A 57,671-nucleotide genomic window follows, 5' to 3' on the forward strand; every position below is an offset into this window, starting at 1 on the left:
CGACGAACTCCACCGGCACTTCGGCGTCCAGGTTCAGGGCATTGACGTCGGGGTTGGTCAGATAGCTGTAGGGGTTATCGGCGTTCTCTTCGTCGTAGGGTGCCGAGGCCAGCTTGGCGAACCCCTGGCGATAGAGGTAAACGCGAAACGGTGAAACCGAAGACACCAGCACGTAGAGACGCAGGACGTATTTCCTGCCGTGCATAGTGTGGGGGTTCTCGAGGTACTCCTGAACCATCCACGACGACTCCATGGGCACCTCGGCCGGGTCACCGACCAAACGAATACCTTTGCCACGGGCGGCGTTCTTGGGCTTGAGTATCCAGCGCTTGCCCGGATTCTCCAGCGCCGCTTCCTGGAAGGCATGGTAATCCTCGGGCATGGAGAAAACCCGCGGCACAAATTCCAGGCGGTCTGTCAGATGTCTGCTGCCCTTCTCCTGCCGTTGCACCCGTTCCCGCAGATCCATCAGGCTGCGGTATAGCCGGCTCTTGACGGTAAGGGCAGCGTTGCCGGGGATGTGGTTAATCTTTTTCTTCGGCCCTACGCCGGCGAAATAGTGAGGGTCCGGCATGCCGGTATACCAGCAGGCGTCCCACTGTTCGGGGCCATCCGCTTTCTGCCACAGGGACTTGTCGAGATAGTGCTCAAAGAACCGGTCCTGCTCGTAAGACCGGTTTCCACCCATCCAATAGTGCCGAGTCATCTTGTTGCGCTCTCCGTTCCGGTAACTCACTGCCCAAAAATTCCGAGGGCCCTGTTTACTGACGTTTCACCGATATCGACACATGAGGATTGCAACTGTTACAACAAAACAGGAACTATCTGATCAATTTTCCGGGGTCGCGTGATCTTTGTGACCGGCCCTGTAACAATGGGCGTTCCGATCTGTCCCTGATTCATTATTTCTGGCTGTAGACGAGCGCACTGGATGACACTGAGAATCGCCATCGTTGTTGTGGTAATTGCGGCCCTGGCAGGCGCCTGGTGGCTGCTACAGATACTGGGAATACCTGCGAACCTGTCTCCGGACACCCTTTCACAATGGCTGAAAAGCCAGGGGGCTGCCGGCCCACTGCTGCTGATGCTGTTGATGACGATGGCTGTTGTGGTCGGCCCCATTCCCACGCTTCCCGTCAGTGCAACCGCAGGTCTGGCGTTTGGCATAGTTGCAGGAACAGCCATCGCCGCAACCGGTGCGCTGCTGGGCGCCATGGTGGCGTTCTGGATTGCCCGTTGCCTCGGGCGTGAGGTGATCTGCAAACATTTCCCGGACAACCCCGTGTTTGCACGGGATGGGTCGCAACGCTTTCTGACCATTGCCATCCTGCTGACCCGGCTGATACCCGTTTTCTCGTTCGCCCTGATCAGTTATGCCGCCGGCGTTACCGCAATACGCGCCTGGCGCTTTGCCATCGCCACCTTCGTTGGCATGCTGCCAATGACAGTGGTGTTTGCGGGCCTGGGGAACACGTTCACGTTGAATCCGGCACTTACCGTAGCTGCGGGCCTGGCTATCCTGACGGTGATGGTATGGTTGCCGTGGTCCATCAGCCGACACCCCCGCTCGCAACTGGCACGCTGGCTTCAACTTAACCAATAACAACAAAGGGACGACCTTATGCGCCGCCCGGTCAAAGCCGATGTTATGCCCTGGCTCGCCCGTGCACTTTCCAGTGCGCCCCGATATTCCCTGCAACGATCCCTTCACAGCATCCGGGCAAAGGTGCGGGGTGAACGCGACCTTGTTCAGGTGTTCGTAAATCCCCGTGATCCTTTTGGGCTGCCCCTGCTGCAGGCCCTCATCCAACTGCAGGAACGCTTTCGTGTGCGTTTCCGGCTCCATACGGTCTGGCAACTGGACGACGAAATGTACCCCGAGCCCGCACTCTGGCGTTCGTGGGCTCAACAGGACGCCACAGCGCTCGCACAATTATACGGTTTCACGCCTCCAGACCGGCCGACGTCGCCCTCCGAGACAGAACTGACAGCTGCCACCGCCCGTCTGCTTGATGCCGAAAAAACCGATGACGCACTGATGACCGCCGTCCGTGTGCTAGAAGCTCTGTGGCGTTCAGATTCCGACTCATCACCAGAAACAGAAACAGAAACAGAAACAGAAACTGCAAGGTATGACGAGGCACGGCTATCTGCGAACGAACGATTGCTCCGGCGACTCGGACACTATCAAGGCAGTATGACGAGGTACCGGGGTGAATGGTTCTGGGGCGTGGACCGGTTGGACCATCTTGAGCGGTGTCTAACCGAGCAAAGGCTGAATCGGGGCGCGTCCAATACTGTCTTTTTTACGCGCACATGGTCTGAATTGACGAATGACGCACCCAGTGTGGCTGACGGACACAAAACTACCGACACCGTCCTTGAAGTATTTTTCTCCATCCGCAGCCCTTACTCCTATCTGGGCCTGGAACGGGCAATACAGTTGGCGAGTGCGTGGAATATTTCTCTTCAACTCAGACCGGTTCTGCCCATGCTAATGCGCGGACAATCCGTGCCCGATACGAAAAAATGGTACATCTTTCACGACACCAAAAGAGAAGCCAGGAAACTGGGCATTCCCTACGGCTTTGTTGCCGACCCACTCGGGCCGGGTGTTGAACGATGTTACGCCCTGTTCGAGTACGCCCGCTCTCTTGGCCGTGAAATCGCCTACATGCGCACCTACGCCCGTGCCGTCAATGCCGAAGGGATACGCTCTGAGACCGACGCCGGCCTGAGGGTGATCGTTGAACGCGCCGGTCTGGATTGGCAGACTGCAAAGACTCGACTGAACGATGAGAGCTGGCGCGAATGGGCAGAAAGCAATCGCAAGGCCATGTATGAGTGCGGTCTTTGGGGCGTTCCCAGTTTTCGGTACGGCACTGTCAGTTGCTGGGGCCAGGACCGGCTCTGGGTTATCGAGAAGGAGATATCGAGTAGGAGGGGGAGTTACCTCCCCCGTCCTCTCACACCACCGGGCATACGGTTCCGTACCACGGCGGTTCATGATTGGCTCTGAAGCCGAACCATCGTATCCAGCAAGCTTACCAGAGACAGACGGTCAAACACCCTTTTCGGGAGCGCCGCATTCATGTGAGATGCGCCGCTGTTCCACCAAGGCCCACGACCATTCGTTGCACTCATCCGAGCCCGTAGCTCTGGTAGACCCAACCGCATCAGGTAGCGCGCTCGTGTGCGAGCTCGCTTCCATTGCCGCCACAGGATCAGGCGGAGCCTGCGTCTTAGCCAACCATCCAGTGCTTCCACCGGGCGTTTCGAGGCCGTCAGGCGGTAGTAGTTCGCCCAGCCTCTTAGCACCGGATTCAGGTGCCGGATGGTCGTCGCCAGTGACTGCCCCCGCGATCGCTTCAGCAGCCGTCGCAGTTTCGTCATAAAAGCCTTTAGGCTCTTAGGGGCGATCCTCAGCCGTACCTGCCGTTTATGCCAGCTCACGCTGTAGCCCAGGAAGCTCCGGCGCCACGGGCGATCCACAGCACTCTTGTCTGTGTTCACTTTCAGGCGCAGGCGCGTTTCCAGGAAGTGGGTCATGCTGGCCATGACCCGTTCACCGGCTCTTTTGCTGCTAACGTAGATATTACAGTCATCCGCGTAACGGCAGAACCGGTGTCCCCGGCGCTCCAGTTCCCGATCCAGTTCGGTCAGGAGCACGTTGGAGAGCAGGGGTGACAGAGGCCCGCCTTGCGGCGCGCCTTCCCGTCTCGGGCTGACCAGTCCACCTTCGAGCATGCCGGCTTGCAGGTAGCGCCGGATCAGAGTGAGCATCCGTTGGTCGGTAATGCGACGAGCCAGCAGGCTCATCAGCACATCGTGGTTGACCCGGTCAAAGAACTGGGCCAGATCCAGATCGACCACCCAGCGGTGGCCGTCATTAATGTGCCGCTGCATCGCCTTTACCGCCTGATGGGCACTCCGGCCGGGGCGGAACCCGTAGCTGTGGTCCGAAAAGGTCGGTTCCAGCAACGGGCTCAGTGTTTGGTGAAGTGCTTGCTGGATCAGGCGATCCTGCACCGTCGGGATACCCAGTATTCGTTCCCCGCCTTGCGGCTTGGGGATACTGACCCGGCGTACCGGCTGAGGATGGTAGTCTCCTGCAAACAGCCGCTCGCGCAGTGCTGGCCAATGCTGTTGCAGGTGGCCCTTCAGGGCCGTGACCGGCATCTGGTCGACACCGGCTGCGCCCTTGTTGGACACCACCCGCTGATACGCACGCATCAGGTTCGGGCGCTCAAGCGCCTGCTCCATCAGCGTGTTCGGCTCCGCGTTCGTCCACGAGTGAGCCCCCGCGTCTGCCTCGACACGGGCTTCAGTCTCTGCCGGATACTGTCCGGCGCCTCCCTGAATGCCCTGACCCATCCGGGTCGCTTCTGTCTTCATAAGCACACCACGAGAACCCACCGCCTACTGGCGGCCAACCATGTTCGGTCCTTCAGTACGCGGTAACGCACCTACTATGACCTCGGCTGAGTTCTGGCACTCCATCCCCACCCCTCACGAGGTAGGTAGCACAGCGGCAGAGAGCCAGACTTCCCAGGGTAAGACGCGTGACCGTCACACTTATACCCGCCGCATATACGTCCACACCGTCCGTGCAAGTACTGGGCTTTGACGATATTGGCCGCCTTACCCGGTGTGACCGCCTCGTATGCGATTCCTGTTCGTCGGGCCAGCGCTTTGCCTGCGGCTTCCTTCAGATTCCACCTCGCGGTGGACACCCTTGCCGGGCCCACAGGGGACTTGCACCCCCAAGTCATCCGGCCAGCACCACCTAGACCGGAACAGCGCCCGTCAAGGCGCTACGCGCCATGCCTGGCGCACCAATAAAAAAAACCCCAGCTGTTGCTGGGGTTTTGTATTGGCGGAGAGGGAGGGATTCGAACCCTCGATACGCTATTAACGTATACACACTTTCCAGGCGTGCGCCTTCAGCCACTCGGCCACCTCTCCAATACTCTTTAAATAATCCGTTCCAAATCAGCAACGTTGTCGCTCATTTGAGGGCGCAAACTCTAATGGTTTTGTTCCTGTTTGGCAACTCCAATTTAAAAATCCTTTCTCCCACTCACTTCTTGGCCGGCATCGGCCCATGATCGACATACTGCCAGCGCATTCGGAGCGAGAACCAGCCAGGGCTTTGTGCAATACTGGGATTAAACAAGAACCCCGCCCGCAGGGAGGAAACGTTTATGCCAATGAGTGCGGAACAATCAACACTGGTTCTGATCGACCTTCAGAAAAAGCTGATGCCAGTCATTAATCATGGCGAATCGGTGCTGTCGGAATGCGTGAAGCTGGCTCAAATTGCCCGACTTTTGGAGGTGCCGGTGATTGCCACCGAGCAGATTCCCGAAAAGCTGGGCCACAACGATGATGAAGTTGCCGCCCTTGCCGATCAGACGGTCACCAAGGTCCACTTTGACGCCTGTGGCGGCGGCTTGCTGAAGGCCATCCCCAATGATCGCAAGCAGATCATTATCGGTGGCTGTGAAGCCCATGTGTGCCTGCTACAAACCGCCCTTTCGCTTCTGGCGGCCGGTTTCGGCGTGTGGGTGGTCGAGAACGCAACCGGCTCGCGCCACGACAATGATCGTGATGCGGCTCTCGAACGCCTGCAAAAGGCCGGCGCTACCATTGTGACCGTGGAAATGGTTGCCTTTGAGTGGATGCAACACAGCGAACATCCATGCTTCCGTGACGTTCAGGGGTTGATCAGATAACGTCCCTGATGACAGACAAATCCGGCCCTGGGCAGTCGTCGTAATGACGGTCAAATGACATAATCGGAGATCGCCATGCTTAACATGGACTTCAGCCAGAAAGTCATCATTCAAACCGGTGACCAGAAATGGATCCCCAGCCCGGCTGGCGGCGTACTCCGTAAACCCCTCGCCCGTGAAGAGGCCGAACGTGGCCACGCCACGAGCATCGTGCGCTATGAGCCCGGCGCCAGCTTCAATCGGCATGAACATCCACTGGGCGAGGAAATTCTGGTACTTGAAGGAGTGTTTTCCGACGAAACCGGTGATTACGGTAAAGGCACCTACCTCCGGAATCCTCCCGGCAGTGGCCACGCGCCGTTCAGCAGAGAAGGCTGCGTATTGCTTGTAAAGCTCCATCAAATCGATGAGCGTGACACAGAGACTGTGCGCATCGACACCAGTACCGCTGACTGGCTTCCAGGTATCGGTGGCTTGAAAGTAATGCCATTGCACGAGTTCGAACACGAACACGTAGCGCTGGTGAAATGGCCCGCAAACGAGAATTTCCAGCCCCACCGGCATTTCGGAGGCGAGGAGATATTGGTGCTCTCAGGCGAGTTCTGCGACGAAAACGGGCGTTACCCTGCGGGCACCTGGATGCGAAGCCCCCATATGAGCCAGCATCACCCCTTTGTCGACGAAGAAACGGTCATCTGGGTAAAAACCGGCCACCTCCCGGTGTGATCTTGGGGCTCTAAAAATATTTACGTTTACGTAAAGTAGATCTATCTGCCTGTTACCGCTGAAATTTTCAAAATCGCCAAAAAATGCATGAAATTCAACCATTGACGACGATGTAAAAGCTATCTAGTCTTCTCTCGTCGAACCTCAAAAGGGTATCGACAAATGAAATCATGCCAACCGGCCTATCTGCCGGGGCATAACAACAATATGACCACGGAAGCCGTGATCCGGCCTGGTGGAAGAGGATTTCAGCATGTCACTGGTAAATCAGTCCTTGAGCATGGGCCCATGCGCCCACACCCCGCAACACCCTACAGCTCCTTTCCTTTCTCTGACGCTTTGTGCATCTCAATCGCTCCGACCGGATCTTTTACGACTATCCACACTCGTACGATCACTAAATCCGACTGGCAGTTAATCGCGTCCAACACCCGATAGCGATTGAGTTTCGGCAGCGCCCGCAATCTACCGCCGGCCTCCGTCACAAGGGCGAATCCCTGTGCAAGAACCACCCGGAGCAAAAGGAATCCAAACAATGACTGTATTTACGCATCCTGAATTCGATCACCACGAACATCTAACGTTTTGCTGCGATCCAGAGACCGGTCTGCGCGCCATTATCGCCGTACACAATACTTCCCGTGGCCCCGCGCTGGGCGGATGCCGCATGTATCCCTACGCCAGTGACGAAGAAGCATTGACGGACGTTCTCCGCCTGTCGCGGGGGATGACTTACAAGTCCGCGCTGGCCAACCTTGATCTTGGCGGTGGCAAGTCCGTCATCATCGGCGATCCCCGCCAGCACAAGACCGAGGCTTTGCTAGAATCCATGGGCCGTTTCCTGGAGCAGCTTGGCGGACTTTACATCGCTGCAGAAGATTCCGGCACCAGCGTTGCCGACCTCCAGGTCATGGGCCGTAAAACGTCCAATGTTGCCGGCATCAGCGAACGCCCGGGTTTTGATGGCAGGCCCAGCAACGGTGACCCCTCTCCGGCTACCGCCTGGGGCACCTTTGTGGGCATTAACGCTGCCGTGAAGCACAAACTCGGCCGCAGCGACCTTGAGGGGTTGAATGTGGCGGTTCAGGGCATCGGCAACGTTGGTTACCGCCTGGCTCGACACCTGAAAGAAGCGGGAGCGAAGCTCTGGGTTTACGATGTCCACCAGGACCAGATGGATCGGGCGGTGGCCGAGTTGGGCGCGACGCCAGCTAGCGCCGACGAAATTCTCTACCTGCCGGTAGACGTGGTTGCGCCCTGTGCCATGGGCGCTGTCCTGAATGACCACTCCATTCGTAAGCTACAGGCCACCATCGTGGCCGGCGCCGCTAACAATCAGCTGGCTACCCCGGCTCATGACCAGGCACTGTTCGAACGTGGAGTGCTCTATGCCCCAGACTTTGTGATCAACGCTGGCGGCATTATTGACGTGTGTTACGAGCGCAAGGGACCCGACCCCCAGGCCGTTCGCAAACACGTCGATTCCATAGCCAATACCCTGGAGGAAATCTTCCAGCGCTCGGATCGCGATGGCCTGCCCACCGGGCAGATCGCCGATCAACTCGCAGAGGAGCGATTCCGGCATAAATCCCGTTGATGGTGGCTAAACCGCCGCCACTCACTCCCCCGAAAACAAAAACAGTAAGCAGGAGAATACAATGAGTAATGCTTCTTCATCCGCTGAAGGCGGTGCCATGGGCCAGGCAACAGCCAAGCGTGGGCTGTGGTCCTCGCGCCTGGCATTCATACTTGCCGCAACAGGCTCAGCGGTGGGTCTGGGTAATATCTGGAAATTCCCCTACATCACCGGTGAAAACGGCGGTGGCGCCTTCGTCCTGGTATACCTGCTGTGCATTGCGGCGGTAGGCCTGCCCATCATGATGGCCGAGGTATTGGTCGGTCGCCGTGGCGGTCACAGCCCCGTCAACAGCATGCGGGCCATAACCAGCCAGGAAGGCCTGAAACCGGCCTGGCGTTGGGTGGCGGCCGTCGGGGTTCTGGCGGGGTTCCTGATCCTCTCTTTCTATTCGGTGATCGGCGGATGGGCGATCTCCTATGTGGGCACCGCCGCCACCGGCCAGTTGGCGGGCCAGTCGGCTGAGTCCATAGGCGCCATTTTCTCCGGCCTGTTGGGCGATCCAATGAAGCTGCTTCTGTGGCACACCCTGTTCATGGCATTGGTGATGGTCGTGGTCGCACGAGGCGTACGTTCCGGGCTTGAGCGCGCTGTCAGCATTCTGATGCCGGCCCTGTTCGTGCTCCTGCTGATTGTCGTGGGCTATGCGATGACCACTGGCCACTTTGGCCAGGCCGTCGCCTTCCTGTTCCAGCCCGACTTCTCGAAACTCACCACTTCAGGCGTTTTGGTTGCCCTGGGCCACGCTTTCTTCACGCTCAGTCTCGGCATGGGTGTCATGATGGCTTACGGCTCCTATCTGCCAAAAAACATCTCCATCGCCAAAACCTCCGTGACCGTCTCCATCATGGATACCGCCGTGGCCTTGCTGGCCGGGTTGGCCATTTTCCCAATCGTATTTGCCAATGGCCTTGAGCCGGGCGCCGGTCCCGGCCTGATTTTCCAGACTCTGCCGCTGGCGTTCGGACAAATGCCCATGGGCAGCCTCTTCGGCACGCTATTCTTCGTGTTGCTGATCTTCGCCGCCTGGACATCCGGCATTTCGCTGCTGGAGCCCATTGTTGAATGGCTTGAGGAACAGAAGGGAATGAATCGTACGGTGAGCACCGTCGGAGCAGGCATCGTCTGCTGGTTGCTGGGCGTGGCCTCCGTGCTTTCACTGAACCTGTGGTCGGACGTGACACCGCTGGGCATGTTTGCGATGTTCGAAGGCAAAACCATCTTCGATCTTCTGGACTTCCTGACCGCAAATATCCTGCTGCCCCTGGGCGGACTGCTGGTCGCCGTGTTTGTCGGCTGGACAATGTCTCGACAGGCGCTGGAAAGCGAACTGGCCATGTCACCGGGCACATTCTCGGTCTGGTATCGCGTCCTGCGTTACTTCACACCCGTTGCTGTAGCCGTCGTGTTCGTCTACAACCTGGTATAACCAATCAAGCGGGATGCCGGCCCCTGTTCTGGGGCCGGCTCATCAGCCAAACGGCCATCAAGACACCGTGTAACATCAGAAACGGTATGGCAATCAACAACAGTCCATTCCAGTCAAACGCCGCCAATACCGCACCCGCACTCAGTGCAGCTGTCGCCTGCGAGCCGAATACCATCAGGTCGTTGAGCCCCTGAACACGGAACCGCTCCTCATCGCGATATCCCTGCGGCAACAGCGTGGTTCCGCCGACAAACAGGAAGTTCCAGCCAACCCCCAACAGGATGAGTGCAAACAGGTAATGGTGAAAGCTGATACCACTGAACGCCAGCGCCACACACCCCAGATAGGCCAGCAATCCCAGCCCCATCATCCTTGGAATACCCACCACACGAATGAACCAGCCACTGATCAGCGACGGCAGATACATAGCCATGATGTGAATCTGAATCACCCACTTGGCATCTTCAAGCGGGTGATTGGCCACTTCCGTCATACTCAGCGGTGTTGCCGTCATGATAAAACTCATGAGGGCATAACCGATGGCGGCGGCGCTGATCGCCGCCCATATGACCGGTTGCCTCAGGATGTCGGCCATCGGGCGACCGCCCTCCCCCAAGGCTTCCCGCACACGCTCCCCGCTAGCGCGGTACCCGCAAACCAGTACAACCATGGCAAGCACCTGCACGACACTTAGTGCAAGCCAGCCGCCCATGAAAGGGTATTCGGCTTGACCTCCACCACCTAAAAGCGCAATTTCCGGCCCCAGCCACGCCGCTACAAGACCGCCGAGAAGCACCCTGGCTGCTGCAGAACCGGCCATCTCGGGCGCCACCGACTCCATGGCGGCAAAGCGATACTGGTGAACCACCGCCAGCCCGGTTCCGCCCACAACCGCCGCAGCACACAAGAACGGGAAACTTTCACTCCAGGCTGACAGCGTGCCTAACAATCCGGACACCGTACCCGCCAGCGCGCCAAGCAACATAACCGGCTTGCGCCCCAGGCGCTCCATCATCCACGTAGCAGGCTTAATAGCCAGGACCGTTCCAACAACCACAAGGCCTACGGGCAGGGTTGCCCACTCGGGCGATGGCGCCAGAAGACGTCCGTGAATGCTTCCAATAAAAACGATGAACGGCGCTGTACACATGGCAAGCGCCTGGGCGGCGACCAGTATCCATACATTGATCGGCATTGGGTGGGCCTATTTTTTGCGGTAGATGATCCCCGGGTGGCACTGCACCATTTCGTAAAGGTGAGGCAACCCGTTCAGCGATTCCGATGCTCCCAGTATCAGGTAGCCACCGGGATTGAGAGTGGCGTGGATACGGGTCAGGATGTCCTTCTTAAGCTCTGCCGAGAAGTATATCAATACGTTCCGGCACATAACGATATCAAACTTCCCGAGCATGTAGCGTTCGAGCAGGTTCAGTTCCCTGAACTCAACCATGTTCTTGATCTGCGGTCGGATTTGCCAGCTACCGTTCATGGCGGGAGTGAAAAACTGCTTTTGACGCTCGGGCGACAGTCCCCGGCCAATGGCAATCATCTCGTACTCGCCACGGCGTGCAACCTCAAGAACGCTTTTGGAGATGTCGGTGGCGGTGATCTTCACATCCCGCAGCCTACCCGGCCGCTGGCGACGAAACTCTTCAATAATCATCGCTACCGAATAGGGCTCCTGGCCTGTCGAACAGGCGGCCGACCAGATACGAAGTGACTGCGCTGATTTTCTGTCGCCGAACTCCGGCAGCAGCTTTTCCTGCAGGATGCGGAACGGGTGATTGTCCCGAAACCAGAGGGTTTCATTCGTCGTCATCGCGTCGATCACGACTTCCTTCAAACTGCTGCGGCCGGTCCGCTTCACGCGCTCAAGCAGATCACCCAGGGTACTCAACTTGTTCTCTTCCATGATCCGCCGTAACCGGCTTTTCACCAGGTACTGCTTGTTGTCCCCGAGCAAAATTCCACACGCGTCCTGCAGGAATGTCTTAAAGGCCTCGTATTCCTGTGGGGTTATCTCAGCTTTCATTGGATCTCAGTATCGAGTGGGTCGGAAGTGACACCGGCGTCACTGCTCGCGATCGACAATTTCCATGACTCTTTCAGCCAACTCGTCGGGGCTGAATTTTGCCATGAAATCGTCAGCGCCTACCTTCTGCACCATTGCCTTGTTGAACACGCCACTCAGGGACGTGTGCAGCATGATGAATACGTCCTTGATTGCAGGCTCATTTTTGCACTTGGTGACCAAAGTGTACCCGTCCATTTCCGGCATTTCGACATCGGATATGATCAGACACAGGTGGTCGGCGGCCTGGGAGCCATTGGCCGTCAACTCTTTCAAGTAGTCATAGGCCTGCTTGCCGTCATTTTTGGTCACCACCTCCATGCCGATGGCGGTGAGGCATCGCTCTATCTGGCGTCGAGCAACGGCAGAGTCGTCCACAACGAGCACCGGCAGATGGCCGGGCGCCCGCTCTGAACTGCGACTGCGAACGTCTTCGGTGACGTCCTCCTCAAACGGCGAAACTTCGGAGAGTATCTTTTCGACATCGATGATTTCAACGAGCTTATCGTCAATATGCGTTACCGCTGTCAGGTACACATCCTTACCCGCCCCCTTTGGCGGCGGCAGGATATTCTCCCAGTTCATATTGACGATGCGGTCTACACCGGCCACCAGGAAACCCTGGGTTTTGCGATTGTACTCGGTAATGATCACGAAGCTGGTGGCTATTTCTTCCTTGGGAATACCGGGGAGCCGGATCGACATCCCAAGGTCAATGATGGGAATGGTTTCGCCACGAATATGGGCGACGCCCCGAACCATGGGGCGACTATTCGGCAATGATGACAGCTTCGGGCACTGGAGCACTTCCTTGACCTTGAAGACGTTAATGCCGTATGTCTGCCGGCCGCGCAAACGAAATAACAGAAGCTCCAGGCGATTCTGCCCCACCAGCTGGGTGCGCTGATTTACACTGTCCAATACCCCTGCCATCGTTTCATCTCCCGCTTGTTCCAACATACTGACGGCACGCATCTTGCTGCGTTTTCAATGAAAGCCACTCGGCACCTGGAAACTGCCGGATAATTGACTTTCTGGGTAGGCTTAACGGCCGAATCCGGAAATCATTAGGACATTCCCGAACACGGGACTCTGCCCGGTTAATGACAGCATAGGACAAACTGCCTCGTATGCGCATCACCAATTTCATCATCGCACTGCTAATCACTGCAATGGCCGGCCCTGCACTTGCTTCCATGACGACGGCCGAACAAATTCACAGTGGCGCGGAACAGTTTCTGGCGGCATTTTCGGACGCTCAGGGAAACGAAGGCTTTACGGTCTCCTATGATACTGGCCAACTCGACCCCCGCCTTTCGCTCGCTACCTGTGAGACTCCGCTGAGCGTGTCCTTCAGCGGCGATCCCTGGAAGAGCACCCAGCCTTCACTGTTGGTATCCTGCAAGGGTGACCGTCCCTGGCGCATGTTTCTGCCAGTGTCGATCACTATAACCGGTGAAGCCATGGTCGCCGCCCGCCCGCTGGGCCGGGGCGAAAGGCTTACAAAAGCGGCCATACAGTCAGATTCCGTCGTCGTGAATTCGATTCGACGGGGGGCCATTACCAACATCGAACAACTTGTTGGCATGGAAATGCGCCGAGGCATTAACGCTGGAACGGTGTTTACGCCAGATTTGGTGCTCACTCCCGCAGCGATCGAACGGGGAGACCATGTTATCATTAGCGCCCGTAGCGGGAATTTTTCGGTAAACTCGCGGGGTAAGGCGCTGGCCAGTGGCGGCATTGGTGACCAGGTTTTGGTTGAAAACCTCTCGTCCTCCCGCACCGTGCGTGCCCGTGTGACCGCTCCCGGCCACGTTGAAATTCCCATGTAGCCCCGTTCCCGGCATGGATTCACCGGGAACGGCAAACCATTGCCGGCTTTTCGGAAAGATGACAAGAGAGTCATTCAATTCTTGCAAAAATTGCTAAAGAAACGTCAAGCCATGCCGATATACAGGTATGAAATTTGTGGAGCCGCCCAACGCGGCCGATCACCTAAGCAGGTAACGTTATGTCAGTTGACTTTAATGGAATAGGCCCAGGCCAGGTCAACACCCAGAAAACCACGGCCGATAAATCTTCAGGTGCCCAGAGCACTCAGCCCTCAACGACTGAGCAGGCCAAGTCCCAGGCGCAAAGTGCCCGCGGTGAAAACGTCAACTTGAGCAGCCAGGCAAAAAACCTGAAACAGCTCGAACAGAAACTCGGTAATTATCCGGAAATGGACGATGCCCGTATTGAGCAGATTCGCTCTGCCCTGGAAAGCGGCTCCTACAAGATTGATGCAGAGAAATTGGCCCAGAAAATGCTTGAGATGGATGAAAGCATATTCGGGTGAATAAATCATGGCCGCAATTGATGAATTGAAAGACCTCCTGTCCCAGGACATCCGTCAACTCGAATCCCTGGCGGACGTCCTGCAGCAGGAAAAAGCCTGCCTTTCCACATCTGATATCCGTAAACTCGAAACCCTGACTGGCGAGAAAAACACTCTGCTGGGCCAGATTCGTGATCGGGCCAAACTCAAAATCCGCCTACTGGTGTCGATGGGCTTTCGACCTGAAAACGGAGCCCCCTCACGGTTTATTCTTAGCGCCGGCCTGTCAGATGTTTACGACTTGTGGCAGGACGCCGATGAACGTCTTAAGACCTGTCACCAGCTGAATAGCAATAACGGGCGGGTTGTCAGTCACCTGCAGAAGCGCCTTTCACGTCTGACTGATATATTCCGCGGCGTTGCCGGGCACCAGACCCTCTACGGCGCTCAGGGCGAGCAAAAGGCCGTATCACACCGCACCGTTCTGGCGAGCGCCTGACCCGGGGCTCCGTAGAAATCGGAGCCCAACGCATCCCATCAGCGCGTATAGATCGTCATCTGGGAATCCGGATGGAAGCGGATATTGTCGAGGGCGATGTTCCCCATGGAAGGCCCCTGGCTGCCGCTGACTCGTATATTGTCCATACGAATCTGCTCGATCCTTTCCGGGAAAGCCAGGGTGAGTCCGCCATCGTCACGGACCGCGTAACGAGGAACATCATCCCGATAATGCACACCGGATATCGTCAAATTGGAATCCAGGAAGTTCAGCACCGGCACGAAAATGTTCGCTGTCAGCTTGAGGCCTTCGATGACATCCGGATCAACCTCTCCTGCCCCGTCATGACTTCCAGCCATGGCGGACACATTGGCGATACGATCCAGCAACGATTGATCACCTTGCCCGGCCACACCGGCCAGCTCGTCGTCATTAAGCGGCGACAAACCGGAACGCTCGTATAGTTGGCCGGCGTCGGTGACGTCACGTGAATCATTCGTGGTGCTGCCGGCGGCAAAACTGACCAGTGGCTGAAATGGCAACACCGCCATGGTGACCAGGGCTGCCGCGTTGCGGTAACGGGATTGGTGCCTGAGTACACGATGGAGCTCACGCTCGGTAATCCAGCCGGATTGTATAAACACCTCACCGAGCCGTTGACCGGTCTCATGCTGTAGGTGCAAGCCCTCTTCCAACTGAATTTCGGAAAGGTATCCCCGGTTTATCAGCAACCGACCGAGACGGGATTTTTCTTCGAAGCCCTGACGGATTTTCAAGGTATGCCTCCAATAGCTTTACAGTGATTGCCGTACAACCTGGCTCGGTCAGAGAGCATCAATGACACTGATGCGACAGAAGATTAGCTGATAGTCATGAACTCCGCAGGGAATATGCCCGACTTGACAAGTATTATCTGCTAACATCCTGCAACAGACTGGATTCATGGGGACAGTATCGCAGCAAATATTCCCATAGCTAACGACTATTCCCTGATACTAACAACGTGAGCCATTATAGAATGACAAATTCCGTAAAACCGTTTCGATATGTGATGAAAATCGCTCTATCTGTAACCTTCATGCTGGGTGTTGCGAATTGCCTGGCGGCTGATGGACAACAAAACGAGCTGCCACAGGTGATTATTGAAACCAGTGAAGGTGCCATTGAGGTGACCCTGCGCCCGGACATCGCTCCCGAAACCGTTGAGAATTTCATCACCTACGCTAAAAATGGATTCTACGAGGGAACGCTGTTCCATCGGGTCATTCCGGGTTTCATGATCCAGGGCGGCGGTTTCGACCAGGATCTCAAACAGAAGCAGACTCGTAGCCCTATCCGGAACGAAGCCAAGCCAACCGCCAAGAACCTTCGCGGTACGATCGCCATGGCACGCACAAGCTCACCGGACTCCGCCACCTCCCAGTTTTTCATCAACCTGACCGACAACGGCTTCCTGAACGCAGGTGTCCGCGGCCCGGGCTACGCGGTATTTGGCAAGGTGACAGGCGGAATGGGGGTTGTGGATGCCATCGCCGGCAAGAAAACGGTCAGATCCCGAGGCATGGCAGATGTGCCGCAGGACCCCATCATTATCCGTAGCGTTTCGGTGCGGAAAACCGATACGGCTGCAGAGTAGACCGTTAAGCCTACTGACCGGATACAATGATCGTGACTGACCCCAGGCTACCGTCCATTGCAACCGCCGACATTGATTGGAGTAATGGCGCACCCCGCTGTCGCCGCTTTGGCGATGTTTACTTCTGCAGCGAGAATGGCCTTGAAGAAACACGACATGTGTTTATCGACCAGAACCGGCTTCGTGAACGTTTCTCCTTATTGACCGCAGCCTCCCCCTTCGTCATAGCAGAAACAGGGTTTGGCACTGGCCTGAATTTCCTCGCAGCCTGGCAAGTCTGGGATGAAACAGCCACACCACGCAACGGTTGCCTGCATTTCGTCTCCGCCGAACGTCACCCGATGACTCACGACGACCTTGCCCGAGCACTTACTCTGTGGCCAGAGCTCAAAGTCTACGCTGACCAACTGCTTGAACAGTATCCTGCCCCCACCTCCGGCGTCCATCGCCTGGTGCTCGCCGGTGGTCGCGTCAGGCTGACACTGTTTTTCGGCGACGTAGCCGATGCCTGGCGCGAGCTGGATTTTCGGGCGGATGCCTGGTTCCTGGACGGTTTCGCGCCCGCGAAAAATCCGGGCATGTGGACGAGTGAAGTCATCGACGCGATACCGGGCCACAGCAAGCCCGGCACGACTCTCGCCACCTTTACATCCGTTGGCGAGGTGCGGCGACGGCTGATTGCGGCTGGCTTCACCATGCGGAAAGTTCCCGGATTTGGCCCAAAATGGGACATGTTGGCCGGCACACTGGGAGACGCCACCAGCCCAGAAACACCGCCAGCCGCGAACGACGTTGAGTCCATTGCCATCATTGGCGCCGGAGTTGCTGGCAGCCTGCTGGCCCGGAATCTGGCGGAGCGTGGATTGCATGTTACTGTGATTGACCGCGCTCAAGAGGCTGGAACAGCCGCCTCTGGCAATATCCAGGGTGCGCTGTATGTCAAACTGGGCATCGAGTTCAATGATCAGGCAAAGCTCGGCCTCTCATCGTTGCTGTTCAGTCAACGCTACTATCAACAGTTCGGCGGCGAGTACTGGCACCCTTCCGGGCTTGTTCAACTGGCACACAGTGACAGCGAGCAAGACCGCCAGAACCGTTTCATCACCCGCAACGACTACCCCAACGCTGTATTGCAGCAGATCAGTGCGGAACAGGCGTCCGATCTTGCCGGCATTCCGCTGACTCGGGGAGGCCTCTGGTTCCCTCGCAGTGGATGGCTTGAGCCCGGCGGGCTTTGTCGGGCGTTAATGGCGCATGAGCGAATCTTTCAGTGTTTTGGTTTTGATGTCCATCGACTTACCCCCTGCAATGGCAAATGGCATATTGCGGGCAATGGTGAACAGGATGTTGTAGTCGATCGGGTGGTGATATGCGCCGGCCATCAGACACCGGACCTTATTCCGCTGAAGGGTGACTTCCGTTTCCGTGCGATTCGAGGGCAAGTGACTCACTTGCCGGCGACGGCGGTGAAATGCCCTGATGTGGTGGTGTGCGGATCTGGGTACCTCAATCCCGCCCACGGCGGCATGACGCTGGCGGGTGCCACCTTCGATCTTCATGACCCATCGCCGACCCTGTCTATCGAAAGCCACCGGGATAACCTTTCGATGCTCGATGCGATGGTACCGGGCGCGATGGACGGCGACGCAGGCGAGCTTGATCCCGCGAGTCTTGATGGCAAAGTCGGGTTTCGATGCACCACCCATGACTATCAACCGGTCGCTGGTCCGCTAATGGATGCCCGTAACCAACCACTGGAAGGAATCAACCTGTTTACCGGGCTGGGCAGCAAGGGGCTGAGTTACGCTCCGCTGCTCGCAGAATATCTGGCTGACCGACTCTCAGGGCAGCCCTCCTGCATACCCAGATCCCTCGCAAAACGCGTGGCAACGGACCGCTGCCACCGAGTAGATATAACATCGCAGGAAACAATCAGCGCCTGAAGAAATCAAACCTTCTGCCGATAACCGGAAAAGACCCTGTCACAACCGGAGCAGATCATTATGTCCATTCATGTCAGTGAACCCGGCAGACCCGTCGGAACACGCCTGCCGGAGATATTCCGGGGTCGCCGGGTGGGCGATGTCACAGAATTAAGTGAATCCCATAATATTGACGTTCGGCACAGTGAAGCAACCGACGCCGAATTCCAGCTTGCGGCCCGCTCCGGCCGCCAGCGTGCCATCGAGGAATACGGTGCTGCAGCATCCGGTGAATCCAAAGAGCGACGGGCCTACCTGCCGGTATCCCAGATCTGCACCCCTGCCCTGCATTCTCTGCCAGCCACCGCAAGCGTCGCTGATGCGATGGACGCCATGGATGAAAACGGCGTTAACCATCTCGTGATTACGGCAGATGGCAACGTAGCGGGGCTCGTGGATCTACGCTGGTTGCTGGCCTGGCTGCACGAAACCGATGCGAACGCCATGAGTGCCAGTTTCGTTAATATTGAGTTACCGGCCTTCCTGACCTCGTCTCCCGAGACCGATGCCCACCAGTTGGCAAGACTCATGCTCGCCCATCAACTGAATGCCGCTCTGGTGGTTGATGAGAGGGGCCAGTCAGCAGGCATCGTCACCAGCACCGATTACCTGAAGCTGTACGCGAACGCCAGCCGGCACGAGGGTAGCGTTTAGCCGTGGGTAGATCTACCGCACTCGATTAATGCAACGATAGCCCCTCTCCAGTAAACAGCCGAACCTCCCAGGTCTCAGACGTACCACTTTCGATTTTGACCAGGGCGGTTATTTCGTCATCGCGGTAATTTTCCAACCGTTCTATTTCGCCCTCTGCCCCATTCAGTGGCAACTGCGTTCTCCATTTCCGGCTGCTGTCATTGTCATCATCGCTGCTTTCCTCAAGTGAAATCCGCGCCAGGATGGGATTGATCAGGCTATTTCCCTCGCTTTCGCTGAAATTACCGTTGGTACTTCCTGCGACCAGAATATCCCGGTCGTAAGTGCGCACCGCACGCAGCGATTCAGTGGATGCATCATCCCCATCATTGAAAGTAAAGGCCCGAGTTACATCACCCAACGCCGTGTAGGACAACGCAAAGCCTGCCTGGCTGTTGATCTGACGGCGCCGTAATGAGCGGTTTCCATCGCCAGACTCGACGCGATAATGGCCGTCACCCTGGCCCACCAGCCAGACATTGTTGGTCCCGTAGATGCCGTCGGACAGGTTTTCGTTGCCGGCGGTTCCCCGCTGCCTGACGTTAATCGTGCTGTCTGCGCTGGAGGCGATGAAAAAGAACGCGTCTTTTCCGCCGAGCTGGGACTGGCCACTCACCGCGCCCGAGGAATCACCGATCAGCAGCGGACCGCTGGTGGAGGTACTGCCCCCTACAACCGACTCATCATGGCCTGCCGATCCTACCTGTCGTGTCCAGGCAACCACCGGCACAACCGAATTGCCATCAACGGTGGTGTCGATTCTCTGGAGAAAGCTGTCCACACCACCAGCGGCGGTTTCGTTCGGCCACTGGCCATTGGTTTCCCCGGCGTTCACTACGTAACCACCGTCTTCATCAATCCCGGTCCACCTGGGAATGTCATCACCGGGTGTGCCGGTCACAATGCTCCAAACCGGTACATAACTGTCCGGATCCTGTGCGGTGTCGAAGAAATAAAGCAGGGTATGAGCGTCCACACCGTCGCCGCCAGGGGTACCGTCCGGTGCCTGTCCACTGCCGAACGAGACGACGAATTCATAGCGGGTAACATCGTCCTCCCCTTCCTTGACCTCACGCTCGACAAAACCGATAACCGGTTCCGCACCCGGGGCAATGGCGGCCTCTGACAATCGCTGTTCCGTTATTTCCCCTTTCTGCGTGACGATACGCACCCAGGGACGGTCACCATCATCGATACGATAGCCGGCAATGAAAAGACGGCCGTTGTGCCCAAAAGCCGTGTCAGTGGGAATAAACGACGTACTGTTGCCCACCTCAAGCGATGAGGTCAGTTCGTTGATGTTCACCCGCAGCTTGTCAGCATCTGCCGAGGCGGCAAAATTCTCCCGTCCCGACTGATAACGTTCGTCCAGACCCAGCAGAACGAAGCGATCGTTCTCCAACTGGCCGTTGGTGTAGTCGTCGGGAATGCGGATGCGAAAGCGCATTTGCTCAACGCCCTCGGCAAAGGTGAGAAGATCCCCTTCCACCCAGTCGCCGTCCGCATTCCGGACTTCCACAAGGAACTCCTCGCCCAGGAGCACATCGGAATCATCATCCTCGCCCAGCTTCACACTGTAGGCGCCGGCCCGTTCGCCGCTGATCAACGCAACATACTCGCGAACAGCGCCGACGTTAAGCGCATCGCGGGTTCCGCCGGCCAAGGTTTCCAGGCGCACGGCCGGTTCATTGTCCGCTATCCGCAGCAATTCCCTGACACCGGAATTGGAACTGCCAAGCCCGGCAAGGCCAGACCTCACTTCGGTCAGCCGGATGTTCAGGGTTTCCAGGGGTTCGGCCTCGGTGTCCTCAATGACTTCCAGGCGGATGTAACATTCGGTGATTCCGGGTTCCAGAGTGATTACGCCTTTGGATAAAAATCCGTCATCGTCCGGCTGATACTGAAGATAGGAAGGCACCGGTAAGGTCGGCTCACTCTGCGTGCCCAAACCGACAATGTCCTTACCGATGATTGCCTCGTTGTCGTTGGCGGCGCCATTCTCACAACGCTGATGAGGGGGATCAATATCCTCGTCACAGCGTTGTGGATTGAAGCTTGAGTCCAGTTCAAAGGCCACCGACACACGGGTGACAGAGGGCTGATCAAGCAGTACGCGCACAAGAACGGGATAGGTGTCGCTGGTGCGTTGAACGGTCTTGACGACGGCACCATCATCGTCGTATTCGTTTACCTCGTATGTCTGGCGACCGATTTCTCCGACATCCGGAGCCTCGCACCGATTATCACGCTCCTCCGGCGCCTCAAATGCTTCTCCCTCGGTAAAATCGTCGATGGCCAGGCTAAGCACATTTTCCTGGACCTCAATGTCAAATGGCTGTGAACCAGCCGCACGGCCATCATTGCCAACCAGGGTGATGTTTTCCGTCGTGCCAAGGTCATCACGGCCTCTGGAGCCACCGGTCAGCCCCGGAACGCCCCGCATGATGACACCCTGGCGCGCCTTGTTGCTGGTGTCTTCCAGCGCCAGCCAGGACGGCGCATTGGTAAGCGAATAATCGAGAATGTCGTCGCTGTCGAAAGCGCCAAAATTGTAGGCGTATTCAACGCCCAGATAAGCATCGTCCGGCGGTGTTCCCAGAATGTAGGGGTCTTCGGCGTCCTGCTCGGTCTTGCAACCGCCAATGACAACCAGGATCAGTGACAGCAGGGCAATACAGCCCCCGCGGGGAAAACGGCGAAGAATACAGGAGAGGCAAGAGAGCGAATCGGCGCGCATGAAAAAGTCCGTTTCAGAGCATTGTTTTTATGGGTGCTTTACACACCGTTACAGAACAAGCTCATGGTAATCAATTTCACGGAGGCAGGATCTGCGCGAGTTCTCAGATTCTGGCCACGGACGGATCACAGGGTACGCCGTGGCCGGAGGTTTTATTCCAGACTGTGGGTCGCGAGAAAATCGACGAAGGCAGACTCGTCCATCACCGGGACACCCAGGTTTTCGGCCTTCGTCAGTTTCGAGCCGGCGGCTTCGCCGGCGACGACACAGGAGGTCTTGCCAGAGACGCTTCCCGCCACTTTGGCCCCCAGGGACTCCAGTTTTGCCTTGGCGTCGTCCCTCGTCATGCCAGACAGAGACCCGGTCAGTACCCAGGTTTCTCCCTTCAGGGGCTTTTCACTGGCGGTGATCACTTCAGTTTGCCATTGAACCCCTGCGTCTTTCAGGGCCTGGATGGTTTCCTGGTTGTGGGTCTGGTCGAAGAAGCTACGAATGTGACCGGCGACAATGGGCCCAACGTCCGGCACTGACTGCAGGGTATCCTCATCAGCCTCACTGATGGATTCCAGGGTTCCAAAGTGACTGGCCAGGGCTTTGGCCGTCGCCTCACCCACTTCCCGGATACCAAGAGCGTAGAGGAACTTCCAAAGGACCGGATTGCGGGATCGATCGATAGCGTCGATCAGGTTACCCGCCGACTTTTCTCCCATACGCTCAAGGCCGGTAAGGTCGGCTTTCTTAAGAAGGTACAGGTCAGCAACGGTGCTCACCAGCTCCCTGTCCACCAGGATATCAATCCACTTGTCCCCCAACCCTTCTATGTCCAGGGCCTTGCGGGACGCATAGTGCCGGATGGCTTCCTTGCGCTGTGCCGGGCAGAACAGCCCGCCAGAACAGCGGGCCACCACTTCGCCCTCGATCTGCACAATGTCGGACTGGCATACCGGGCAGGCATCCGGCAGTTCGACTTCACGGGCGTTGTCGGGGCGTCGTTCGGCCACAACCTTGACCACTTGGGGGATCACGTCCCCGGCCCGTCGAACGAACACGGTGTCTCCGATACGGACACCCAGTCGTTGGATCTCGTCCATATTATGCAGAGTGGCGTTGCTAACCGTGACGCCTCCCACAAATACCGGCTTGAGCCTGGCGACTGGCGTGATCGCACCGGTACGGCCGACCTGGAACTCCACGTCTTCAATGATCGTCAATTCTTCCTGCGCCGGGAATTTCTGGGCGATGGCCCATCGGGGGGCACGGGAAACAAACCCCAACTGCTGTTGCAATGCCAGGCTATTTACCTTGAAAACAATGCCATCGATTTCATAAGGGAGCGTGGCCCGTTTATCCATCAGCTCATTGTAGGCTTGCAGGCAGTCCTCCACGCCGGTCGCCCGACGCATCTCGGGGTTGATTCGGAACCCCCAGGCGCTGACCTGTTTCAGGCCCTCCCAATGTGTGGTGGGCAGCAGGCTTTCGTCTTCAAGCGCAACACTGTAGGCACATAATTCGAGTGGGCGTCGAGCCGTCACGGTGGGCTTTTTCTGTCTCAGACTGCCAGCGGCGGCATTGCGAGGGTTAACAAACGTCTTCTCACCCTTGTTCGCCAGGCGTCTGTTCAGCGCTTCGAACCCTTCCCGGGGCATATAGACTTCGCCCCGGACTTCCACCAGCTCAGGAACCTTGCCTCCGCGAAGCCTGAGGGGCACCGATGGAATGGTGCGGATGTTCGCGGTTATGTCCTCACCGGTATACCCATCGCCTCGAGTGGCTGCACGGGTCAGCACGCCGGATTCATAATGAAGGCTAACGGCCAGCCCATCCAGTTTGGGCTCGCAGACATACTCAATGTCGTCGCCGGTCTTGAGCCGGCCTTTCACCCGGCGATCAAAGTCCCTCAGCTCCTCGTCACTGAACGCATTGTCCAGGGAAAGCATGGGAATACGGTGAACCACCTCCTCGAAGGTGGTTTCCACCGATCCCCCCACTCGTCGGGTGGGGGTATCAGGCGTCACAATATCGGGGTATTGCGTTTCCAGGTCCTGTAATTCCCGGAACAGGCGGTCGTATTCGGCATCCGGTACGCGGGGATCGTCCAGAACATAGTATTGATAGTTATGCTCAGTGATGATGTCCCGGAGTTCTCCGGCCCGGCTGATAACGTCGGGAGAGGCTTTGGTCATTGTCTGGGGGATCGTTGTTTGCGTTCAAACTCGCGGATGCGTTGGCGGCAGTGTTCAATGGTTTGCGGGGTCATCACGCTTCGCCGCTCGTCCTTCAGTTCACCGCCAAGATTGCGTACCACGCACTGCGCCGTTTCCAGCATGAACTCGAAGGCTTGCATGGAATTGGTGGGCCCGGGCATGCTCATAAAGAAGCTGATCCCCGGCGTGGACAAGGCCGGCATATCCTCGGGTTTGAAGGTACCGGGCTCAACGGCGCTGGCCACGCTGAACTGGACCGGGCTGGTGGTGTCCGACTGCTCGTGGCGATGGTAGATGTCCATGTCGCCATGCTCCAGGCCGCAGGCTTCGAACAGCGCCTTGAGTTTGGTACCCGCGAAATTCTGCTCACTTTTTGCCAAAACATTGATAACGACCACTTCCCGGGCCTCCGGCCGGTTGGCGCCTGCGAGGGGCTGCCCTGATTGTCGTGCCGCGGTTTCCCGCCTTGCAGTGTCCTCCTCCACCTCGGTGGTTACAGTGGGGGGCGCTGCGTCTTCATCAGGGCCAGTGTCCGCAATATCGGCTTCAGGTTCTTCGTCAACCGCACCCCAACCGGTGTCGGAATCGTATTCAACGTCACTGGGTTCACTGGCAGCCAGATTTTCCGCGTCCGGTTCAGCCGCTGCCGCCGGTTCTTCGGCGTTGTCCTTGCCCGTAACGCCCGCGCTGCTTACCACCGGCCTGGTCGGTTTGGGCTTGGGCCTGGCGAACCGACTCTTTTCAGGCTTGACGTAGCCGCGCTCTTCCAGCGTGTCCCGTGAAATGGTGCGCGCCCCTCCATTGGGGAGCTCAGGGTTGTAGTCCTGCTCCAACGGGGAATCGTCGAGATCATCCGCGCCCATGCCAGAGGAGATCGCGATTGATTCCTTGCGGGCGCGCCTCATCCGGCGCAAACCATCAATCACAATACCGAGGATAACCAGGGTGCCGATGGCAATTAACCATTCCCTAAGAGACATAGTGGTGCTGTCCTGTTTGCAGATCAGATATCGTTGCTACTCTAAGAAAAGCCTGTAATGAATACAACGCAAACACAGTCCAGATGGCAGTTTTGTCATTTTTGCACAAACCGTGACCGCCTGTCCGCCAGCGACGAGGCATCACGCTTCAGCCAGTGCGGCAGCCTCGTCCACATCTACGGATACCAGCCGTGAGCATCCTGGCTCATGCATCGTGACCCCCATCAGTTGGTCGGCCATTTCCATGGCAATCTTGTTGTGGGTAATGTAGATGAACTGTACCTGTTTTGACATTTCCTTGACCATGTTGGCGTATCGTCCCACGTTGGCATCGTCTAACGGTGCATCCACCTCATCCAGCATACAGAACGGGGCCGGATTGAGCTGGAAGATAGAGAACACCAATGCGATGGCCGTCAATGCCTTCTCCCCACCGGAAAGCAGGTGAATGGTGCTGTTTTTCTTGCCCGGCGGCCGCGCCATGATGGCAACGCCCGTTTCCAGCAGATCCTCCCCCGTAAGCTCAAGGTAAGCATTGCCTCCTCCGAACACTTTCGGGAACAGCGCCTGGAGCCCCCCATTGACCTGGTCGAACGTCTCCTTGAAGCGCTGCCGGGTTTCACGATCGATCTTGCGTATGGCGTTGTCCAGGGTTTCCAGCGCTTCCATCAGGTCTTCATGCTGGCTGTCCAGATAGGTCTTGCGCTCGCTCTGAACCTGGTACTCCTCGATGGCAGCGAGGTTGATAGCACCCAGGCGCTGAATCCGGGATCCGATTTTTTCAAGGTCTTCCGCCCAGGCCTTCTCGCTGGCATCTTCAGGTAAGGTGGACAGCACTTCCTGCAGGCGGACGTCCAGTTCCTCAAGCTGTTCCAGATGATTGCTGGCGCGAATCTCCAGTGCCTGGGATTCCATTTTCAGCTTCTCGAGGCTGGCGCGGACGTCCTGGATGGTGTGCTCTATGCGGCTGCGACTTTGCTCCCGATCGCGCACCTCCTGATCAATTTCTTCAAGGGCATCCCGGGCAGCACCCAACTTTCCCTCTTCAGCCAAACGCCTGTCCAGCAGGCCTTCCAACTGCATTTGTAGGTCTTCGATGGGCTCTTCGGCGTTTTCGCGGCTTTCACGGAGAATGTCGAGGCGCTCGTCCAGGCGCTCTTTCTGCAGCTGCATTCGGTCAATGGTCTGACGCAAGCCATCACGCTGGCTGTTCAGGGACTGAAGCTGGAGCTGCAACTGGTGGGCATGGTCCCGATCGTGCCGAGCCTCCTGACGAAGCCGGTCAAGGTTTTCACGCAGCACGTCCCGACGTTCAAGCAGTCGTTCCTTCTCTTCATCACTGTCTTCCGTCGATGCCAGGGCCTGCTGCCACTCCTCCCGGGTTTCCAGCAGTTGCCCCTGCTGTTCTTCAAGATTCATGGACACGTCCGTGAGATCGTCACGAATGCGCTGCAGCCTTGCATCAATCTGTTCCGCACGCGCTTTCAGGCCGCTGATCTTGGACGACAGGGTGGCGAGTTCCCGATCAGCATCCGCCAGCCGGCCCTGGGCCTCGTCCCTGGCGGCTTCCGCCCGTTCTGATTGTTCCAGCAACCGGTCCAGGTTATCGGTGGCGGCTTCCAGCGAGGCTTCCGCCTGTTCCAATTCTCCCGCCAGTGCGGTGACTTTCTTCTGGCGCTCGATGACACCAATCTGGGCCGCGTCGGAATCGGGCATCAACACCCAGTCGGCGGAAAACCAGGCACCCTCGGGGGTTATGAGACTCCTGCCCGGCGCCAAACCTTTCTGTCGTTCCAGCGCGTCCTCCATGGACTCCGCAGTATCAACAAGCGCCAGCAAGGGTGCCATGCCCCCAGCGCCGGATACCTTGCTTGCGAGCCCCTCTGATGGACGATTGGCGCTGGTATCGCTATTCACCAATGCCAAACCTCGGGGAGCATCGTTCATGTCGGAGTGCACGCCCTCCAGCCCGGGCACGCTCAGCCCCTGGCTGAAACGCCCAATGACCTGCTCTACCGCAAATTCCCAGCCATCGTCTATCCGAAGCTGCGTAGCCAGTCGTGGACTGTCGCTGAGGCTGTGTTTGTTGAGCCACGCCTGCAAAGTGTCGTCCTGGCTTCCCATCTGTTCGTCCAGCAGGGCCTGCTGGGATTCCAGCGATGCCCTCAGGCTCTGGACCTGCTGGCGCGCATCCGTGGCAGCCTGCTCTGCGTCCCGCTGATGGTGGCGTGCCTCCTGGAGTTCGTCCTGGACAACGTTGATTCGCTCAGAGGCTTCCTCCCTCTGCAACTCCAGGGTTTCCTGCTGCTCCAGCAGGTCGTCCAGTTCTGCCCGATCAACCTGCCCTTCCAGCAGATCCTGTTCTTCTCGAAGCCGTTGTTGACGGGTGCGCAGTTGTTCAATGGCATTTTCCTGGGAACGGATACTGGACTGGGCCAGTTCTGCCTGCCGGCGCGCATCCGCTGACCGGGAACTGAAGTCCTCCCAGTTGTGCTGCCACTCGCTCATGGCATCCTCGGCACTCTGGAGCTTTTCGCCGGATTCCTCCGATTTCAGGATCAGCGCCTCCTGCTCCGGCTCCAACATATCCAGTTCTTCCTGGATGCCCGTCAGTTTCTCTTCATCCTGTTCCAGTTCCCGAGCCAATTCGCGCTGGTTGGCCATGGCCTGGTCCAGTTCCGCTGCCGTCTGGCGGCTGCGCTCGCGTTGGTGCTCGAGGCTCTGCTCAATGCGGGCAATGTCAGCACCGGCTTCGTAGTAACGCGCCTGCGCCCGATTGAAATGTTCGTTACGCTCCTGATGCCCGTCCCGCAGGGATTCCAGAGCCGTTTCGAGGCTGACCCGTTCAGACAGCTGCTTCTCGAGCTCTAGCTCGGTATCCCGGATGCGGGTACGCCAGGTCTGAAGATCGGTGTCCAGAGACTGCCAGCGCAACACCGTCAGTTCGGCCTTTTTCTGGCGTTCTTCCTGCTTGTAGGCCTTGTATTTTTCTGCCGACTGAGCCTGACGCTCAAGGTGTTGCAGTTGCCTGCCAAGTTCGTCCCGAAGATCCGTCAGGCGCTCCAGGTTCTCCTGGGTCCGGCGGATGCGGCTTTCGGTTTCCTTGCGACGCTCTTTATACTTGGAGATACCCGCAGCTTCCTCAATATACACCCGCAATTCTTCCGGCTTGGCCTCGATCAGTCGCGAGATCATTCCCTGTTCGATAATGGCGTAGCTGCGGGGACCCAGCCCGGTCCCGAGGAAGAGGTCGGTAATGTCACGACGTCGGCATTTGGAGCCATTCAGGAAGTACTCCGACTGCCCCTCGCGGGACACACGGCGGCGTACCGAAATTTCGTTGAAACGCACGAACTCGCCGGGCGCTGAGCCGTCGCTGTTGTCGAACACCAGTTCTATGGAGGCCTGGCCAACGGGTTTGCGCGCACTGGAGCCATTGAAGATAACATCCGACATGGACTCGCCACGGAGATACTTGGCCGAGCTTTCCCCCATCACCCAGCGCACCGCATCGATGATATTGGACTTGCCACAACCGTTGGGGCCCACGACCGCTGTCATGTTGGACGGAAACGGCACAGTGGTGGGATCAACGAAAGATTTGAAACCGGACAGTTTGATGGACTTCAGGCGCATATCAGGCGCTCACCTCTTCCCTGAGAATACTCAGTACCTGTTCACGCTGGTGTTCACCAAACTCACAGATGGCGGTTTCAAGGCCGGCGGAGTCGTCACGCACAGCTGCATCTGCAAGTTGCCGGAAAAAGCGCCCGGTTTCCGCCAACTCATCGCGGAAGTTCTCCAGCGCGACGAAATAAGTCCGGCTGATCGCAGGCCGGAAATTCTCCAGGGTTTCCTCAAGGAACGGGTTTTCCACCAGTCCATAGGCGTAGCGCATTACCCCGAATCCGGCATCAATCACCTGCTCGGCAGCATCTCCGCCAGAGGAATTGAGCGCATCAATGACCGCCTGAAGCTCTCGCACCTGGCCCATCACGCCAGACAGTTCGCTGCCGGACCAGCGTTCCAGCACCTTACGCCCCAGCATGCACAGCAAATCAATGTAGATATCGTAGAGGCTGTTGACGAGCTCCGGAGTCAAACGGGACACCACAGCACCACGGCGAGGAAAAATATCCACCAGATGGCGGCGCTGAAGAATCAACAGCGCCTCACGAACGGAACCACGACTGACATTCAGTTCACCGGCAACCTTGAGTTCCTGGATTCGCTCGCCCGGCCTCAGGTCGCCGGTCACAATGCGCTGCCCCAGGTGCTGGGCTATCTGTTCGGAAAGACTTTCGGGGGCCTGAAACCTCATAAAGTTCGTCGCTCACTCGCTACTGGCAGCAAAGAATAAGCGCAGAAGTTTACCACAGGCACCCGTGAGCCCAATCCCCTTGTCGGACATTTTAACGATCCGGTCATGCCGGCAAACGTATGCCGGAAACTTGACGCACCCGGCACCAACGCTGCCCCAACCTCTGAAAAATGCTGGATATATGTTCCTTATGAAACTGTTTTTGTTGGCTATTTCTACTACTGGCTCAAACTATGCTTAAAGAAGGCAAAATAACTGAACAGGCAGCTTTGTGTGAAACACATCCCGTCAATCAACAAGCCCGGACCACAACCTCAGAAACTCGCTGCCCTGCGTCAGGCGCACCGCGACTGGAATGAATCTCCGGACGTGCTTACCCGGCTGACCCGCAGACTGTCCACAACACTCAGCCTGGAAACACAACTGGCGATTCTGGCCGATGAGATTGCCAGCGTAGTTCCCCACGACTGCCTGACTTACCGCCATACCATAGCGTCGCGGGATTTTGTCTACGTAACCGGTATGGGCGGCCCCCATCGCTGTGAATATCGGCTCAATCTCGAGGGCGGCTTTTACGGCACACTTTCTCTCAGCCGTCGGCAGAAGTTCACTGAACAGGAACTCGAAGGCATTGAATTGATGCTTGCGGTCGCCATCTGCCCTGTTCGCAATGCCTGTCAGTTTATTGCTATCGAGCAGGCGGCTCTAACGGACTCGCTGACCGGTGTGCCGAATAAGCGTGCCATGGACGAGGCGCTGTCCCGTGCTTGCTGTCTTGGCGACAGGCATGGAGAACAACATTCACTGATCCTGTGCGATCTGGATTATTTCAAACAGGTGAATGACCAATACGGCCATGTGGTGGGGGATCACATACTGAAACTGGCGGCCGAAGAACTTGAAAAGGCCGTCAGGAATTCCGACAGCGTGTACCGCTTTGGCGGAGAAGAGTTTGCCATTCTGCTGGCCCATACCGACGAGGCAAACGCTCGTGACGTGGGCGACCGTATTCGCGAATTCATCAACACCATTGTGGTGAACTGCGGGGATACCAATATTACGGTCACTGCCAGCTGCGGCGTAGCCATGAGAATGGCGGATGAATCTGCTGACCAGTGGCTTGCCCGCGCCGACGAAGCGCTGTACCGGGCGAAAGCCCATGGTCGCAATTGCACACGGGTTTTCGCCGCTATCAGTAAGTGATCAGCGTTTTCCAGACTTTGCCGGTGGCTTGCCTGATGGTTTCCGGCCTGTCGAAGGGCCAGCACTGTCGACCTGCCATCGCGCGCCACCAGATTTGCGTGGCCCCGTCCCGGACTGTTTGCGGCGCTTGCGATCAAGGGTCTTTTGCTCAGACGGCGTTTTTGCCGGAATCTCTACCGGCTTCAAATCCACGGCTTTGCTCAGCGAATCCACGGCCTTCTGATCCAGCTCTTCCCATTTACCAACGGTCAGGCGGCTTGGCAGGAAAATTGGCCCGTAACGCACTCGCTTCAACCGACTGACCCTCACACCCTGGGATTCCCAAAGCCTACGCACTTCTCGGTTACGGCCTTCCAGAAGCGTGACATGGAACCATTGGTTGATTCCCTTGCCTCCGGCCTCGCTGATGTCTGAAAACTTCGCCATGCCGTCGTCGAGCAGCACCCCCTCGGACAACCTTTTGACCATCGCTTCATCCACGTCGCCAAAAACCCTGACCGCGTATTCTCGATCAATCTGACGCGACGGGTGCATCAAACGGTTGGCAAGCTCCCCATCGGTGGTGAACAGCACCAGGCCGGTGGTATTGATGTCCAGTCGCCCAATGGCAATCCAGCGGTGATCACGAAGCCGGGGAAGACTATCAAATACCGTCGGTCGTCCTTCCGGATCGCGGCGTGTGGTGACCTCACCCTCTGGTTTGTTATAGATAAGCACCCGCCTGACCAGCTCGGCTCCTGCCACTATGTCCAGGCGCTTGCCGTCGAGCTCAATGCGATCATCAACCGTGGCTTTCTGCCCCGGTTCAACCGGTTTTCCATTGATGCTCAGGCGACCGGCCCCGATCCAGGATTCAACTTCCCGACGCGATCCCACGCCAGCACGCGCCAATAGCTTCTGTATGCGCTCCGGGCCGGAAACGGTGGTTTCATCCGCCTGCCGTTGTTCAGGTTTCTTGGGGCGATTGGCCGCCATGGATCTGTCCTTAACGAGTGGCTGACGCCGATGGCATCAGTGAAGTGTTTGTTCTGGCGCGTTGTCGGGATTGGAGTCTTCCCCATTGCCACCAGTGCTTCGGGCCGGAGATTCGAATTCGATCTCAGCCTGCATGTTTTTCTCGATTTCCCGACCGATTTCTTCCAGGTCCCGTATTTCTGACAAGGGCGGCATCTGCTCCAGACCTTCCAGATTGAAATAGTCCAGAAACTGACGGGTGGTTGCATACATAGCGGGCCTGCCGGGCACATCGCGGTGCCCCACGACCCTCACCCATTCCCGCTCAAGCAACGTACGAACAATATTGCTGCTGACGGTGACACCCCGAATGTCCTCAATTTCACTACGGGTGATGGGCTGGCGATAGGCAATCAGTGCCAACGTCTCCAGCAATGCGCGGGAGTACCTCTGGGGCTTTTCCTCGAATAAGCGCCCTACCCACGGAGCAAATTCTTCCCGCACCTGTAGACGATAACCACTGGCTATTTTCTTCAGCTCGAATCCCCGCCCCTGGCAAGACTGCTCCAGCAAGAGCAGCACATGCTCCATCACCTGGCGGGCCGGGCGCTCACCTTCTTCAAAAAGATCCCGTAGTTGGTCGACCGATAAGGGTTTGCCGGCTGCCAGTAACGCAGCTTCGGTTATGGCCTGTATTTTGCGGAGATTTTCCTCGTTCATACCGCTCTCGCCCTGACATGGATCGGGCCCAGCACCTCGGCTTGGACCACTTCGATCAGTTGCTCCTTGACCAGTTCCAGGGTCGCCAGGAAACTCACCACAACCCCCAGTCGTCCCTCCTCCGGAGTGAACAGACTTTCGAACGTTACGAACTGGTCATCCCGCAGGACCGATAATATCGACGACATGCGTTCACGGGTGGATAAACGCTCACGCTCCACATGGTGGCTGGTAAACAGGTCTGCGCGTTTAAGCACGCCCTGCAACGCAAACAGAATTTCCCGCAAGTCCACGTCGGGATGGGGCTGACTGGAAGGCATCCGGGGCAGCGCAGCAGAGGCAACAAAATTGTCCCGCTCAAGCCGCGGCATATCATCGATATCCTCGGCAGCCTGCTTGAAGCGCTCATACTGCTGCAGCCTGCGTATCAGTTCTGCCCGCGGATCGATGTCCTCTTCGTCCTCGGATTCCTGCCTCGGCAGCAGCATCCTGGATTTTATCTCCGCCAGAGTCGCAGCCATAACCAGATACTCTGCCGCCAACTCGAACCGCATGGCTTCAACGGCGCCGATGTAGTCCATGTACTGCTTGGTGATCTCGCTGACATCAATGTTGAGGATGTCCATGTTTTGGCGACGGATCAGATACAGCAACAAATCCAACGGCCCTTCAAAGGCCTCAAGGAATACCGCCAGGGCATCGGGGGGAATATACAGGTCACGCGGCAGGTCAACCACCGGCTTACCCGAGACACGGGCAAGTGGCGCCTGCTCAGCAGGCGCCCCAAGTGCCTCAGCACTCTCATCCGCCGTCGTACTGCCTGTGGTTTCCTCCGTCATGCTCTCTCCAAAGTCGTCAGCGTCAGGGCTTAGCGGTAGTTCAGGCCCATGGCTGTACGAACTTCCTCAAGGGTGTCCCTCGCTGCATCCCTGGCTTGCTCGCAACCCTCTTCAATAATGGCATGAACCAGATCAGGGTTTCCTTCATATTCGCGAGCACGTTCATGCAGGGGGCGCTGCTCTTCAATAATCGAGTCAATCAGCGGTTTCTTGCACTCCAGGCAACCAATGCCCGCCGAGCGGCAGCCGGTTTGCACCCATTCCTGAGTATCTGCATCGGAATAAACCTGATGAAGCCCCCAAACTGGACACTTCTCCGGTTCGCCCGGATCGGTGCGACGCACCCGCTGGGGGTCGGTCTGCATGGTGCGGACTTTCTGGGCGACGCTGTCAGGGTCTTCGCGCAAGCCGATGTAGTTGTTGTAGGACTTGGACATTTTCTGGCCGTCCAGTCCCGGCATTTTCGATTCCGGTGTCAGCAGGGGCTGGGGTTCCGGAAGAATCACCTTGCCACCACCTTCGATATAGCCGTACAGCCGTTCACGGTCGCCCAGGGAGATGTTCTGTTGCTCCTTGAGCAAAGCCCGAGCCGTTTCCAGGGCTTCCATATCACCCTCTTCCTGGTAACGCTTCTTCAGAGTGCGGTACAGCTTGGCGTTCTTCTTGCCCATCTTGACGATGGCACCCTCTGCCTGCTCCTCAAACCCTGGCTCACGGCCGTAGATGTGATTGAAGCGGCGAGCGACTTCGCGCGTGATTTCCACGTGGGACACCTGATCCGCACCCACGGGTACGCGGCCGGCCCGATACATCAGAATGTCCGCGCTCTGCAGCAGTGGATAGCCGAGAAAACCGTAGGTAGCCAGGTCTTTCTCTCGAAGTTTCTCCTGCTGATCCTTGTAGGTGGGGACGCGCTCGAGCCAGCCCAATGGGGTAATCATCGACAACAGCAGATGCAGCTCCGCGTGTTCCGGTACCTTGGACTGGATGAACATCGTTGAGGACCCGGGATTGACGCCTGCCGCAAGCCAGTCGATTACCATATCCCAGACGCTGTCCTCAATACCGCTGGGATCATCATAGTTGGTGGTCAGCGCGTGCCAATCGGCAACGAAGAAAAAGCATTCGAATTCATGCTGGAGTTTGACCCAGTTCTTCAGAACACCATGATAATGGCCAAGGTGCAACTTGCCGGTGGGACGCATGCCGGACAAAATCCGTTGCTGGGAATCGACAGAACTCAAAGCATGAACTCCTTTTGTTTATAGGGAACAGCCATCATATTGCAGGCTGACCGGGCATTATAGTCTTATGTGTGGCCCGCGTTAAGAAGGCATTGAAAAACCTGCACTGGCGCCAGAAAACAAAAAGCCCCCGGCAGTCCGCATGGCAGACCCGGGGGCTTTCCTTCACCGGCGGTATTTTACCAGCCAGTCACTTCCTTCAGCGCCTTGCCGATTTCAGCCAGGCTGCGCACGGTTTTGACACCGGCGTCGTTCAGGGCAGCGAATTTCTCATCCGCCGTGCCCTTACCACCGGAGATAATCGCACCGGCGTGGCCCATACGCTTACCAGGAGGCGCCGTCACACCCGCGATGTAGGACACCACCGGCTTGCTGACGTTTTCCTTGATGAACGCAGCGGCTTCTTCCTCAGCGGTTCCGCCGATTTCGCCGATCATCACGATGGCTTCTGTCTGCGGATCGTCCTGCAGCAACTGCAGGATATCGATGAAGTTGGAGCCCGGAATCGGGTCACCACCGATGCCGACACAGGTGGACTGACCATAACCGAAGTCGGTGGTTTGCTTGACCGCTTCATACGTCAGGGTACCTGAGCGGGACACAATGCCCACTTTGCCCGGCTTGTGGATGTGGCCCGGCATGATACCGATCTTGCTCTCACCTGGCGTGATCACACCCGGGCAGTTCGGCCCGATCATGCGAACACCCTTGCGATCGACGTACTCCTTTGCGTAGAGCATGTCGATGGTCGGGATGCCTTCGGTGATGCAGACGATCAGCTGGATACCAGCGTCAGCCGCTTCAACAATGGCGTCTTTACAGAACGGCGCAGGAACGTAGATAACAGTAGCTTCGGCGCCCGTCTTCTCGACCGCTTCACGCACGGTGTTGAACACCGGCAGACCCAAGTGTTCAGTGCCGCCCTTACCGGGGCTTACGCCACCAACCATTTTTGTACCGTACTCAATGGCTTGTTCAGAATGGAACGTGCCCTGTGCGCCGGTAAAGCCCTGGCAGATAACCTTGGTGTCTTTGCTAATCAGGATGCTCATTATTTACCCCCCGCGGCTTTAACGACTTGCTCTGCCGCATTCGACAGACTGGTGGCGGCAATGATGTTCAGGCCACTGTCAGCGAGTACTTTAGTGCCCTTCTCGGCGTTGTTACCTTCCAGACGCACAACCACAGGAACCTTGACGCCAACATCTTTTACGGCGCCGATGATGCCCTCGGCAATCATGTCACAGCGAACAATGCCGCCGAAGATGTTGACCAGTACCGCTTTTACGTTGTCGTCAGACAGGATGATCTTGAACGCTTCGGAAACGCGTTCTTTGGTGGCACCGCCGCCAACGTCCAGGAAGTTCGCAGGCTGGCCGCCGGACAGCTTGATGATGTCCATGGTACCCATGGCCAACCCAGCGCCGTTAACCATGCAGCCGATGTTGCCATCCAGAGCCACGTAGTTGAGTTCCCATTTGGCAGCTTCGGCTTCCCGGGAATCTTCCTGGGAGGGATCGTGCATCTCATGGATCTTCTTCTGACGGTACAGGGCGTTGCCATCAACACCGATCTTGGCGTCCAGGCAATGCAGATCCCCGGCTGGCGTGATAACCAGTGGGTTAATCTCCAGCAGCGCCAGATCACGATCTTCAAACAGTTTCGCCAGACCCATGAAAATCTTGGTAAACTGACCGATCTGCTTGCCTTCGAGACCCAATTTAAAAGCGAGTTCGCGCCCCTGGTACGGCTGCGCGCCGACCAGCGGGTCGATTTCGGCTTTCAGGATCTTTTCCGGAGTTTCTTCGGCAACCTGTTCGATCTCAACACCACCTTCGGTGGAGGCCATGAACACGATACGGCGAGTACCGCGATCGACAACCGCACCCAGATAGAGTTCCTGGTCGATATCGGTAAGGGACTCAACAAGAATCTTGCTGACTGGCTGGCCGTTTTCATCGGTCTGGTAAGTCACCAGATTCTTGCCGAGCCAGTTTTCAGCGAAGGCACGGATTTCGTCTTTGCTCTTGACCAGCTTTACACCACCGGCCTTACCTCGGCCACCAGCGTGAACCTGTGCCTTTACAACCCATGCGTCACCACCGATTTCGGTGGCAGCCGCTACGGCTTCCTGAGGGGTATCGCAGGCAACGCCCTGGGATACTGGCAGGCCATATTCAGCGAAAAGCTGTTTGCCCTGATATTCATGCAAATTCATAGTTAATGTCCCGCTTTCTGATGGAGGATAACCACATACGGAAATTGAACCCGCGCTATGCGAATTCGGTTCGACGCGCCGGGGATCACCTCAGCGCATCCTTAACGCGACCGGAAACCAGCCGTTTTAATAGCAGCGGGGCGCCGTCATTGGCGCCCCTGTTTCCTGGCTCGCGTTACTTCTTTTTGCGACGGTTGGCGATGTGAATCGCTCCGCCGGCAACACCCAGAGCCGCTTCATGCACAGACTCGGACAGAGTCGGATGTGCAAAACAGGTCAGGGCAAGATCTTCTGCACTGGAACCAAACTCCATGGCGATGACACCCTGAGCTACGATTTCAGAGGCCTGCGGGCCCACCACGTGGAAACCGACAATGCGGTCGGTTTTCGCGTCGGCGATGATCTTGACCATGCCGGACGCCGCATTCGCAGCCATGGCGCGACCATTGGCGGCAAACGGGAACGTACCCACATTGTACTCTTCACCTTCGGCTTTCATCTCCTGCTCGGTCTTCCCGACCCAGGCAACTTCCGGCGAGGTGTAGATCACGTTCGGGATGCAATCGTAGTTAACCTGCGGCTTGTGCCCGGCAATACGCTCAGCAACCATAACGCCTTCTTCGGATGCCTTGTGGGCCAGCATCGGGCCACGAACCACGTCGCCAACCGCCCAGACACCCGGCGCTTCGGTTTTACAGTTGTCATCCACGAAGATGAAACCGCGCTCGTCCATCTTTACACCGGAGTCTTCAGACAGCAGGTTATCGGTATAGGGGCGACGGCCAACAGCGACGATCAACTTGTCGAACTTGGCTTCCTGCTTACCCTTGGAATCCTCATAGGTCACGTTAACCAGCTTGCGCTTGACTTCGGCACCGGTCATACGTGCGCCCAGCACAATGTTAAGGCCCTGTTTCTGGAACTGTTTCAACGCATCCTTGGCAACCTGCTGGTCAACCACTGGCAGGAAGGTATCAACAGCTTCAAGTACCGTTACCTCTGCACCCAGGCGGGCCCAAACACTACCGAGCTCCAAACCAATAACGCCGGCGCCAATAACACCAACACGCTTGGGAACCTCAGTGAATTCCAGTGCGCCCTCGGAATCGACAATGTACTTGCCGTCGAAAGGTGCGGGCGGAATCTGGATCGGCTTGGAGCCAGTCGCAATAATGACATTTTCCGCCTCGTAGGTTTTGGTCTTACCATCCTTATCGGTAACTTCCACGTTGCGGTTGGCCAACAGTTTCCCGTGGCCATAGATCGGTGTAACGCCGTTGGACTTGAACAGGCCACCGATACCACCGGTCAGCTGGTCCACGATGCCTTCCTTGCGCTTCATCATCTTGGCGATGTCGAAGCCGACTTCCTTGGCGATAATGCCCTGCTCGGCAAAATCGTGGCTGGCCTCCTCATATTTGTGGGAAATCTCCAGCAACGCCTTGGAAGGAATGCAGCCCACATTCAGGCAGGTACCGCCAAGCCGGTTCTTGCCTTCCTTGTCGGTCCAGGACTCGATGCACGCGGTTTTCAGGCCCAGCTGAGCCGCTTTGATGGCGGCAACATAGCCGCCCGGGCCAGCGCCAATGACGATTACGTCGTACTTGTCAGACATGTTTTATCCCGTTATCCAATTCGTTAAGTGTCAGCTCAGACGTCCAGCAGAATGCGCGCCGGGTCTTCAAGCATTTCCTTGATAGCCACCAGGAACTGCACTGCTTCCTTGCCATCGATCATGCGGTGGTCGTAGGAAAGCGCCAGATACATCATCGGCTGAATCTCGACCTTGCCGTTCACAGCCATCGGACGCTCCTGAATCTTGTGCATACCCAGGATAGCCGTCTGTGGCGGGTTGAGGATCGGCGTGGAGATCAGTGAACCGAAGATACCACCGTTGGTGATGGTAAAGGTGCCACCGGTCATATCCTCGATGCCGAGCTTGCCGTCTTTGGCCTTGGTTCCGTACTCGACGATTTTCTTCTCAATGCCGGCCAGGCCGAGCGCATCAGTGTCACGAACCACGGGCACGACCAGACCGCGATCGCTTGAAACCGCAATACCGATATCCTGGTAACCATGGTAAACCATGTCGTTGCCGTCGATGGAGGCATTGACCGCCGGGAATCGCTTCAGGGCTTCGGTCGCCGCCTTGGTAAAGAAGGACATGAAACCGAGCTTGACCCCATGACGCTTCTCGAAGCTTTCCTTGTATTGTTTACGCAGCTCCATGACCGGCCCCATGTTCACTTCGTTGAACGTGGTAAGCATGGCAGCAGTCTGCTGGGCATTGACCAGTCGCTTGGCGATACTGGCGCGCAGACGGGTCATGGGAACGCGCTTCTCCGGACGCTCGCCGGAACCAACATCCACCTGCGGCATATCGCCGGCCGGCTTCGACTCAGAAGCTGAAGTAGACCCTGAAGATTTCCCAGCATCTATATGATTTTGAACGTCTTCCTTGGTCACTCGACCGTCTTTTCCGGTACCTTCAACGGCGCCTGGATCAACGCTGTTCTCCTCCGCCAGCTTACGCGCCGCCGGGCTGAGGATGGCTTCGCCAGAGGACTTGGCAGGTGCTTCGGAGGACTTTTCCGAAGTCGCTTCGGACTTACTTTCTTCTTTCTTGCTGTCATCCTTGGCTGCAGGCATGGAGTCACCAGCCGCACCTTCCTTGAACTTACCGACGACTTCACCACTTTCTACGGTGTCGCCTTCGCCCTTGAGTACTTCCTCGATAACACCATCCGCCGGAGCTACCACCTCGAGTACGACCTTGTCGGTTTCAATATCGACAATCAGTTCGTCACGTGAACAGGCTTCGCCAGGCTGCTTATGCCAGGTCGCGACTGTCCCCTCTGCGACCGACTCTGGGAATACTGGGGCTTTTATTTCAGTTGACATCTCGGATCCTTAGTTCGGTAGCTCGTCAGATTTCAAACGCGTCGTTAACCAGTTTTTTCTGTTCTTCAATGTGAACCGACATATGGCCACAGGCCGGAGCAGCAGAGGCGTCACGACCGGCATACTGAAGATACAGCTTGGGATTATGACGATGCAGCGCATTGCGCATATGATGCTGGCTGCAATACCAGGCCCCCTGATTCATGGGCTCTTCCTGGCACCAGACCACGTGCTTGAGCTTGCTGTGCTGGCTCAGGAGCTCGTCCAGATCGTCTCCCGGGAATGGGTATAGCTGTTCGATACGAACAATAGCAACGTCATCCCGCTCGTCCGCTTTCTTGCGCTCCAGCAGGTCGAAGTAGACCTTACCGCTGCACAGTATCAGACGAGTGACTTTTTTCGGGTCGGAGGGTTCTTTCTCCGGCAGTACTGTCTTGAAGGTACCCGATGTCAGGTCGTCCAGTTCCGAGGTGGCTTCCTTATGACGCAACAGGCTCTTTGGCGTAATCGCAACCAGAGGTTTACGCAGCGGGCGCTTGACCTGACGACGCAGCATATGGAACACCTGGGATGGCGTGGTTGGCACGCAAACCTGAATGTTGTGTTCCGCGGACAACTGCAGGAAACGCTCCAGCCTTGCCGAACTGTGCTCCGGACCCTGACCTTCATAGCCATGTGGCAACAGCAGGGTAAGGCCGCACAAACGACCCCACTTGTGCTCACCACTGGTCAGGAACTGGTCAATCACCACTTGGGCGCCGTTGGCGAAGTCACCGAACTGGGCTTCCCAGACCACAAGACCATTGGGTGCCGTGGTGGAATAACCATACTCGAACGCCATCACTGCCTCTTCTGAGAGCAGTGAGTCGTAGATTTCAAACTTCGGCTGGTTCTCGGCAATGTGCTCCAGGGCAATATGGTGGGCACCGTCCTTCTGGTTGTGCAGTACCGCGTGGCGGTGAGAGAAGGTGCCACGACCAACGTCCTGGCCGGTAATCCGGATGGGATGCCCTTCGTTCAGAAGGGTGGCGTAAGCCATTACCTCACCGTAGCCCCAGTTGATCGGCAGCGCGCCGGCGGTCATTTTTTCGCGATCGCTGACAATCTTGGACACCTGACGCTGAACACTGAAGCCTTCCGGCACGTGAGTCAGCTTTTTGCCCAGCTTCTGGATTGTCTTAAGGGCAACACTGGATTTGCACTTTGCAGTCCACTCATGGCCCAGATACGGCGTCCAGTCGACATACAGATCCTTGTTAGGCTCCTTGACCAGGGACTTGACCACGTGGTCGCCCTTATCCAGTTCGTCCCGGTAGTTCAGCTCGATCTGCTTGGCTTCTTCCTCGCCGATCACGCCGTCGGCAACCAGCTTTTCCGCATAGAGGTTGCGGGTGGTTGTCAGTTTGCGAATCTTTTCGTACATCACCGGTTGGGTCGCGGCCGGCTCATCCGCTTCGTTGTGTCCACGGCGGCGATAGCACACCAGATCGATCACCACATCGTTCTTGAACTCGTGGCGGTAATCCATGGCCATCTGGGTCACAAACATGACGGCCTCGGGATCGTCCGCATTCACGTGCAGGATCGGGGCCTGGATCATCTTGGCCACATCGGTGCAGTATTCCGTTGAACGGGCGTCTTCCTGCTTACTGGTGGTAAAACCGACCTGATTGTTGATGACAATGTGAATGGTACCGCCAACACCGTAGCCCCGGGTCTGGGACATCTGGAAGGTTTCCATCACCACACCCTGCCCGGCGAACGCTGCGTCACCGTGCATAATAATGGGTACACACTGGGTGCCGTTCGGGTCTTTGCGCCGGGTCTGGCGGGCACGGACAGAGCCTTCCACCACCGGAGACACAATTTCCAGGTGCGATGGGTTAAACGCCAGTGCAAGGTGAATTTCGCCGCCCTCGGTCATGACGTTGGAGGAAAAACCCTGGTGGTATTTGACATCACCGGAACCGGAATCCGCGAGTTTCTTACCTTCGAACTCATCAAACAGTTCTTTCGGGTTCTTGCCGAGCGTATTAACCAGAACGTTCAATCTGCCCCGGTGGGCCATACCCAACACAATTTCCTTGGCGCCGTAACTGCCGGCTCGCTGGATCAGCTCATCCAGACAAGGAATCAGGCTCTCGGCGCCTTCAAGGCCAAATCGTTTCACGCCTGGATAGCGGGAACCCAGATATTTTTCAAGGCCTTCGGCTGCGGTCAACCGTTCCAGCAAATGCTTGCGGGTTCCGGACTCGTAGTTGGGGCGCGACCGAACCGGTTCCATGCGTTGCTGGAACCAACGTTTGATACGAGTGTCCACAACGTGCATGTATTCTGCGCCGATGCTTTCACAGTACGTCTGCCGAAGGCCACCAACGATGTCCCGAAGCTTCATCGTTTCAGAGCCGAAATTCAGTGAACCGGTCTGAAACTCCAGATCGTAGTCGGCTTCCGACAGCTCGTGAAAGGATGGATCAAGATCCTCAACCTGCGGGCGATTCCAGACGCCAAGTGGATCCAGCTTTGCTTCCTGGTGGCCACGGAAACGGAAGGCATTAATTAACTGGAGAACACGAATCTGCTTTTTGTCTGCATCAACCGTAGCACTGGCAGGTACACCACTGCTGGCGAGGAAGCGCTGATTGCGGGATATGTGCTCGAATTGCTGACGGATGGACGAATGATCTATATCGCGACCTTTGTAGCCATCCACGCTGGGAAGTTTATCGAAATAGCTGCGCCACTCTTCGGGAACGGCATTGGGGTCTGTCAGGTAGGTTTCGAAAAGCTGTTCAACATAGGCGAGATTCCCCCCTTGTAGGTGGGAAGTCTGCCACAACTGCTCCATTATGCTTTCGTGCATTTTGAATAGCTCACCTTGGGCTGGTGCGGGGAGCTGGCTATGGTCGGCCAGGGGTATATCTGAGTCAATACGGGTTTTTACGGGATCGACTGTGGCCACCACATCCAACAAGGATGTTTTCCGTTCCCCGGTGGTTATTATACTCAGCAAACCGTCAGGAGCCTTTTAAGCTCCCGTCACGGCCTGCGTAGTGTGCACCCTGCTAAGACTTTTGACTATAAGCCTTTGGTTGAAGGGCCCGCATCGTTGCGAGCCCTTCCGGGTGCGAGCCTTGTCAGCACAGTATAGCGTCTGTTTCAGATTCTGCTTATGTAGCCCGCTGTAGCAGAAGGTTCCGAATGTGACCAATCGCCCGTGTTGGGTTGAGGCCTTTTGGACAAACGCTGACACAGTTCATGATGCCCCGACAGCGGAATACGCTGAACGGATCATCCAGATTGGCAAGACGCTCATCCTGTGCGGTATCGCGGCTGTCGGCCAGAAACCGGTATGCTTGCAGCAATCCGGCCGGACCAACGAACTTGTCCGGATTCCACCAGAATGAGGGGCAAGCCGTGGAACAGCAGGCACAGAGAATACACTCGTACAGGCCGTCCAGCTTTTCCCGGTCTTCCGGTGACTGGTAACGCTCAATAGCAGGCGCCGGATTGTCGTTGACCAGGTACGGCATGACCTTCTCGTACTGCTTGTAGAACAGGCTCATGTCCACAACCAGGTCACGAATCACGGGCAGGCCCGGCAATGGACGAACAACCAGCTTGTTGTTCTTGAGCACTTCCGACAGCGGCGTGATACAGGCAAGACCGTTCTTCCCGTTCATGTTCATACCGTCCGACCCGCATACACCTTCACGGCAGGAACGGCGGTAAGCCATTGAGGGGTCTTGCTCCTTGACCAGGTTCAGAACATCCAGAACCATCAGGTCCTTTCCTTCCGGGATATCCAGCTCAACGTCCTGCATATAGGGCGCATTGTCGGTTTCCGGGTTGTAACGGTAAAGGCTTACTAACATTGCTCAATCCCCCTTAGTAAGTCCGGATCTTCGGCTGGAATGTATCCACCGTTTTCGGAGCGAAGTTTACATCACGCTTGCCAACACGCTTGTCCAGTGGGAAGTACAGCGAATGTTTCAGCCAGTTTTCATCATCGCGCTCGGTAAAGTCGTTACGGGCATGAGCACCACGGCTTTCCTTACGCTCATAGGCTGAAACAGCCGTTGCAAGGGCAACTTCATACAGGTTGTCGAGCTCAAGGGCTTCAATACGCGCAGTGTTGAATGCATTGCTGGTGTCCGCAAGCTTGGTATTGCGCACACGCTTGCCAATCGCCTCCAGCTTTTCAAGACCTTCTTCCATGCTCTTGCCGTCACGGAACACGCCGAAATAAAGCTGCATGCAGTTCTGCAGATCCTTACGCACTTCGGCAACGCTCTCACCTTCCGATGCGCTGTTCAGGCGGTCAAGGCGCGCCATGGCGTTCTTGATGTCTTCCTCACTGGCGCCATCGACTTCAAAGCCGCCGCGAAGCTGCTCTTCAATGTGCAGGCCAGCAGCACGACCGAACACCACCAGATCCAACAAAGAGTTGCCACCCAGGCGATTCGCCCCGTGCACGGAAACACAAGCGGCTTCACCGCAGGCGAACAACCCGGGAATCGGCGTATCGTTGCCATTTTCATCCTGAGTCAGGGCCTGACCGCCTACGTTGGTCGGAATCCCGCCCATCATGTAGTGACAGGTCGGCACAACCGGTACAGGCTCTTTAACCGGGTCCACATGCGCAAAGGTACGTGAAAGCTCACAAATACCCGGCAGGCGCAGATTCAACGTTTCCTCCCCGAGGTGGTCCAGCTTCAACAGAACGTGATCCTTCTCTGGGCCACAGCCACGACCTTCAAGGATCTCAATAACCATTGAGCGGGCAACAACGTCACGTCCAGCCAGATCTTTGGCGTTCGGTGCATAACGCTCCATGAAGCGCTCACCCTCGGAATTGATCAGGTAACCGCCTTCACCGCGACAACCTTCGGTCACCAGAGTTCCGGCACCGTGGATGCCCGTAGGATGGAATTGCCACATTTCCATATCCTGCATCGGGAAACCAGCACGGAGCGCCATGCCAATACCGTCGCCGGTGTTGATCAGGGCGTTGGTGGTAGAGGCGTAGATGCGCCCTGCTCCGCCGGTCGCCAGAACCGTCGCCTTGCACTTGATGTATGCCACCTCGCCGCTCTCGATTTCGATGGCGACAACACCGACCACTTCGTTTTTACTGTTCTTGACCAGGTCTACGGCGTACCACTCGTTCAGGAAGGTGGTTCCGCCTTTCAGATTGGCCTGATAAAGCGTGTGCAGGAGTGCGTGCCCGGTACGGTCTGCAGCGGCACAGGTACGCGCCGCCTGAGCGGGGTTGTCCGGCCCTTTGGACTGACCACCAAACGGACGCTGGTAGATACGGCCCTGCTCGGTACGGGAGAACGGTAGCCCCATATGCTCGAGCTCGAAAACCGCCTGCGGACCCACGGAACACATATACTCTATCGCGTCCTGGTCACCGATGTAGTCAGAACCCTTAACAGTGTCGTACATGTGCCAGCGCCAGTCATCATTGGGATCGGCGCTGGCGATCGCGCAGGTAATACCACCTTGGGCAGACACAGTATGGGAACGGGTCGGAAATACCTTGGTGATACATGCGGTATTGACGCCAGATTCTGTCAGTTGCAGGGCGGCACGCATACCGGCACCGCCGCCACCGATAACAATCGCGTCATAAGACATGGTCTTGATGTTAGCCATTAATTAAAGCCCCCAAAGAATCTGAATGCCCCAGACCAAATACACGAACATGGCCAGACCACACAGTGCCTGTACCAGGAAGCGCGGCAAGGTCGCTTTGATGTAATCCGTTGTCACTGTCCAGAGCCCCACCCAGGCGTGCGCGCCAATTGAGAGCAGTGCAAGCAGGGTAAAGATACGGAACCAGGTCTGGTCGAAAAGCGCCGACCAGCTGTCGTAAGTAACGTCAGTGGTCAGGATGAACCCGAAAAGAAAAACTGTATACAGAGCAAGCACGTAGGCGGTAACACGCTGGATCATCCAGTCGAAAACGCCGCTGCGCCCGAGATTCGTTACGCTGTTCACCATACCCAGACTCCTGCCAGAAGGATGAGAATAACGGAGATCACGACTGTGGCTTTCGCCGCGAGCCGGCCACTTTCCAGCTCTTCGCCGATGCCCATGTCCATCAGCAGGTGCTTGATACCCGCAACCAGGTGGTACAGCAAGGCAGACAGAATGCCCCAGGTAATCAGCTTCGCAAGGAAGCTGTCCAGCAAGCCACTAACCCGACTGAAGCCCTCTTCCCCGGAAAGGGAAAGCTGAAGCCCGTACAGCATGAAAGCAACACCCACAAAAATGATGATGCCACTGACGCGATGCAGTATGGACGTGATGGCTGGCAGCGGAAAATGAAACTTGCCGAGATCGAGATTTACTGGTCGTTTGCTATTCACAGCGCTCTCACACTCTCTCTTGGTTCCGCGGGGCCGGAAAAACCGGATGCGGATGGTTGGTATGTAACGATCGGCATGCTGGACGGATCCGGCACACGATGTGTTCAGGAGGGAGAAAACCGGCATGCGCTCTTCTAAGATCTGGCGCTGCGGCCTGTTATATCCCCGATTCCGGGCTACGGATTATAAGGAGTACCCTTTTCAATTACAAACGCGCAACTCTGCCAGAGCCCGTAAAATCAGGCTCCAGGACCCTCTATAAAGAGGATTGACAAATCCAATTCGACCGCGAAAGCGGCCGTATTCCGGATTTCCCTGATTTACAGGAACCGTCAAATAATGGGTTTTATTGCCTCCTCCATTGACAAAAAAAGCCAACGCCCTATATTTTGCCGCCAGTTTTGCGATAATACGCGCCTTCTAGCGCTTCCAAATGCTGATAAATAGGAGAGCACCATGACCGACAGGAAAGCCACGCTTTCGGTGGGTGACAAGTCCATTGAGCTACCGGTTTACTCAGGCACCGTCGGCCCTGACGTCATTGACGTGAGAGGCCTTGTCCAGGAAGGCGTTTTTACGTACGACCCTGGATTTGTTTCCACCGCAGCCTGCGAATCCCAGATCACCTACATTGACGGAGCCAAGGGCGTTCTCCTTCACCGGGGCTACCCTATAGAGGAGCTGGCAGAGAACTCGGACTACCTGGAAGTCTGCTACCTTCTGCTTAACGGCGAGCTGCCGACCGCGGAAGAGAATAAGCGCTTCCATGACACCATCAAAAACCACACGATGTTGCACGACCAGATGCGCAACTTCTTCCAGGGTTTTCGCCGTGATGCGCATCCGATGGCCATCATGTGTGGTGTCGTTGGAGCCCTGTCAGCCTTCTATCACGACCAGATGGACGTAACCAACGTCGAGCAGCGGGAAATCACCGCCCACCGCCTGGTTGCGAAAATGCCGACCATTGCAGCCTGGTGTTACAAGTACAGCATTGGCCAGCCGTTCATGTACCCTCGCAACGACCTGACCTACTCCGAAAACTTCCTGCAAATGATGTTTGGTGTTCCCTGCGAGGAATACAGGCCGAACCCGATCCTGGCCAAGGCGATGGACAAGATTTTCATCCTGCACGCCGATCACGAACAGAACGCGTCGACCTCAACCGTGCGCCTGGCCGGCTCTACCGGCGCCAACCCCTACGCGTGCATCGCGTCTGGCATCGCGGCTCTCTGGGGCCCCGCCCATGGCGGCGCCAACGAAGCTGTTCTGGACATGCTTGCGGAAATCGGGGACGAGTCCAACATCGAGAAATTCATAGCCAAGGCGAAGGACAAGGATGACCCCTTCCGCCTAATGGGCTTTGGCCACCGGGTCTACAAGAACTTCGACCCGCGCGCCAAAGTGATGGCTGAAACCGCGCACGAAGTCCTGACCGAGCTTGGCCTGGAGAATGATCCTCTCCTGAAGATCGCACAACGTCTCGAGAAAATTGCCCTTGAAGACGAATATTTCGTCCAGCGCAAACTTTACCCGAACGTAGACTTTTACTCCGGCCTGATTCTCAAGGCCATTGGCATTCCGACGTCCATGTTTACCGTCATATTCGCACTTTCGCGGACCATTGGCTGGTTCTCACACTGGAATGAAATGGTCAGCGGCGACTATCGCATTGGCCGGCCGCGCCAGCTGTATACAGGCTCCGAAGCAAGGAGCTACCCCAAGAAATAGCATTCGGATAGCCGTAATCGAAAGGCCGCTATACCAGCGGCCTTTTTTGTGCCCTCACATTCTGCAATGATTGATATTTCCTTCACGCAAACAACAACCACGTCCGGAGAAACAGTGATGAACGTAACGGCAGCATTTATCGGTCTCGGCGTAATGGGCTACCCAATGGCGGGCCACCTGGCAAATGCGGGCTTTTCAGTCCGGGTATGGAACCGAACACATGGCAAAGCAGAGACTTGGGCCAGCGAATACAACGGAACGGCCTGCAACTCCATAGCGGCCGCCGTTGGTGAAGCAGACTTTGTGTTTACCTGCGTGGGTGCCGATGTTGACCTGAAAAAAGTCTACGAAGGCCCGGAGGGTATCATTGCCAACGCCAAGCCCAACGCCGTGTTAATCGACCACACAACTGCCTCTGCAGGCATTGCGGAGCAACTGGGTCAGCTCGCCAGGGCCCGCAACCTTGAGTTTGTTGACGCGCCGGTATCCGGTGGTCAACAAGGCGCGGAAAACGGCCAGCTTACCATCATGTGTGGCGGGGAGGCCGACGCTTTTTCGCAAGCGAAACCACTGATGGAACGTTACGCCAAGGCCCTGACCCATATGGGTCCGGTCGGCAGCGGACAGAAAACAAAAATGGTAAACCAGATTGCCATCGCTGGCCTGGTTCAGGGGCTGTCGGAAGCCCTTCACTTTGCCGAACAGGCAGAGCTGGACGTGCGCAAGGTCGTCGACGTTATATCCAAGGGAGCCGCGCAGTCATGGCAGATGGAAAACCGCTCAGGCACCATGATTGATGGTGAGTTCGAACACGGTTTCGCTGTTGACTGGATGCGCAAGGACCTGGCGATCTGCCTGGAAGAGGCGCGAAAGAATGGCGCCAGGATCCCGGTCGCTGCGATCGTCGACCAGTTCTATGGAGATGTTCAGCAGATGGGAGGTAGCCGCTGGGATACTTCTTCGTTGATACAACGGCTACGCAAGAAATCCTGAGGTTCGTTTTCAAACAACCAGCAGGATGGGTATCAAGCCCATCCTGCCATGAAGCAGCTCCTCACTTCTCTTTCGGCTGCCACTTGCCGCTCACAAACCACGCAGACCAACCCGTTGCTTTGCCGTCTTTTTCCGACATCACGTACTGTTCCTTGCTCTTCCGACTATAACGGATAACCGTCGGATTTCCTTCCGGATCACGTTCCGGAGCGTCCATCAGGTAATCGTACTTCGGATCAATTTCCTTACGATGCGGCTTGATCTCCATCACCAGCGGCGGACGCGTTTCCCGGTTCTTGGGAAACTTGCTGGCAGCCAGGAACAAACCGGAAGCGCCGTCACGAAGCACGTAGGTGTCTTCCACTTTCTGGCACTGCAGTTCAGGCATCGGCACCGGATCCATCTTGGGCGGCGCAGGCTCGCCGCTTTTCAGCAGTTTACGGGTGTTCTTGCATTCGGTGTTGGTGCAGCCGAAATATTTACCGAAACGCCCGGTCTTGAGCTGCATTTCAGAGCCGCATTTGTCGCACTCCAGGGTCGGACCTTCATAGCCCTTGATACGGAACGTGCCTTTCTCCACTTCATAGCCGGAACAATCGGGGTTGTTACCGCACACATGAAGCTTTCGACCCTCGTCCACCAGGTAACTGTCCATGGCAGTTCCGCATTTCGGGCACCGTCGCTTCTTGCGCAAAAGACGGCTTTCACCTTCACCGTCGACGTCTTCGTCGGCGCTGACGACTTCGTCACCGGAAACCAGGTTGATGGTTGTTTTGCAACGTTCTTTGGGTGGCAGGGAGTAACCTGAACATCCCAGGAAGACGCCGGTACTGGCCACCCGGATCTGCATCGGGCGACTGCACGTCGGACATGGAATGTCAGTCTCGGTCGGGGTATTCGCCCGCATACTCCCGTCTTCGCCGCTCTCAGCGGTTTCGAGTTGCAGGCGGAAACGACCGTAAAAGTCGTTGAGAACCTTTTTCCAGTCCACCTCGCCACCAGCGATGTCGTCCAGCTCATCTTCCATTCTGGCGGTGAAGTCAAAGTCCATGAGGTTCGGAAAGGATTCCGACAACCGCTCAGTGACAATCTCGCCCATCTTTTCGGCGTAGAAACGGCGATTCTGCAAACGGACGTAGCCGCGGTCCTGAATGGTGGAGATAATCGATGCGTAGGTGGATGGTCTTCCAATCCCCTGCTTCTCCAGCTCCTTGACCAGGCTCGCCTCAGTGTAGCGCGGCGACGGCTTGGTGAAATGCTGGCTGGGGTCGAGCTTCTTCAACGCCAGGGTTTCGTCGACCTTGATATCAGGAAGCGCGACGTCTTCATCTTTCTTGCCCGACTGGGGTGCCACCTTGAGGAAACCCTCAAACTTGATGATCCGGCCCCGGGTACGAAGCTCGTAATCACCGTTGGCGACCACAATGGACGTGCTCAGGAATTCAGCATCCGCCATCTGGCAGGCAATAAACTGGCGCCAGATCAGGTCGTAGAGTTTTTCAGCGTCTTTCTCCAGGCCGCTTATATCAGCTGGCCTACGACTCACATCGGTCGGTCGGATGGCCTCGTGAGCCTCCTGGGCGCCTTCTTTGCTGCCGTATACCCTTGGCTTCTCCGGCAGGAATTTATCGCCGAACTGCTTTTTGACAAATTCGCGGCAACTGCTCACGGCGTCCTGACTCAGATTGGTCGAGTCGGTACGCATATAGGTAATGAAGCCAGCTTCATAGAGGCGCTGCGCCAACATCATGGTTTTCTTGACGCTGAACCCCATCCGGTTGCTGGCAGCCTGCTGCAGCGTGGAGGTAATGAAGGGTGCAGAGGGACGGGAGCGTGTCGGCTTGTCCTCTCGTTTGGCAACCTTGAACGTGCCATTCTCCAGGCGCTCAACATGATCGGTACTCTGCTTTTCACTAACCGGACGATAGACTTTATCGTCGTACCGGGTCACTTCAAAACGAACGGGTTGCTCGGCCTGCTTGGACGCCAGATCTGCATGCAACTGCCAGAATTCTTCGGGAACGAACTTACGAATTTCCCGCTCACGTTCGACGATAAGCCGCACCGCAACCGACTGAACCCGGCCGGCCGAAAGACCGCGCGCAATCTTGGCCCACAGCAATGGCGATACCATATAGCCGACAACCCGATCGAGGAATCGGCGTGCCTGTTGAGCGTTCACGCGGTTGTTATCGAGGTTTCCCGGGTCCTTGAAGGCTTCCTGGATGGCACGTTTGGTGATCTCATTGAACACAACGCGACGATATTTTTCCGGCTCACCGCCAATGGTTTGCTGGAGGTGCCAGGCGATCGCCTCCCCTTCACGGTCCAAATCCGTCGCGAGGTAGATATGATCGGCGGATTTCGCCAGCCGCTTGAGTTCGCTGACAACCTTTTCCTTGCCGGGCAGTATCTCGTACCGGGCGCTCCAGTCCTGGTCAGGGTCGACCCCCATACGGGCAACCAGCTGCTCCCTGGATTTCCGCTTCTTGTGAATCACCTTTTCTTCCGGGCTCATCTTGCGGGTCAACGCGGCCTGCCTGGCGCGTTCTTTTGGATCTGACGTTGAGCCGCTACCGCTGACAGGAAGGTCGCGAATGTGCCCGACGCTGGACTTCACAATGAAGTCGGACCCCAGGTATTTGTTGATGGTCTTCGCTTTCGCTGGCGACTCGACAATAACGAGGCTTTTACCCATATCGGAGATCTGTGTCCTTGGCGATAATCGGTTAAAAAATCAGCAAACCGTAAACTCGCTGTAAAATCAGTCGGCTAGAAAACAGTCCATAGCCGCCACAAGTGTATAGGTGCATTGTTTTACAGGGTCAAGAAAAGCAAGACAACCCATTCTTTTATTTCCAGGCGCCTTTTTCTACAGTCAGAGACAGGAAAGCCCGGCATTTGCCGGGCCTCCTGAGACAGCGTTACTGATTACGGTTAATGAATCAGAGACGCTCCCACACCGTTGCAATGCCCTGCCCCAGGCCGATACACATGGTGGAAACACCAAGCTTACCGCCTTTGGCCTGCATGACGTTCAGCAGGGTTGTGGAGATACGTGCACCGGAACAACCCAGCGGATGCCCAAGGGCAATCGCGCCACCGTTCAGGTTCACTTTCTCTTCCATCACACCCAGCAGTTTCAGGTCTTTCAGGACCGGCAGGGACTGACCCGCAAAGGCTTCGTTCAGTTCCCAGAAGTCGATGTCTTCGACTTTCAGGCCTGCACGCTTCAACGCCTTCTTGGTGGCCGGAACCGGACCGTAACCCATGATCGCGGGATCACAGCCGGCAACGGCCATGCTGCGGATCCTGGCGACCGGCTTCAGGCCCAGTGCCTCGGCACGTTCTGCGGACATCAGCACCATGGCTGCTGCACCGTCAGTCAGCTGCGAGGACGTACCTGCAGTTACTGTACCGTTTTTAGGATCGAACGCTGGCTTCAGCTGACCCAGTGATTCAACGGTGGTTTCGGGACGAATGGTCTCGTCTTCCTCGATCAGCACTTTAAAGCCGTTCTCGTCATGGCCTTCAATCGGAACGATTTCGTTCTTGAAGCGGCCTTCCTGAGTGGCTTCGTGAGCCAGACGGTGTGAACGTGCGCCAAACTCGTCCTGCTGCTCGCGGGTGATGCCGTGCATCTTGGCGAGCATTTCCGCGGTCAGGCCCATCATATTGGACGCTTTGGCAGAGTACTTGGACGCAGCCGGATTGTGGTCAAAACCGTCGGTCATGGGAATGTGACCCATGTGCTCAACACCGCCCACGAAGAACACGTCACCGTTGCCAGTCTGGATCGCCTGGGCGGCGGTGTGGATCGCGCTCATGGCAGAACCACACAAACGGTTCACGGTCTGCGCAGCAGACTCATGAGGGATACGGGTCAGCAAAGAAATCTGACGCGCCACGTTGAAGCCCTGCTCCTTGGTCTGGTTCACACAGCCCCAGATCACATCTTCAACTTCTTTCGGGTCGAGCTTCGGGTTGCGCTCAAACAGTGCTTCGATCAGCGCAGCCGACAGGGTCTCCGCACGTACATTGCGGAAGCAGCCGTTTTTGGCACGCCCCATCGGAGTCCGCACGCAATCGACGACGACAACGTCTCTCGGATTAAGGCTCATAGATCTTTCTCCGTTCGGAAATCTCGTTCAGGGTTAGCCAAAGAACTTTTCGCCAGTCTTGGCCATTTCACGCAGCTTCTCGGTCGGATGGTACAGGGGACCAAGATCTGCAAACTTGTCTGCCAGTTCGACGAACTTGTCGACACCCATGTCGTCGATATAACGCAGGGCACCACCACGGAACGGCGGGAAGCCGATACCGAAAATCAGGCCCATATCGGCGTCTGCCGGGTCTTCAACAATGCCGTCTTCCAGGCAGCGAACGGTCTCGAGGCACAGAGGCAGCATCATACGGGCGATGATGTCCTCGTCGCTGAAGTCGTTCTTACCCTGAACAACCGGCTCAAGCAGCTTGTAGGTTTCTTCGTCGACAACCTTTTTCTGCTTGCCCTTGCGGTCCAGTTCGTACTTGTAAAAGCCCTTGTCGTTCTTCTGTCCGTAACGGTTGTTATCGAACATCACGTCAATGGCGGTAGTACCTTCGTGCTTCATGCGGTCCGGGAAGCCGTCAGCCATGACTTCGCCGGCGTGCTTGCCGGTATCCATGCCAACCACGTCAAGCAGATAGGCAGGGCCCATCGGCCAGCCAAACTTTTCCATAACTTTGTCGACGTGCTGGAAGTCAGCGCCGTCACGCACCAGGTTCACAAAACCACCGAAGTACGGGAACAGAACCCGGTTGACCAGAAAGCCGGGGCAATCTTTAACAACGATCGGTGTCTTGCCCATAGCCTTGGCGTAGGCAACTGTGGTGGCAATCGCCCGGTCGCTGGTCTTCTCGCCGCGTATAACCTCAACCAACGGCATCATGTGTACCGGGTTGAAGAAGTGCATACCGCAAAAGTTTTCAGGGCGCTTCAGGTTCTTGGCCAGCAGGTCGATGGAGATGGTTGAAGTGTTTGACGTCAGAATCGCGTCTTCGCGAATGTGATCTTCCGTTTCACGCAGAACCGCATCTTTAACCTTCGGGTTCTCAACAACCGCTTCGACAACCAGATCGACGTTCTTGAAGTCGCCGTAGTTCAAGGTCGGTGTGATGCTGTTCAGAACGTCAGCCATCTTGCTGGCGTCCATCTTACCCTTGTCAACGCGCTTGGAAAGCAGCTTCTTCGCCTCTTTGAGACCCAGAGCGATACCTTCCTGGGCGATGTCCTTCATGATGATGGGCGTACCCTTCAACGCGGACTGGTAGGCCACACCGCCCCCCATGATGCCAGCGCCCAGAACGGCCGCCAGTTTCACGTCATTGGCTTCCTTTTCCCAGGCCTTGGCCTTTTTCTTCAGTTCCTGATCGTTCAGGAACAGGCCAACCAGGCAGGCTGCCACGTTGGTTTTGGCCATCTTGGCGAAGCCTTTGGCCTCAACCTCGATCGCTTTGTCACGGGTAAGGCCGGCATGCTTCTGCATGACCTTGATCGCCTCGACCGGGGCCGGGTAGTTCTTGCCAGCCTGGCCGGCAACGAACGCCTTGGAGATCTCGAAAGCCATCATGCTTTCCATGGCGTTCAGCTTGATCTTGCCCTTCTTCTCTTCACGACGCGCCTGGTAATCGAGCTTGCCGTCGTTGCACTGGTTGATAATGCTAATGGCTGCTTCTACCAGCTTCTCACCCTCAAGTACGGCATCAACTGCACCCACTTTAAGAGCTTTGTCGGCACGGTTCTCAGTGCCGCCGCAGATCCATTCAACCGCGTAGTCAACACCGACCAGACGGGACAGACGCACAGTGCCGCCAAAACCCGGGAAAATGCCCAGCTTTACTTCCGGAAGACCGACTTTGGCCTTCTTGTCCATCACCCGGTAATCGGTGGCCAGACACATCTCAAAACCACCACCGAGAGCCATTCCGTTAATGGCGGTAACCGTGGGGAAAGGCAGGTCTTCAATCGCACTGAATACTTCGTTGGCCTTCAGGTTGTTGGCAACCAGGTCTTCTTCCGGCCCGGCAAACAGGTCGGTGAATTCCGTGATGTCGGCGCCAACAATAAAGCTGTCCTTGGAACTGGTCACAACAAGGCCTTTCAGGCCCTTCTGCGCTTCCAGTTTGTCAGTCGCGGCGCGGAGCTCTTCAATCGTGAGACGGTTGAACTTGTTCACTGACTCGCCCTGCAAGTCAAAGTTCAACTGAGCGATCCCGCCTTCGATCTCTTTAACCGTGATGGCTTTACCTTCGTAAATCATCAACTGATCTCCAGTCTGTGTTTGGAACTGCTGAAACAGCCACACAAGCGCTTCGCAAGGCGACCGCTGATGCAGCGAGATTTCGGTCACTGTTTTCTATCACTACCCGATCAAGCGATCCAAAATTCATACAGTCGTTTGAATCGTGGTGTGACACGATGAGAAAAAACGGCTCGTTTGTCAATTTGTTTCTGGAAGAATCAACCCGACCAGCCTCCAAATGGACAGCCGAACGGCATCAGAAGGCGAATGGAATTGTTGTTTATCAAGCACGTAGTTAAGGGTATTGATGCAAAACGAGAGCTTTATCACGTAAATTTTAAATTTGTTTACATTTACTCCCGCCACGCCCCTTAAAACAACTTGATTGGTCGGCAGAGTTACTTTACCTTCAGCCTAAGACTTTAGTCCACAATAATAAAACAGCCTTAACGGAGACCCATCCGATGAAAGACGCTCGCTTGCGGGTACGTTCCCTGGTAACGGCGCTCGTGCTGTTACTGATTACCTCTTTTACGGTCCGCGCCCAGGAAGGCGACGGCTTCCTTTCGGATCTGCATAATTTCCGGGTCAACAACTACATGGCACTGGACGCCTACTATCGGTTCAGCGCAAGCGGCGATACCGAAACCCTGAACGAGATTGTTGCCAGTATCAATGCCGCCAACGAATCCATGAATTCGGTCGCCGACAGTACTGCCGGCGTATTATCCGGAAAGCAGGTAGAAAGCCTCAACGTGGAGTTCGACAAGTTCAAGGATCTGATGCGGAGCAACATCAACGACGTGCGCAACACCGGCTATCCCGATCTGCGCCTGGTGTCTGATATGGCGAACCAGGCGTTATCGATGAACCAGGTGGCTTCAGAGATGTACGCAGTCGCCCGAGAAAGCACCGAAATCGCAACCGCCCAAAGAGTTGAAGCCGCACGCTCGGCAGCAGTCACTATGGCACAAATGATGGCCAAGTACTCTGCCCGCACCCACTCCTCAAGCGCACAGACCTTCCAGGGCTCATCGAACGACATCCCTCTTGACGAGCAGGCAAGGCAGTTCGACGCATTACTGTCCCGAATCACCGAAGGCGGGGCTCAGGGCCCACTAAAAACGGCTCTGGACGACCTGACCTCCAAGTGGCAGTTTATTCGCAATTCCTACATCAATTACAACGACAATAACGTTGCTTTTGTGATCGACCGCTATTCCAAAGGCATTCTCCGTGGGTTGGAGACAACCATTGGCCTGTTGCGCGAAAACGCCTGACATCCCTACTGGCTGGGGCGGCCTGTTACCCCAGCCAACGCACTCTCTCACCTTTCCGGTCAGTAATTGATACCTGTCAGTATTGGTTTACACTTTTAGTATAAGGTATTGCTCTGGTAAACAAAGAGCTTGACCCATCCGCTAAGGAGCGATGCGATGTCGATCTACAAGAAGATACTGGTGGCAATCGATCTGACTGAAGAGGCCCCCCAGGTACTCAACAAGGCTATCGAAATAAGCAAGGCCCACGGTGCCGAACTGATGCTGGTGCACGTGGTCGAACCTGTTGGCTACGCCTATGGGGGCGACATACCAATGGATCTGACGGAACTTCAGGACCAACTGGACAAGGCCGCGAAGGAACAGCTCGCCGGGTATGGTGAAAAGTACGACGTAGGGAAAGACAATCAAATAGTAACCGTGGGACGCCCGGAATCCGAAATCCATCGGCTGTCGGAGGAACAGAGCGTGGACTTGGTGATTGTCGGAAGCCACGGCCGCAAAGGGTTCCAGCTGCTTCTGGGATCGACCGCCAACGGTGTATTGCACGGCACTGTCTGCGATGTCCTTGCGGTTCGTATCCAGTAGCCGGACTAGGGTCGCGGCGCCTCAAACGGCGCCGTCGCCTTTCATTTTTGCTTCCAGTTTACGGAGCTGACTTTCCAGGGAAAAACTTACACTTGAGGCCATTGAGAAGAAGTTCAGCAACGCCTTCAGGTTACTGTCCCCCTTGCATACCGAATGGATGCGCTGCCATAACGCCTGGTTGACCAATTGCAGACGTTGGTTTCTCTCAACCAGTCCTTTCAGTTCCCAGTCGGGCTCTTGATGATTGCGTTTCGCCAGGTACTGCTGCAGAAGGTAGTGAGACACACTCCTCATGATGAACTCATCATTGCTGGCAAACGGTAAGTGATGCACAGCCATCGACTTTAATTCGGACAGCACCGGACACCCGCTTGTCGCCATTTTCAGTCCCAGCAAGGACCTCAGGGCTTCCTCAAGTGTGGTGCCCTTTGAATAACTCCTACGGTCGTCGGTCACCTCTACATTCACCCTCTGATAGGCATCTTCTGCCTGAAAGGCGTTGACAACCGGAAGTATTTCAACTGCGGCGGGACATCGCGGCGACTCTGACGGTTTAAGCGGGCAGTTGGAGCATTGGCAGTGCTCCAACTTTGTCCAGCTCGGCAGGTTGCCCGTCGGATCGGCCGGCCGATCGGTTACTTTAAAAGTTTCTGAACGTTTGTCTTCAAGCTTGAAGTGATACGTTACATTCATTGATTCGCCTGTTCTTCCAGTTCCATCCAGCGCTCGATGACCTTCTCCAGGTGGGCTTCCTTGTCCCCCAGTTCCGCCAAGGTCGAGGAGACGTTCTCAGCGGGCCCGGAGTAGAATTCCGGATCAGAAATCTCGGCTCGAAGCTCTTCCAGTTCCGTCTCCAGCTCTTCAATCTGGCCCGGAAGTTTTTCCAGTTCAAGCTTGAGTTTGTAGCTGAGTTTTACGGGTTTTGTTTTTTTGGTATCTGCCACGGCCGGCGCTTCCGGCTTTTTTTCCGGTACCGGGTTCTGGTTCTTTGGCGGTTTGGTGGCCTTCCGGCTTACACCCTCGGAAGGAAACCGACCACCCTGCCTCCGCCAGTCGGTATAGCCACCGACAAACTCAGCGACTTTACCGGAGCCGTCGAGGAACACCGTATCAGTGGCGACGTTATCGAGAAACTCGCGGTCGTGGCTGATAACGATCACAGTACCGGCAAATTCCACCAACCGGGATTCGAGTAACTCCAGGGTTTCCACGTCCAGATCGTTGGTTGGCTCATCCAGCACGAGGATATTGGCTGGCTTACTGAAGAGCTTGGCAAGTAGCAAGCGTGCACGCTCACCACCAGAAAAGACACGCACAGGAGAGCGCGCCCGCTCGGGACTGAACAGAAATTCCTGCAGATAACCCAGAAC

Annotated in this window: 46 protein-coding genes and 1 tRNA gene (2 of these 47 cut by a window edge); 17 read left to right on the forward strand and 30 right to left on the reverse strand. The window is 56.5% G+C overall.

Annotated elements, in window-relative coordinates; translation table 11 throughout:
- On the reverse strand, nucleotides 1-706 hold the 5' end (the start) of the coding sequence (locus AC13D2_RS09675) for an amylase (protein WP_482938548.1). 1,670 nt of this gene lie to the left of the window's left edge; the window shows 706 of its 2,376 coding nt (coding positions 1-706); its start codon is at nucleotides 704-706; its stop codon lies off the left edge, out of view.
- A 225-nt stretch (nucleotides 707-931) separates the two neighbouring features.
- Between AC13D2_RS09675 and AC13D2_RS09680 the strand changes: the two genes are divergently transcribed.
- Together AC13D2_RS09680 and AC13D2_RS09685 are read left to right on the forward strand one after the other, a co-directional pair.
- On the forward strand, nucleotides 932-1,603 hold the full coding sequence (locus AC13D2_RS09680) for a TVP38/TMEM64 family protein (RefSeq protein ID WP_292047068.1): 672 nt from the start codon (nucleotides 932-934) through the stop codon (nucleotides 1,601-1,603).
- Between the two features lie 18 nt (nucleotides 1,604-1,621).
- Nucleotides 1,622-3,019 carry a DsbA family protein gene (locus AC13D2_RS09685; RefSeq protein ID WP_482938549.1) on the forward strand — a complete coding sequence of 466 codons (1,398 nt, stop codon included), beginning with the start codon at nucleotides 1,622-1,624 and terminating at the stop codon, nucleotides 3,017-3,019.
- Here AC13D2_RS09685 and ltrA read toward each other — a convergent pair.
- A complete protein-coding gene (gene ltrA / locus AC13D2_RS09690) occupies nucleotides 3,004-4,395 on the reverse strand; it encodes a group II intron reverse transcriptase/maturase (RefSeq protein ID WP_273063449.1) in 1,392 nt (463 codons plus the stop codon). The genes AC13D2_RS09685 and ltrA overlap by 16 nt on opposite strands.
- A 479-nt stretch (nucleotides 4,396-4,874) precedes the next feature.
- A tRNA-Ser gene (locus tag AC13D2_RS09695) sits at nucleotides 4,875-4,965 on the reverse strand.
- 239 nt (nucleotides 4,966-5,204) lie between these two features.
- On the opposite strand from AC13D2_RS09695, the gene AC13D2_RS09700 reads away from it, so the two are divergent.
- From AC13D2_RS09700 to AC13D2_RS09715, 4 genes are all read left to right on the forward strand, one after another.
- Entirely contained in the window at nucleotides 5,205-5,735 is a 531-nt protein-coding gene (locus AC13D2_RS09700; RefSeq protein WP_482938550.1) for an isochorismatase family protein, read from the forward strand.
- A gap of 75 nt (nucleotides 5,736-5,810) precedes the next feature.
- Entirely contained in the window at nucleotides 5,811-6,461 is a 651-nt protein-coding gene (locus tag AC13D2_RS09705; RefSeq protein ID WP_482938551.1) for a cupin domain-containing protein, read from the forward strand.
- 535 nt (nucleotides 6,462-6,996) lie between these two features.
- A complete protein-coding gene (locus tag AC13D2_RS09710) occupies nucleotides 6,997-8,058 on the forward strand; it encodes a Glu/Leu/Phe/Val family dehydrogenase (protein WP_292048238.1) in 1,062 nt (353 codons plus the stop codon).
- 61 nt (nucleotides 8,059-8,119) lie between these two features.
- Nucleotides 8,120-9,526, forward strand: a complete 1,407-nt coding sequence (locus AC13D2_RS09715; protein WP_300498401.1) for a sodium-dependent transporter — start codon at nucleotides 8,120-8,122, stop codon at nucleotides 9,524-9,526.
- Nucleotides 9,527-9,530: 4 nt separating this feature from the next.
- Here the strand turns inward: AC13D2_RS09715 and AC13D2_RS09720 are convergent, their stop codons facing one another.
- Genes AC13D2_RS09720 through AC13D2_RS09730 form a run of 3 tightly spaced genes read right to left on the reverse strand, consistent with a single transcriptional unit; the run spans nucleotide 9,531 to nucleotide 12,530 of the window.
- Nucleotides 9,531-10,721, reverse strand: coding sequence for an MFS transporter (locus tag AC13D2_RS09720; protein ID WP_300498399.1), 1,191 nt, complete (start codon nucleotides 10,719-10,721; stop codon nucleotides 9,531-9,533).
- Nucleotides 10,722-10,730: 9 nt separating this feature from the next.
- On the reverse strand, nucleotides 10,731-11,558 hold the full coding sequence (locus AC13D2_RS09725; protein ID WP_300498397.1) for a CheR family methyltransferase: 828 nt from the start codon (nucleotides 11,556-11,558) through the stop codon (nucleotides 10,731-10,733).
- 39 nt (nucleotides 11,559-11,597) lie between these two features.
- Complete coding sequence (locus tag AC13D2_RS09730) at nucleotides 11,598-12,530, reverse strand: chemotaxis protein CheV (RefSeq protein WP_292048233.1); 933 nt, start codon at nucleotides 12,528-12,530, stop codon at nucleotides 11,598-11,600.
- Between the two features lie 197 nt (nucleotides 12,531-12,727).
- Between AC13D2_RS09730 and flgA the strand changes: the two genes are divergently transcribed.
- The 3 genes from flgA (at nucleotide 12,728) to AC13D2_RS09745 (ending at nucleotide 14,416) form a co-directional block, all read left to right on the forward strand.
- Nucleotides 12,728-13,432 carry a flagellar basal body P-ring formation chaperone FlgA gene (gene flgA / locus AC13D2_RS09735; protein ID WP_300498396.1) on the forward strand — a complete coding sequence of 235 codons (705 nt, stop codon included), beginning with the start codon at nucleotides 12,728-12,730 and terminating at the stop codon, nucleotides 13,430-13,432.
- 179 nt (nucleotides 13,433-13,611) lie between these two features.
- Nucleotides 13,612-13,938: a flagellar biosynthesis anti-sigma factor FlgM gene (flgM, locus tag AC13D2_RS09740; RefSeq protein WP_213479835.1), complete on the forward strand. Its 327-nt coding sequence runs from the start codon at nucleotides 13,612-13,614 to the stop codon at nucleotides 13,936-13,938.
- Nucleotides 13,939-13,945: 7 nt separating this feature from the next.
- Complete coding sequence (locus tag AC13D2_RS09745) at nucleotides 13,946-14,416, forward strand: flagella synthesis protein FlgN (RefSeq protein ID WP_292048230.1); 471 nt, start codon at nucleotides 13,946-13,948, stop codon at nucleotides 14,414-14,416.
- Nucleotides 14,417-14,454: 38 nt separating this feature from the next.
- Here the strand turns inward: AC13D2_RS09745 and AC13D2_RS09750 are convergent, their stop codons facing one another.
- Entirely contained in the window at nucleotides 14,455-15,192 is a 738-nt protein-coding gene (locus AC13D2_RS09750; RefSeq protein ID WP_300498395.1) for a cyclic di-GMP-binding domain-containing protein, MshE-related, read from the reverse strand.
- Between the two features lie 242 nt (nucleotides 15,193-15,434).
- Between AC13D2_RS09750 and AC13D2_RS09755 the strand changes: the two genes are divergently transcribed.
- The 3 genes from AC13D2_RS09755 to AC13D2_RS09765 are packed head-to-tail and all read left to right on the forward strand — an operon-like array spanning nucleotide 15,435 to nucleotide 18,688.
- The gene (locus tag AC13D2_RS09755) at nucleotides 15,435-16,052 is read left to right on the forward strand and encodes a peptidylprolyl isomerase (protein ID WP_420391089.1); all 618 of its coding nucleotides are present in this window, start codon (nucleotides 15,435-15,437) and stop codon (nucleotides 16,050-16,052) included.
- A gap of 26 nt (nucleotides 16,053-16,078) precedes the next feature.
- The gene (gene mnmC / locus AC13D2_RS09760; RefSeq protein WP_292048228.1) at nucleotides 16,079-17,995 is read left to right on the forward strand and encodes a bifunctional tRNA (5-methylaminomethyl-2-thiouridine)(34)-methyltransferase MnmC2/FAD-dependent 5-carboxymethylaminomethyl-2-thiouridine(34) oxidoreductase MnmC1; all 1,917 of its coding nucleotides are present in this window, start codon (nucleotides 16,079-16,081) and stop codon (nucleotides 17,993-17,995) included.
- Nucleotides 17,996-18,055: 60 nt separating this feature from the next.
- Nucleotides 18,056-18,688, forward strand: coding sequence for a CBS domain-containing protein (locus tag AC13D2_RS09765; RefSeq protein WP_292048227.1), 633 nt, complete (start codon nucleotides 18,056-18,058; stop codon nucleotides 18,686-18,688).
- A gap of 25 nt (nucleotides 18,689-18,713) precedes the next feature.
- Here AC13D2_RS09765 and AC13D2_RS09770 read toward each other — a convergent pair whose 3' ends face one another.
- The 5 genes from AC13D2_RS09770 to AC13D2_RS09790 all read right to left on the reverse strand — a co-directional run bounded on the left by AC13D2_RS09770 (nucleotide 18,714) and on the right by AC13D2_RS09790 (nucleotide 28,969).
- The gene (locus AC13D2_RS09770; RefSeq protein WP_300498393.1) at nucleotides 18,714-21,464 is read right to left on the reverse strand and encodes a hypothetical protein; all 2,751 of its coding nucleotides are present in this window, start codon (nucleotides 21,462-21,464) and stop codon (nucleotides 18,714-18,716) included.
- 152 nt (nucleotides 21,465-21,616) lie between these two features.
- Nucleotides 21,617-23,647 (reverse strand): NAD-dependent DNA ligase LigA, encoded by a 2,031-nt coding sequence (ligA, locus tag AC13D2_RS09775; protein WP_300498391.1) that lies wholly within the window; start codon nucleotides 23,645-23,647, stop codon nucleotides 21,617-21,619.
- On the reverse strand, nucleotides 23,644-24,648 hold the full coding sequence (zipA, locus tag AC13D2_RS09780) for a cell division protein ZipA (RefSeq protein ID WP_300498389.1): 1,005 nt from the start codon (nucleotides 24,646-24,648) through the stop codon (nucleotides 23,644-23,646). The genes ligA and zipA overlap by 4 nt, the downstream gene beginning before the upstream one ends.
- Nucleotides 24,649-24,789: 141 nt before the next feature.
- Entirely contained in the window at nucleotides 24,790-28,284 is a 3,495-nt protein-coding gene (smc, locus tag AC13D2_RS09785; RefSeq protein ID WP_300498387.1) for a chromosome segregation protein SMC, read from the reverse strand.
- A 1-nt stretch (nucleotide 28,285) separates the two neighbouring features.
- A complete protein-coding gene (locus tag AC13D2_RS09790) occupies nucleotides 28,286-28,969 on the reverse strand; it encodes a GntR family transcriptional regulator (protein ID WP_007152330.1) in 684 nt (227 codons plus the stop codon).
- Between the two features lie 273 nt (nucleotides 28,970-29,242).
- On the opposite strand from AC13D2_RS09790, the gene AC13D2_RS09795 reads away from it, so the two are divergent.
- The gene (locus tag AC13D2_RS09795; RefSeq protein ID WP_292048219.1) at nucleotides 29,243-30,172 is read left to right on the forward strand and encodes a GGDEF domain-containing protein; all 930 of its coding nucleotides are present in this window, start codon (nucleotides 29,243-29,245) and stop codon (nucleotides 30,170-30,172) included.
- Here the strand turns inward: AC13D2_RS09795 and rluB are convergent, their stop codons facing one another.
- The 13 genes from rluB to sdhC all read right to left on the reverse strand — a co-directional run bounded on the left by rluB (nucleotide 30,173) and on the right by sdhC (nucleotide 45,425).
- The gene (gene rluB / locus AC13D2_RS09800; protein WP_292048218.1) at nucleotides 30,173-31,147 is read right to left on the reverse strand and encodes a 23S rRNA pseudouridine(2605) synthase RluB; all 975 of its coding nucleotides are present in this window, start codon (nucleotides 31,145-31,147) and stop codon (nucleotides 30,173-30,175) included.
- A 36-nt stretch (nucleotides 31,148-31,183) separates the two neighbouring features.
- Entirely contained in the window at nucleotides 31,184-31,846 is a 663-nt protein-coding gene (gene scpB / locus AC13D2_RS09805) for an SMC-Scp complex subunit ScpB (RefSeq protein WP_482938552.1), read from the reverse strand.
- Nucleotides 31,843-32,685, reverse strand: coding sequence for a segregation and condensation protein A (locus AC13D2_RS09810; protein WP_300498383.1), 843 nt, complete (start codon nucleotides 32,683-32,685; stop codon nucleotides 31,843-31,845). The genes scpB and AC13D2_RS09810 overlap by 4 nt, the downstream gene beginning before the upstream one ends.
- A 29-nt stretch (nucleotides 32,686-32,714) precedes the next feature.
- Entirely contained in the window at nucleotides 32,715-33,929 is a 1,215-nt protein-coding gene (locus tag AC13D2_RS09815; protein ID WP_300498381.1) for a tryptophan--tRNA ligase, read from the reverse strand.
- A 179-nt stretch (nucleotides 33,930-34,108) separates the two neighbouring features.
- The gene (gene sucD, locus AC13D2_RS09820; RefSeq protein WP_300498378.1) at nucleotides 34,109-34,981 is read right to left on the reverse strand and encodes a succinate--CoA ligase subunit alpha; all 873 of its coding nucleotides are present in this window, start codon (nucleotides 34,979-34,981) and stop codon (nucleotides 34,109-34,111) included.
- Complete coding sequence (gene sucC / locus AC13D2_RS09825) at nucleotides 34,981-36,147, reverse strand: ADP-forming succinate--CoA ligase subunit beta (protein WP_300498376.1); 1,167 nt, start codon at nucleotides 36,145-36,147, stop codon at nucleotides 34,981-34,983. Before sucC ends, sucD begins: the two co-directional genes overlap by 1 nt.
- A gap of 175 nt (nucleotides 36,148-36,322) precedes the next feature.
- The gene (gene lpdA, locus AC13D2_RS09830) at nucleotides 36,323-37,762 is read right to left on the reverse strand and encodes a dihydrolipoyl dehydrogenase (protein WP_300498374.1); all 1,440 of its coding nucleotides are present in this window, start codon (nucleotides 37,760-37,762) and stop codon (nucleotides 36,323-36,325) included.
- Between the two features lie 35 nt (nucleotides 37,763-37,797).
- Entirely contained in the window at nucleotides 37,798-39,048 is a 1,251-nt protein-coding gene (odhB, locus tag AC13D2_RS09835; protein ID WP_300498372.1) for a 2-oxoglutarate dehydrogenase complex dihydrolipoyllysine-residue succinyltransferase, read from the reverse strand.
- Nucleotides 39,049-39,073: 25 nt separating this feature from the next.
- Entirely contained in the window at nucleotides 39,074-41,911 is a 2,838-nt protein-coding gene (locus tag AC13D2_RS09840) for a 2-oxoglutarate dehydrogenase E1 component (protein ID WP_300498370.1), read from the reverse strand.
- A gap of 307 nt (nucleotides 41,912-42,218) precedes the next feature.
- Complete coding sequence (locus AC13D2_RS09845) at nucleotides 42,219-42,923, reverse strand: succinate dehydrogenase iron-sulfur subunit (RefSeq protein WP_421910705.1); 705 nt, start codon at nucleotides 42,921-42,923, stop codon at nucleotides 42,219-42,221.
- 13 nt (nucleotides 42,924-42,936) lie between these two features.
- Complete coding sequence (gene sdhA, locus AC13D2_RS09850) at nucleotides 42,937-44,709, reverse strand: succinate dehydrogenase flavoprotein subunit (RefSeq protein ID WP_292048212.1); 1,773 nt, start codon at nucleotides 44,707-44,709, stop codon at nucleotides 42,937-42,939.
- A gap of 3 nt (nucleotides 44,710-44,712) precedes the next feature.
- Nucleotides 44,713-45,057 carry a succinate dehydrogenase, hydrophobic membrane anchor protein gene (gene sdhD / locus AC13D2_RS09855; protein WP_300500521.1) on the reverse strand — a complete coding sequence of 115 codons (345 nt, stop codon included), beginning with the start codon at nucleotides 45,055-45,057 and terminating at the stop codon, nucleotides 44,713-44,715.
- Nucleotides 45,051-45,425: a succinate dehydrogenase, cytochrome b556 subunit gene (sdhC, locus tag AC13D2_RS09860; protein WP_036208076.1), complete on the reverse strand. Its 375-nt coding sequence runs from the start codon at nucleotides 45,423-45,425 to the stop codon at nucleotides 45,051-45,053. The genes sdhD and sdhC overlap by 7 nt, the downstream gene beginning before the upstream one ends.
- A 456-nt stretch (nucleotides 45,426-45,881) precedes the next feature.
- On the opposite strand from sdhC, the gene gltA reads away from it, so the two are divergent.
- Nucleotides 45,882-47,156 (forward strand): citrate synthase, encoded by a 1,275-nt coding sequence (gene gltA / locus AC13D2_RS09865; RefSeq protein ID WP_292048210.1) that lies wholly within the window; start codon nucleotides 45,882-45,884, stop codon nucleotides 47,154-47,156.
- Nucleotides 47,157-47,222: 66 nt separating this feature from the next.
- Nucleotides 47,223-48,149: an NAD(P)-dependent oxidoreductase gene (locus tag AC13D2_RS09870; RefSeq protein WP_367187239.1), complete on the forward strand. Its 927-nt coding sequence runs from the start codon at nucleotides 47,223-47,225 to the stop codon at nucleotides 48,147-48,149.
- Nucleotides 48,150-48,210: 61 nt separating this feature from the next.
- Here AC13D2_RS09870 and topA read toward each other — a convergent pair whose 3' ends face one another.
- The 3 genes from topA to fadB all read right to left on the reverse strand — a co-directional run bounded on the left by topA (nucleotide 48,211) and on the right by fadB (nucleotide 54,451).
- The gene (gene topA, locus AC13D2_RS09875; protein WP_292048207.1) at nucleotides 48,211-50,847 is read right to left on the reverse strand and encodes a type I DNA topoisomerase; all 2,637 of its coding nucleotides are present in this window, start codon (nucleotides 50,845-50,847) and stop codon (nucleotides 48,211-48,213) included.
- A gap of 247 nt (nucleotides 50,848-51,094) precedes the next feature.
- Nucleotides 51,095-52,270 (reverse strand): acetyl-CoA C-acyltransferase FadA, encoded by a 1,176-nt coding sequence (gene fadA / locus AC13D2_RS09880; protein WP_292048206.1) that lies wholly within the window; start codon nucleotides 52,268-52,270, stop codon nucleotides 51,095-51,097.
- A 33-nt stretch (nucleotides 52,271-52,303) separates the two neighbouring features.
- Nucleotides 52,304-54,451, reverse strand: coding sequence for a fatty acid oxidation complex subunit alpha FadB (fadB, locus tag AC13D2_RS09885; RefSeq protein WP_292050372.1), 2,148 nt, complete (start codon nucleotides 54,449-54,451; stop codon nucleotides 52,304-52,306).
- 446 nt (nucleotides 54,452-54,897) lie between these two features.
- Here fadB and AC13D2_RS09890 point away from each other — a divergent pair, with 446 nt between their 5' ends.
- Nucleotides 54,898-55,713 carry a hypothetical protein gene (locus AC13D2_RS09890; protein WP_292050370.1) on the forward strand — a complete coding sequence of 272 codons (816 nt, stop codon included), beginning with the start codon at nucleotides 54,898-54,900 and terminating at the stop codon, nucleotides 55,711-55,713.
- A 156-nt stretch (nucleotides 55,714-55,869) separates the two neighbouring features.
- Nucleotides 55,870-56,301 (forward strand): universal stress protein, encoded by a 432-nt coding sequence (locus AC13D2_RS09895; protein ID WP_292050369.1) that lies wholly within the window; start codon nucleotides 55,870-55,872, stop codon nucleotides 56,299-56,301.
- Between the two features lie 21 nt (nucleotides 56,302-56,322).
- On the opposite strand, the gene AC13D2_RS09900 is transcribed toward AC13D2_RS09895, so the two are convergent.
- Both AC13D2_RS09900 and AC13D2_RS09905 read right to left on the reverse strand, forming a co-directional pair.
- A complete protein-coding gene (locus AC13D2_RS09900) occupies nucleotides 56,323-56,994 on the reverse strand; it encodes a DUF6901 family protein (protein WP_292050367.1) in 672 nt (223 codons plus the stop codon).
- Nucleotides 56,991-57,671, reverse strand: the end of a protein-coding gene (locus AC13D2_RS09905) for an ATP-binding cassette domain-containing protein (RefSeq protein ID WP_482938553.1). It continues 1,248 nt past the right edge of the window; 681 of the gene's 1,929 nt are visible here — the last part of the coding sequence; its start codon lies off the right edge, out of view; the stop codon is at nucleotides 56,991-56,993. Before AC13D2_RS09905 ends, AC13D2_RS09900 begins: the two co-directional genes overlap by 4 nt.

Source organism: Marinobacter sp. B-12, from assembly GCF_056857915.1.

Bases quoted from the DNA above. Each gene is read 5' to 3' on its own strand.
- ltrA (WP_273063449.1), bottom strand. From the start codon at position 4,395: ATGAAGACAGAAGCGACCCGGATGGGTCAGGGCATTCAGGGAGGCGCC.
- topA (WP_292048207.1), bottom strand. From the start codon at position 50,847: ATGGGTAAAAGCCTCGTTATTGTCGAGTCGCCAGCGAAAGCGAAGACC.
- AC13D2_RS09720 (WP_300498399.1), bottom strand. From the start codon at position 10,721: ATGCCGATCAATGTATGGATACTGGTCGCCGCCCAGGCGCTTGCCATG.
- smc (WP_300498387.1), bottom strand. From the start codon at position 28,284: ATGCGCCTGAAGTCCATCAAACTGTCCGGTTTCAAATCTTTCGTTGAT.
- AC13D2_RS09890 (WP_292050370.1), top strand. From the start codon at position 54,898: ATGAAAGACGCTCGCTTGCGGGTACGTTCCCTGGTAACGGCGCTCGTG.
- AC13D2_RS09710 (WP_292048238.1), top strand. From the start codon at position 6,997: ATGACTGTATTTACGCATCCTGAATTCGATCACCACGAACATCTAACG.
- sucD (WP_300498378.1), bottom strand. From the start codon at position 34,981: ATGAGCATCCTGATTAGCAAAGACACCAAGGTTATCTGCCAGGGCTTT.
- scpB (WP_482938552.1), bottom strand. From the start codon at position 31,846: ATGAACGAGGAAAATCTCCGCAAAATACAGGCCATAACCGAAGCTGCG.
- AC13D2_RS09765 (WP_292048227.1), top strand. From the start codon at position 18,056: ATGTCCATTCATGTCAGTGAACCCGGCAGACCCGTCGGAACACGCCTG.
- sdhD (WP_300500521.1), bottom strand. From the start codon at position 45,057: ATGGTGAACAGCGTAACGAATCTCGGGCGCAGCGGCGTTTTCGACTGG.
- AC13D2_RS09680 (WP_292047068.1), top strand. From the start codon at position 932: ATGACACTGAGAATCGCCATCGTTGTTGTGGTAATTGCGGCCCTGGCA.
- AC13D2_RS09900 (WP_292050367.1), bottom strand. From the start codon at position 56,994: ATGAATGTAACGTATCACTTCAAGCTTGAAGACAAACGTTCAGAAACT.
- mnmC (WP_292048228.1), top strand. From the start codon at position 16,079: ATGATCGTGACTGACCCCAGGCTACCGTCCATTGCAACCGCCGACATT.
- AC13D2_RS09895 (WP_292050369.1), top strand. From the start codon at position 55,870: ATGTCGATCTACAAGAAGATACTGGTGGCAATCGATCTGACTGAAGAG.
- lpdA (WP_300498374.1), bottom strand. From the start codon at position 37,762: ATGTCTGACAAGTACGACGTAATCGTCATTGGCGCTGGCCCGGGCGGC.
- AC13D2_RS09685 (WP_482938549.1), top strand. From the start codon at position 1,622: ATGCGCCGCCCGGTCAAAGCCGATGTTATGCCCTGGCTCGCCCGTGCA.
- ligA (WP_300498391.1), bottom strand. From the start codon at position 23,647: ATGACCAAAGCCTCTCCCGACGTTATCAGCCGGGCCGGAGAACTCCGG.
- AC13D2_RS09770 (WP_300498393.1), bottom strand. From the start codon at position 21,464: ATGCGCGCCGATTCGCTCTCTTGCCTCTCCTGTATTCTTCGCCGTTTT.
- flgA (WP_300498396.1), top strand. From the start codon at position 12,728: ATGCGCATCACCAATTTCATCATCGCACTGCTAATCACTGCAATGGCC.
- AC13D2_RS09845 (WP_421910705.1), bottom strand. From the start codon at position 42,923: ATGTTAGTAAGCCTTTACCGTTACAACCCGGAAACCGACAATGCGCCC.
- AC13D2_RS09730 (WP_292048233.1), bottom strand. From the start codon at position 12,530: ATGGCAGGGGTATTGGACAGTGTAAATCAGCGCACCCAGCTGGTGGGG.
- sucC (WP_300498376.1), bottom strand. From the start codon at position 36,147: ATGAATTTGCATGAATATCAGGGCAAACAGCTTTTCGCTGAATATGGC.
- AC13D2_RS09790 (WP_007152330.1), bottom strand. From the start codon at position 28,969: ATGAGGTTTCAGGCCCCCGAAAGTCTTTCCGAACAGATAGCCCAGCAC.
- AC13D2_RS09700 (WP_482938550.1), top strand. From the start codon at position 5,205: ATGCCAATGAGTGCGGAACAATCAACACTGGTTCTGATCGACCTTCAG.
- gltA (WP_292048210.1), top strand. From the start codon at position 45,882: ATGACCGACAGGAAAGCCACGCTTTCGGTGGGTGACAAGTCCATTGAG.
- AC13D2_RS09755 (WP_420391089.1), top strand. From the start codon at position 15,435: ATGACAAATTCCGTAAAACCGTTTCGATATGTGATGAAAATCGCTCTA.
- AC13D2_RS09810 (WP_300498383.1), bottom strand. From the start codon at position 32,685: ATGACGGAGGAAACCACAGGCAGTACGACGGCGGATGAGAGTGCTGAG.
- AC13D2_RS09840 (WP_300498370.1), bottom strand. From the start codon at position 41,911: ATGCACGAAAGCATAATGGAGCAGTTGTGGCAGACTTCCCACCTACAA.
- rluB (WP_292048218.1), bottom strand. From the start codon at position 31,147: ATGGCGGCCAATCGCCCCAAGAAACCTGAACAACGGCAGGCGGATGAA.
- AC13D2_RS09870 (WP_367187239.1), top strand. From the start codon at position 47,223: ATGATTGATATTTCCTTCACGCAAACAACAACCACGTCCGGAGAAACA.
- fadA (WP_292048206.1), bottom strand. From the start codon at position 52,270: ATGAGCCTTAATCCGAGAGACGTTGTCGTCGTCGATTGCGTGCGGACT.
- zipA (WP_300498389.1), bottom strand. From the start codon at position 24,648: ATGTCTCTTAGGGAATGGTTAATTGCCATCGGCACCCTGGTTATCCTC.
- sdhA (WP_292048212.1), bottom strand. From the start codon at position 44,709: ATGGCTAACATCAAGACCATGTCTTATGACGCGATTGTTATCGGTGGC.
- AC13D2_RS09705 (WP_482938551.1), top strand. From the start codon at position 5,811: ATGCTTAACATGGACTTCAGCCAGAAAGTCATCATTCAAACCGGTGAC.
- odhB (WP_300498372.1), bottom strand. From the start codon at position 39,048: ATGTCAACTGAAATAAAAGCCCCAGTATTCCCAGAGTCGGTCGCAGAG.
- fadB (WP_292050372.1), bottom strand. From the start codon at position 54,451: ATGATTTACGAAGGTAAAGCCATCACGGTTAAAGAGATCGAAGGCGGG.
- AC13D2_RS09715 (WP_300498401.1), top strand. From the start codon at position 8,120: ATGAGTAATGCTTCTTCATCCGCTGAAGGCGGTGCCATGGGCCAGGCA.
- flgM (WP_213479835.1), top strand. From the start codon at position 13,612: ATGTCAGTTGACTTTAATGGAATAGGCCCAGGCCAGGTCAACACCCAG.
- AC13D2_RS09725 (WP_300498397.1), bottom strand. From the start codon at position 11,558: ATGAAAGCTGAGATAACCCCACAGGAATACGAGGCCTTTAAGACATTC.
- AC13D2_RS09745 (WP_292048230.1), top strand. From the start codon at position 13,946: ATGGCCGCAATTGATGAATTGAAAGACCTCCTGTCCCAGGACATCCGT.